The sequence below is a fragment of the Paenibacillus sp. FSL R10-2796 genome, assembly GCF_037965315.1.
In the GTDB taxonomy this organism is placed as follows: domain Bacteria; phylum Bacillota; class Bacilli; order Paenibacillales; family Paenibacillaceae; genus Paenibacillus_AQ; species Paenibacillus_AQ odorifer.
The window spans coordinates 346,030-403,700 of sequence record NZ_CP150178.1 but is presented as its reverse complement, the minus strand read 5'-3'; the positions used below and the strand labels follow the sequence as shown (position 1 = coordinate 403,700).

At 44.5% G+C, this 57,671-nt stretch carries 53 protein-coding genes and 2 pseudogenes (2 of these 55 only partly in view); 9 read left to right on the top strand and 46 right to left on the bottom strand.

Annotated features, from left to right (window positions below):
- The 4 genes from NST58_RS01980 to NST58_RS01965 all read right to left on the bottom strand — a co-directional run.
- Positions 1-657 carry the 5' portion of an ABC transporter ATP-binding protein gene (locus NST58_RS01980; protein ID WP_076307967.1) on the bottom strand. Its footprint begins 387 nt before the window's first position, so 657 of the gene's 1,044 nt are visible here — the first part of the coding sequence; the start codon lies at positions 655-657; its stop codon lies off the left edge, out of view.
- The gene (locus tag NST58_RS01975) at positions 654-1,457 is read right to left on the bottom strand and encodes an ABC transporter permease subunit (protein ID WP_076186152.1); all 804 of its coding nucleotides are present in this window, start codon (positions 1,455-1,457) and stop codon (positions 654-656) included. Before NST58_RS01975 ends, NST58_RS01980 begins: the two co-directional genes overlap by 4 nt.
- Positions 1,454-2,374: an ABC transporter permease subunit gene (locus tag NST58_RS01970; RefSeq protein WP_076306798.1), complete on the bottom strand. Its 921-nt coding sequence runs from the start codon at positions 2,372-2,374 to the stop codon at positions 1,454-1,456. The genes NST58_RS01975 and NST58_RS01970 overlap by 4 nt, the downstream gene beginning before the upstream one ends.
- A 91-nt stretch (positions 2,375-2,465) precedes the next feature.
- On the bottom strand, positions 2,466-3,578 hold the full coding sequence (locus tag NST58_RS01965; RefSeq protein WP_339245963.1) for an extracellular solute-binding protein: 1,113 nt from the start codon (positions 3,576-3,578) through the stop codon (positions 2,466-2,468).
- A gap of 279 nt (positions 3,579-3,857) precedes the next feature.
- On the opposite strand from NST58_RS01965, the gene NST58_RS01960 reads away from it, so the two are divergent.
- Entirely contained in the window at positions 3,858-4,625 is a 768-nt protein-coding gene (locus tag NST58_RS01960; RefSeq protein WP_076304748.1) for a hypothetical protein, read from the top strand.
- A gap of 45 nt (positions 4,626-4,670) precedes the next feature.
- Here NST58_RS01960 and NST58_RS01955 read toward each other — a convergent pair whose 3' ends face one another.
- The 6 genes from NST58_RS01955 to NST58_RS01930 all read right to left on the bottom strand — a co-directional run bounded on the left by NST58_RS01955 (position 4,671) and on the right by NST58_RS01930 (position 15,814).
- Complete coding sequence (locus tag NST58_RS01955) at positions 4,671-5,450, bottom strand: ABC transporter permease (protein WP_076127036.1); 780 nt, start codon at positions 5,448-5,450, stop codon at positions 4,671-4,673.
- A gap of 15 nt (positions 5,451-5,465) precedes the next feature.
- Complete coding sequence (locus NST58_RS01950) at positions 5,466-6,242, bottom strand: ABC transporter ATP-binding protein (protein ID WP_076186160.1); 777 nt, start codon at positions 6,240-6,242, stop codon at positions 5,466-5,468.
- Between the two features lie 12 nt (positions 6,243-6,254).
- A complete protein-coding gene (locus NST58_RS01945) occupies positions 6,255-7,295 on the bottom strand; it encodes an ABC transporter substrate-binding protein (protein ID WP_076192516.1) in 1,041 nt (346 codons plus the stop codon).
- A gap of 22 nt (positions 7,296-7,317) precedes the next feature.
- The gene (locus NST58_RS01940) at positions 7,318-8,772 is read right to left on the bottom strand and encodes an aryl-sulfate sulfotransferase (RefSeq protein WP_076192518.1); all 1,455 of its coding nucleotides are present in this window, start codon (positions 8,770-8,772) and stop codon (positions 7,318-7,320) included.
- Between the two features lie 25 nt (positions 8,773-8,797).
- Positions 8,798-9,337 carry a MarR family transcriptional regulator gene (locus NST58_RS01935; RefSeq protein WP_036687318.1) on the bottom strand — a complete coding sequence of 180 codons (540 nt, stop codon included), beginning with the start codon at positions 9,335-9,337 and terminating at the stop codon, positions 8,798-8,800.
- 579 nt (positions 9,338-9,916) lie between these two features.
- A complete protein-coding gene (locus NST58_RS01930) occupies positions 9,917-15,814 on the bottom strand; it encodes an S-layer homology domain-containing protein (protein WP_339245958.1) in 5,898 nt (1,965 codons plus the stop codon).
- A 256-nt stretch (positions 15,815-16,070) separates the two neighbouring features.
- Between NST58_RS01930 and NST58_RS01925 the strand changes: the two genes are divergently transcribed.
- Positions 16,071-16,457, top strand: a complete 387-nt coding sequence (locus NST58_RS01925) for a hypothetical protein (RefSeq protein WP_038568262.1) — start codon at positions 16,071-16,073, stop codon at positions 16,455-16,457.
- A gap of 107 nt (positions 16,458-16,564) precedes the next feature.
- On the opposite strand, the gene NST58_RS01920 is transcribed toward NST58_RS01925, so the two are convergent.
- From NST58_RS01920 to NST58_RS01910, 3 genes are all read right to left on the bottom strand, one after another.
- Positions 16,565-17,581: an AI-2E family transporter gene (locus NST58_RS01920; RefSeq protein ID WP_036687315.1), complete on the bottom strand. Its 1,017-nt coding sequence runs from the start codon at positions 17,579-17,581 to the stop codon at positions 16,565-16,567.
- Positions 17,582-17,721: 140 nt separating this feature from the next.
- The gene (locus NST58_RS01915) at positions 17,722-18,906 is read right to left on the bottom strand and encodes a polysaccharide deacetylase family protein (protein ID WP_339245955.1); all 1,185 of its coding nucleotides are present in this window, start codon (positions 18,904-18,906) and stop codon (positions 17,722-17,724) included.
- Between the two features lie 210 nt (positions 18,907-19,116).
- The gene (locus NST58_RS01910; RefSeq protein ID WP_339245952.1) at positions 19,117-19,674 is read right to left on the bottom strand and encodes a transcriptional regulator; all 558 of its coding nucleotides are present in this window, start codon (positions 19,672-19,674) and stop codon (positions 19,117-19,119) included.
- A gap of 219 nt (positions 19,675-19,893) precedes the next feature.
- Here NST58_RS01910 and NST58_RS01905 point away from each other — a divergent pair, with 219 nt between their 5' ends.
- Genes NST58_RS01905 through NST58_RS01880 form a run of 6 tightly spaced genes read left to right on the top strand, consistent with a single transcriptional unit; the run spans position 19,894 to position 25,091 of the window.
- Entirely contained in the window at positions 19,894-20,775 is an 882-nt protein-coding gene (locus tag NST58_RS01905; protein WP_076127023.1) for a sugar ABC transporter permease, read from the top strand.
- Between the two features lie 25 nt (positions 20,776-20,800).
- Positions 20,801-21,646, top strand: a complete 846-nt coding sequence (locus tag NST58_RS01900; protein ID WP_076127021.1) for a carbohydrate ABC transporter permease — start codon at positions 20,801-20,803, stop codon at positions 21,644-21,646.
- A 35-nt stretch (positions 21,647-21,681) separates the two neighbouring features.
- Positions 21,682-23,028, top strand: a complete 1,347-nt coding sequence (locus NST58_RS01895; protein ID WP_081386373.1) for an ABC transporter substrate-binding protein — start codon at positions 21,682-21,684, stop codon at positions 23,026-23,028.
- A 15-nt stretch (positions 23,029-23,043) separates the two neighbouring features.
- Positions 23,044-23,832 carry an HAD family hydrolase gene (locus NST58_RS01890; RefSeq protein WP_076192524.1) on the top strand — a complete coding sequence of 263 codons (789 nt, stop codon included), beginning with the start codon at positions 23,044-23,046 and terminating at the stop codon, positions 23,830-23,832.
- A complete protein-coding gene (locus NST58_RS01885) occupies positions 23,829-24,170 on the top strand; it encodes a multidrug efflux SMR transporter (protein WP_248549163.1) in 342 nt (113 codons plus the stop codon). Before NST58_RS01890 ends, NST58_RS01885 begins: the two co-directional genes overlap by 4 nt.
- Positions 24,171-24,221: 51 nt before the next feature.
- Complete coding sequence (locus tag NST58_RS01880; protein WP_076186180.1) at positions 24,222-25,091, top strand: metallophosphoesterase; 870 nt, start codon at positions 24,222-24,224, stop codon at positions 25,089-25,091.
- A 93-nt stretch (positions 25,092-25,184) separates the two neighbouring features.
- On the opposite strand, the gene NST58_RS01875 is transcribed toward NST58_RS01880, so the two are convergent.
- From NST58_RS01875 to NST58_RS01845, 7 genes and pseudogenes are all read right to left on the bottom strand, one after another.
- On the bottom strand, positions 25,185-25,634 hold the full coding sequence (locus NST58_RS01875) for a hypothetical protein (RefSeq protein WP_076192528.1): 450 nt from the start codon (positions 25,632-25,634) through the stop codon (positions 25,185-25,187).
- Positions 25,635-25,667: 33 nt separating this feature from the next.
- Positions 25,668-26,585, bottom strand: a complete 918-nt coding sequence (locus NST58_RS01870) for an ATP-binding cassette domain-containing protein (protein ID WP_303047204.1) — start codon at positions 26,583-26,585, stop codon at positions 25,668-25,670.
- On the bottom strand, positions 26,578-27,597 hold the full coding sequence (locus NST58_RS01865) for an ABC transporter ATP-binding protein (RefSeq protein WP_076127008.1): 1,020 nt from the start codon (positions 27,595-27,597) through the stop codon (positions 26,578-26,580). Before NST58_RS01865 ends, NST58_RS01870 begins: the two co-directional genes overlap by 8 nt.
- Positions 27,598-27,612: 15 nt before the next feature.
- On the bottom strand, positions 27,613-28,458 hold the full coding sequence (locus tag NST58_RS01860) for an ABC transporter permease (RefSeq protein WP_036687295.1): 846 nt from the start codon (positions 28,456-28,458) through the stop codon (positions 27,613-27,615).
- Positions 28,459-28,462: 4 nt separating this feature from the next.
- Complete coding sequence (locus tag NST58_RS01855) at positions 28,463-29,413, bottom strand: ABC transporter permease (protein ID WP_036687292.1); 951 nt, start codon at positions 29,411-29,413, stop codon at positions 28,463-28,465.
- 69 nt (positions 29,414-29,482) lie between these two features.
- Positions 29,483-31,099: an ABC transporter substrate-binding protein gene (locus tag NST58_RS01850; protein ID WP_076219020.1), complete on the bottom strand. Its 1,617-nt coding sequence runs from the start codon at positions 31,097-31,099 to the stop codon at positions 29,483-29,485.
- Between the two features lie 83 nt (positions 31,100-31,182).
- Positions 31,183-31,296 (bottom strand): annotated as a pseudogene (locus NST58_RS01845) (peptidylprolyl isomerase); the annotation flags it as partial.
- A 435-nt stretch (positions 31,297-31,731) separates the two neighbouring features.
- Here NST58_RS01845 and NST58_RS01840 point away from each other — a divergent pair.
- Positions 31,732-33,309, top strand: coding sequence for a glycosyltransferase (locus tag NST58_RS01840; RefSeq protein WP_339189164.1), 1,578 nt, complete (start codon positions 31,732-31,734; stop codon positions 33,307-33,309).
- Between the two features lie 57 nt (positions 33,310-33,366).
- On the opposite strand, the pseudogene NST58_RS01835 reads toward NST58_RS01840, so the two are convergent.
- From NST58_RS01835 to NST58_RS01710, 26 genes and pseudogenes are all read right to left on the bottom strand, one after another.
- Positions 33,367-34,368 (bottom strand): annotated as a pseudogene (locus NST58_RS01835) (AAA family ATPase); the annotation flags it as partial.
- Between the two features lie 389 nt (positions 34,369-34,757).
- Positions 34,758-35,027, bottom strand: a complete 270-nt coding sequence (locus tag NST58_RS01830) for a holin (RefSeq protein ID WP_076205571.1) — start codon at positions 35,025-35,027, stop codon at positions 34,758-34,760.
- A gap of 2 nt (positions 35,028-35,029) precedes the next feature.
- Positions 35,030-36,184 carry an N-acetylmuramoyl-L-alanine amidase gene (locus tag NST58_RS01825; RefSeq protein WP_339245937.1) on the bottom strand — a complete coding sequence of 385 codons (1,155 nt, stop codon included), beginning with the start codon at positions 36,182-36,184 and terminating at the stop codon, positions 35,030-35,032.
- 241 nt (positions 36,185-36,425) lie between these two features.
- The gene (locus NST58_RS01820; protein WP_339245934.1) at positions 36,426-41,024 is read right to left on the bottom strand and encodes a hypothetical protein; all 4,599 of its coding nucleotides are present in this window, start codon (positions 41,022-41,024) and stop codon (positions 36,426-36,428) included.
- Between the two features lie 11 nt (positions 41,025-41,035).
- Entirely contained in the window at positions 41,036-41,266 is a 231-nt protein-coding gene (locus NST58_RS01815; protein ID WP_076275586.1) for a transglycosylase SLT domain-containing protein, read from the bottom strand.
- A gap of 149 nt (positions 41,267-41,415) precedes the next feature.
- Positions 41,416-42,852, bottom strand: coding sequence for a hypothetical protein (locus NST58_RS01810; protein WP_339245932.1), 1,437 nt, complete (start codon positions 42,850-42,852; stop codon positions 41,416-41,418).
- 256 nt (positions 42,853-43,108) lie between these two features.
- On the bottom strand, positions 43,109-43,624 hold the full coding sequence (locus NST58_RS01805) for a hypothetical protein (RefSeq protein WP_339245930.1): 516 nt from the start codon (positions 43,622-43,624) through the stop codon (positions 43,109-43,111).
- Positions 43,625-43,679: 55 nt separating this feature from the next.
- Complete coding sequence (locus NST58_RS01800; RefSeq protein ID WP_339245927.1) at positions 43,680-44,312, bottom strand: hypothetical protein; 633 nt, start codon at positions 44,310-44,312, stop codon at positions 43,680-43,682.
- 10 nt (positions 44,313-44,322) lie between these two features.
- Positions 44,323-45,729, bottom strand: a complete 1,407-nt coding sequence (locus tag NST58_RS01795) for a hypothetical protein (RefSeq protein ID WP_339245925.1) — start codon at positions 45,727-45,729, stop codon at positions 44,323-44,325.
- Positions 45,722-46,285: a hypothetical protein gene (locus tag NST58_RS01790; RefSeq protein WP_339245922.1), complete on the bottom strand. Its 564-nt coding sequence runs from the start codon at positions 46,283-46,285 to the stop codon at positions 45,722-45,724. The genes NST58_RS01795 and NST58_RS01790 overlap by 8 nt, the downstream gene beginning before the upstream one ends.
- A 51-nt stretch (positions 46,286-46,336) precedes the next feature.
- Entirely contained in the window at positions 46,337-48,136 is a 1,800-nt protein-coding gene (locus NST58_RS01785) for a glycosyl hydrolase family 28-related protein (RefSeq protein WP_339245920.1), read from the bottom strand.
- 4 nt (positions 48,137-48,140) lie between these two features.
- The gene (locus tag NST58_RS01780; RefSeq protein WP_339245918.1) at positions 48,141-48,752 is read right to left on the bottom strand and encodes a hypothetical protein; all 612 of its coding nucleotides are present in this window, start codon (positions 48,750-48,752) and stop codon (positions 48,141-48,143) included.
- Between the two features lie 11 nt (positions 48,753-48,763).
- Positions 48,764-49,006 (bottom strand): hypothetical protein, encoded by a 243-nt coding sequence (locus NST58_RS01775; protein ID WP_339245915.1) that lies wholly within the window; start codon positions 49,004-49,006, stop codon positions 48,764-48,766.
- A gap of 1 nt (position 49,007) precedes the next feature.
- Positions 49,008-49,157 (bottom strand): hypothetical protein, encoded by a 150-nt coding sequence (locus NST58_RS01770; protein WP_339245912.1) that lies wholly within the window; start codon positions 49,155-49,157, stop codon positions 49,008-49,010.
- 43 nt (positions 49,158-49,200) lie between these two features.
- Entirely contained in the window at positions 49,201-49,383 is a 183-nt protein-coding gene (locus NST58_RS01765; RefSeq protein WP_339245910.1) for a hypothetical protein, read from the bottom strand.
- 5 nt (positions 49,384-49,388) lie between these two features.
- Positions 49,389-49,712, bottom strand: a complete 324-nt coding sequence (locus NST58_RS01760) for a hypothetical protein (RefSeq protein WP_339245907.1) — start codon at positions 49,710-49,712, stop codon at positions 49,389-49,391.
- 10 nt (positions 49,713-49,722) lie between these two features.
- Positions 49,723-50,733, bottom strand: a complete 1,011-nt coding sequence (locus NST58_RS01755) for a hypothetical protein (protein WP_339245905.1) — start codon at positions 50,731-50,733, stop codon at positions 49,723-49,725.
- Positions 50,734-50,746: 13 nt separating this feature from the next.
- Entirely contained in the window at positions 50,747-51,157 is a 411-nt protein-coding gene (locus tag NST58_RS01750; protein ID WP_339245904.1) for a hypothetical protein, read from the bottom strand.
- Between the two features lie 11 nt (positions 51,158-51,168).
- Positions 51,169-52,125 (bottom strand): hypothetical protein, encoded by a 957-nt coding sequence (locus NST58_RS01745; protein ID WP_339245901.1) that lies wholly within the window; start codon positions 52,123-52,125, stop codon positions 51,169-51,171.
- A 49-nt stretch (positions 52,126-52,174) separates the two neighbouring features.
- The gene (locus NST58_RS01740) at positions 52,175-52,306 is read right to left on the bottom strand and encodes a hypothetical protein (protein WP_339245898.1); all 132 of its coding nucleotides are present in this window, start codon (positions 52,304-52,306) and stop codon (positions 52,175-52,177) included.
- A gap of 80 nt (positions 52,307-52,386) precedes the next feature.
- Positions 52,387-54,336: a hypothetical protein gene (locus NST58_RS01735; protein WP_339245896.1), complete on the bottom strand. Its 1,950-nt coding sequence runs from the start codon at positions 54,334-54,336 to the stop codon at positions 52,387-52,389.
- 31 nt (positions 54,337-54,367) lie between these two features.
- Positions 54,368-56,089, bottom strand: coding sequence for a hypothetical protein (locus NST58_RS01730; protein WP_339245894.1), 1,722 nt, complete (start codon positions 56,087-56,089; stop codon positions 54,368-54,370).
- On the bottom strand, positions 56,086-56,475 hold the full coding sequence (locus NST58_RS01725; protein ID WP_339245891.1) for a terminase small subunit: 390 nt from the start codon (positions 56,473-56,475) through the stop codon (positions 56,086-56,088). The genes NST58_RS01730 and NST58_RS01725 overlap by 4 nt, the downstream gene beginning before the upstream one ends.
- A 10-nt stretch (positions 56,476-56,485) precedes the next feature.
- Positions 56,486-56,638, bottom strand: a complete 153-nt coding sequence (locus tag NST58_RS01720; protein ID WP_179087472.1) for a hypothetical protein — start codon at positions 56,636-56,638, stop codon at positions 56,486-56,488.
- 124 nt (positions 56,639-56,762) lie between these two features.
- Positions 56,763-57,047 carry a hypothetical protein gene (locus NST58_RS01715; protein ID WP_339245887.1) on the bottom strand — a complete coding sequence of 95 codons (285 nt, stop codon included), beginning with the start codon at positions 57,045-57,047 and terminating at the stop codon, positions 56,763-56,765.
- Between the two features lie 434 nt (positions 57,048-57,481).
- Positions 57,482-57,671, bottom strand: the end of a protein-coding gene (locus tag NST58_RS01710; RefSeq protein WP_339245885.1) for a hypothetical protein. It continues 236 nt past the right edge of the window; only the last 190 of its 426 coding nucleotides appear in the window; its start codon lies off the right edge, out of view — the gene reads right to left on this strand; the stop codon is at positions 57,482-57,484.

The following is a 57,671-nucleotide window of genomic DNA, read 5'->3' as shown; positions in this document are numbered from 1 at the left end:
AGGTGTGCCATCCTGCACAATCCGGCCACCGTTCATAATACAGATGCGGTCAGAAAGAATCAGCGCTTCCTCCTGATCATGTGTCACGAATAGTGTCGTCATGTTAAACCTTTTTTGGATATCACGAATTTCTGCACGTAAATTCTTGCGTATCTTAGCATCTAGTGCGCTTAAGGGTTCATCCAGCAGCAATACTTTGGGCTGCACCGCTAGAGAACGAGCCAGCGCTACCCGCTGCTGCTGTCCACCGGAGAGGGACTGCGGATATACATCCCGTTTATCTTCCAGATCGACCAATGCCAGCAATTCCGCGCAGCGATGATGGCGGGCTGATTTCGATAATCCCCGCATTTTCATTCCATACTCGATATTTTGGCTCACCGTCAGATTGGGGAACAAGGCATAAGACTGAAACACCATTCCTACCTCGCGCTTACGGGGCGGCAAACTTCCCAGATCTTTATTTTCCAAAAGAATTCTGCCGCCATCCAGCTCTGAAAGACCGGCTATGCAGCGTAGCAATGTGCTTTTTCCACAACCGGAGGGGCCTAGCAGTGTTACAAGTTCACCTTCACGGATCTCCAAATCAACATTGTCTAACACACAGGTATTCCCAAACATTTTGCATACACCCTGCAGCTTTAGATAATCATTCATCCCTTAACGCCCCCTCCCATCTTTTTACCGAGCTTCATGAGTACCATCGAAAGAATTAGAATAAACAGAAAATAAGAGATCGCAATCGCGCTGGCTAAATGTCCACTTTCACCAACCCTTTGATATAGATATACCTGAATCGTCTGAATATGTCCGCCAACTAACATGTTCGTAAGGACAAATTCGCCGAATAGAACTGAAAATGATAACAGTGTAGAGACGATAACCCCAGGCCATATATTAGGCAAAATCACATTCACGAAGGCCGTTCTTCGGCGGGCACCAAGCAGCTCCGCAGCATGCAGCAGTTCAACGGCATTAACCGTTAACAGACTATTGCGAATGCCCTGATACATATAGGGAAGGATGACCACAAAATATGCCCCCACTAATAAATACGCTGTTCCAGCGATATCAAAGGGTCCAGAAGAATAGGTACGAATAAGACCTACCGCAGCCACAACACCAGGCACCGCATAAGGCAAAACAACAATACCTTTCATAAAGCTCTCCCAACGCGGAAAATAGAGGGTGATGACAAAAACAGCTGGCAGCATCACGGCCAGACTCAGCACCACGCTGATCAGGCATAAATAAAGCGAGGTCCAAAGCGCCTCCAGAAAGCGAATATCCTCAAACATTTCCCCAAACCAATTCAGCGTCCAAGCTCGGGGCAGCAAGGTATTCTGCCAATCTTGTGCAAAAGCATAAATGCCCGTTGCCAAAAGAGGAAGCAGCAAATACACCATGAGCAGCAGCATGAAGGTGCGTGGAGCAAAGCCTGCTTTACGTATATTCATTGCCCTGCCTCCTCACGAGCTGTCCATAAACGCCGGGAAGCTTTGATTTTCACATCCGGTTTACTGAGTGCTTTCGTTCCGAACCTCTCCGCACGCCGCACCATTAAATGGTTCAGATAAACCGCCAAAATCGTAGTCAGACCAAGCAGAACAGCAAGCGTACTCCCCATTTGTGGCTGTGTAACCACATCTCCGGCAATCAGTGAACCGATACGTACCGCCAACAGATTGTAATTTCCGCCAACCAATGCGTAAGCCGTGGCATAAGCCCCCATTGCATTAGCAAAAAGAATTCCAAGTGTGCCGAAGATCGCCGGAGTTAGAATAGGCAGGCCAATCGTCTTCCAGAACTGCCAAGGCCCAGCCCCCAGTAAGGACGCTGCCTCTCTCCACTGCTCACGAATTCCGTAAAAGGACGGGTACAAAAGCAGTAAGGCTAACGGAACCTGAAAGTATACATACACCAGTATTAGACCTGACCAGCTATATAGATCAAAATCGGCAAAAACACTCCAGCCCCACTGTTTAAATAAGAGTGTAAACACCCCATTATTTCCGAGCAAAATGATATAAGCAAAAGCCAGCGGAACACCTGCGAAGTTAGAGGTCATATTCGACAGCATCAGAAGTCTATCGCGTACTCTCGGGGTAAACCGGGTAATGCAATAAGCACAAAAAAGTCCGACAATGATCCCTATCAGACTTGAGGTTATGGAGATTAGCAGACTGTTCTTAATCGCCTGCATGTAATAGGCACTTTGCAACGCATGCAGATAATTGCCTAACGTAAATCCCGTTCCGTCCGCTGTGCGAAAGCTTCCCGTCAACATGGATAGTATAGGTACCAGTTGAAAGGCTAACACCATTAGTGCAAATGGAATAAGTGCCAGGATCACACCGCGGCTTCTTTGTTTCATCTTACTCGCTCCTTGTCGCGGGAATAGAACAAAGGCGCCTTACGGCATCATGACGAAGGCGCCCTGCTTCTTTTTTAGGGAGAAATGAATACTAATTCAAATACACAAGCACACGTTCCTGCCACAATTGAGGAATGGTTTTTGCCGTCTCTTCCCATACCTTGTAATCACCAACAGGCTTAGCGTTGACGTATTCTTCTTTTGGCAGCAGCTTAGCTGCAACATCATCCGGCAACGTTACACTGTCACGGATCGGACGAGCGTAACCTTTGGCAAGATTAATCTGTCCTTCATCGCTAAGGATGTATTGACGTGTAAGCTTCGCCGCGTTAGGATGCGGCGCATATTTGTTGATGATCGTGGCATACCCGCTCACGACACTGCCTTCCTGGGGAATGGCTACTGCGAAGCCATCTTTGTTGATCTGGTCTCTATAGTTCAAAGCGTTGAAATCCCAGAGCAGGGTAACTTCTACTTCCCCTTTTTCAATGTTGGCAAGGGAAGCTTCTGCATTGGAGAGACGTCCGTTTTTAGCTAAATCCTCGAAAAAAGCAATCCCCGGTTCAATGTTCGACTCATCGCCACCAAAGGCAATCGCTGCGGCCAATACAGCCATCTGTGCTTGAGCAGCCTTGGTTACATCACCAACGATGATTTTGTAGTTACCGTTCTTCAGATCTTCCCAGCTCTTCGGTGGATTCGCCACGAGCTTAGTGTTAGTCAGAAAAGAAATGGTGCCTTGATAGCCGACGATCCAATTCCCGTCCTTATCCTTAGCCCAATCGGGGATTTCATCCCAGTAGGATGTTTTATAAGGCTGGGTTACCCCTTTATCCACGGCAACCGAGCCAAACGCAATCCCCACATCTCCGATATCGGCCGTTGGTTTGTCTTTTTCCGCATCAAACTTGGCAATTTCCTCCGCGCTCGACATATCGGTATCCGAATGTGTAAGACCATACTTACTGTTCATATCACTCCATGTATCTTTCCAGTTCGCCCAGGAATCCGGCATTCCTACACTGACGATACTGCCCTCTTCTTTAGCTTTACTCTCGATCTCAGTCAGACTTAATTCTTTGGTGCCAGCCTTTCCATTCGTTGTTTCTTCAGCCTTGGCTGAATTTCCACAAGCAGCAAGCAACAGGACGAGCAAGGATAACATTAGACCCATCGATAATTGATTTTTGATCCCTTTTTTCATGATTTCCCCTTCACTCCTATTTCTTATTTGCGGGCTTCTTTATGTCCAACTGTTAGGCACCCAATTGCAGTATAGGCGTGTACTATTTTCGCGGCATTAAGGAGAATAGGAATATTTGTAAATAAAAAGAAACGACCTGTCGTCTTTGTTAGATGACCGCCGTTTCCCTTAGAAATGTTTTTATGAAAATAATTACATTAATTACACTAAAATAGAACTTTACTGATGTATAGTAGTATTTATTCATAATAAGAAATGACCCTCAGAGGAGCTTGAAAAATGCCGTTTACAAAAATTCAGATGGTAACAGGTTTATTTCTATGTACTTTGCTTATCTCAGCTTGCAACAATGCAGCTACTCCTCCTAAAAATAACACGCCAGATACAAGTAATAAAATCATTCAAATAAACAGTGATCTTTACACCCTCCCATTACGTGATCAGAATACAGAACAATACAACTACGCTGTCAATACCTCTGCCGGTATCGTATGGTTGCCAGCCCCAAAAATGAACATTGCCCCTGGAACAGAAGCAAATCCATTTTATTTTCCAACAGAGCCATTCACTTTCTATTTAAGTTCTCCTAATGAAAAAACACTAGCTGTAGAAAAGTCCAAGAAGCTATTGACGTTACCTTTAAATGATGGCGATGCTGTTCTGGTGGTTAGCGGCGTTTTTGGATTAGATGATTATATCCTCTATCATACCTTTTCCATTTTCACTGATGGAGCTCAGCCGATACGAGAACAAGCTTGGGTGATGAAGGTAGACGATCCAACATCTAATAAAGAAATTGCTCAATTCCATTCATCTGGAGGTAAATTTTATAGTTATGCAGTTGATGAAAAAGAAAAACTTTATCTATCGGTTTCCATACTTCCTGGAAATGCAGATGGTAGCTATAGTTACGAAGTTTATATTTATAATCTTCTGACTGGCAACAAAGAAAAAATAAATGATTATTCTCTTAATCCCTCATCACTGGATTCCATCCAATTTAATTACAATGACAAAAAATATTCGTATAAACTTCAGTCCAAGTAAAAAACTGCCCGACATTTCCAGGCAGTTTTACATGTATGAATATAACTACCGTCTACGCGCTGCCACACTGACAACACCGTATCTGTAAAGCACCTTCTTACCGAACCAGCCAAAAAGACGATCCGTAAAGAAGCCCATAAAGCCAAGGCAGAACAACCCGACAAAGATCCAATCCGTACGGAAAAACAACCGGGAATTCCAGATCAGATAACCTACACCTTCGTTCGAAGCAATCATTTCCGCGCCGATAATCGCCATATATGAGGTGCCCATCGCTAACCGGATACCCGTAAAAATATAAGGGATCGTCGCCGGAACAACCACATGAATCAGAATTTGCCACTCACTGGCGCCCATACTGCGGGCTGAGCGGATTTTGTCCTCTTCCACGGACATCACACCGGTTAAAGTATTCAGCACCACGATAAAAAAGGTGGCGTACATAATTAACGCAATCTTCGACTGCTCCCCAATACCAAACCATACTAAGAACAATGTAATGAATGCAATCGGCGGGATAAAACGGATAAAGTTCAGGAAAGGCTCCGCAAAAATACGGATCAAGTTCACCTTCCCAATGATTAGCCCTACGGGAATCGCCAGTAAACTACCGAGTACCCAACCAATGAGCACCCGGTAAAAGCTAATCCCGATATATTGCAGCAAGGTTCCGTCTTCCAGCAGCTCCCGTCCGCCCTTAAGTGTACTCCATGGTCCGGGGATCACATCGGGGCCATAGATTACAGCTCCAAGCTGCCAGACGCAGAACGTGGTAATCCATAGAAGGGTTACGGAAACCCACTTCTTCTCCACCCATTTTCTCATCTGTCTCACCCTATCCTATTCTTCGAAATGACCTTGAATTTGATTGTATAACGAGTAGAATTCCGGTGAGGTTACGTCCCGCGGATACGGCAGTGTATTATCATAAATATCCGTAATATTAGAAGACGGTCCTACGGACATAATGCCAATTCGTTCCCCCAGCAATAACGCCTCCTGAATATCATGAGTTACAAAAATCACCGTCTTATGTGTCTGGCGCCAAATGTTGACCAATTCCTTCTGCATCGTTCGGCGCGTCATCGCATCCAGCGCACCAAATGGCTCATCCATCAGCAGAATCGCTGGATCATTCGCCAGCACCCGAGCCAGCTGAACACGCTGCTTCATACCCCCAGACAGCTCCTTCGGGAACTTCTCCTCATGCCCGTTCAGCCCAACAAGCCCGATGAACCTATCCGATATTGTATGCCGTTCCACCTTTGCGATTTTCTTCATCCGCAATCCGAACTCCACATTCTGACGAACGGTTAACCAAGGGAATAAGGAGGAATCAGCCTGCTGGAACACAACCGCCCGATCTCTGCCGGGCTTATTCACCTCTACATTATCCACCCGTAGATGCCCACCGGATTTGGAGACAAAGCCGGCGATCATATTCAGCAGTGTTGATTTCCCGCAACCACTCGGCCCGAGCAGAACGAAGAATTCGCCACCTTTAATTACGAGATCTACATCTTTTATAATGTAGTGAACGTCCCCAGCAGTCGGTTCACTGTAGCTTTTACGGAGCTGCTCAATATGAATGGTATGCTGCTTAGCAGATAATGACATGCTGAACTCCCCCTATTTCTTGTACGTAACCTCTTCTGGCAATGCCTTCGCCAGCGGCTCGAGATTCAGTTTGCTATCCAGATCAAAATCCTTCTCAATGATTCCGTTGTCGACCATATATTTCTTTTGCTTGGTCAAACTGTCATACGCTGCTTGAGTAAATCCTAGTGCCCACGGATTATTCGGCAGATCTTTTATCGTTGATTCCTTAGGCTGCTTCACTTCCTTATACATCAGATCAGCAACCTCATCTGGGTGAGCCTGAGCATAGGCTCCGGCTTCATTCACCGCTGCTAGGAAATTTGCTATACCTTGCGGATTCTTAGTCGCAAAATCATTTCCCGTTACAATCCCCATCCCCAATCGAACCGTGGTTTTAGACATATCTGTCAGTTCATGAACACCTTTAAGCGCGTAGAGCTTATCATTCAGAACCGAACCATAAAACCATGCTCCATCCACAGCACCTTGCTTCAAAGCGATATAAGCTTCATCAAAGGCACCCTGTCCTATCAACTCCACATCACTGAGAGCAGCATTATGCTCTTTCAAATATTCATCCCAAAGGTACGGAATGAAGGTACCGCGTATGAAACTCAGCTTCTTCCCCTTCAAGTCTTCAGCCTTCTGAATATCGTCCTGTACGAACAATTTCCATTCAGTGGACGCTTCATCAGTCGCTAATCCCGCCGAGGCGATAATAGCATAATCGCCCTTCGCCACTGCGTTCAGCAAGGGGAAGTCTGCCCCGAAAGCCACATCCACCTGTTTAATAAAAAGGGCATTTACACCTTCCGCAGGGGAACCAAAGTTGACCAGTTCAGCGTCAATCCCGTGTTTGGCAAAGATGCCTTTATCTAGTGCCACCCGAAAAGTGGGATTCGTATTGATGTCAGCAATTTTTATCTTTAATGTCTCTGCTTTGCTGTTCGCCGCTCCCTCTTTAGCGGCATTAGAGGCAGCCGCGTCGCCCTTGGAGCTGCAGCCCGATAAAAGGATAACCACTGATAAAGATAAGAGCAGAAAGCTTGAGCTGATCCATGATTTTTTCAACCGACACATCTCCTCAAATTTGTTAATTTACCTTGCGGCTGCTGCCTTCATCCGTCGTCGCCACACAAGCAGCTCCTTCAACAAATGGCAGGGTTGTCGCCACACTTACCACAGAATCCGATCCTTTAGGTGCAGACCCCGGGACTCTGAACTGCGTTACGTCTATTGGCTCAATCGCTTGTTCAACTGGCGTTTCCAGCTGTGGTACCCATGCATAAGGCACACGGTAGGAACGATAGACCATGTTGGTATTTCTGGAGTCCGTAAATGGCGAAATATATTCCCATACCAGTTCATGTTCTGGCGTAACCTCAAAGAGTCTGCCGTTAGAACCTTCTGTAATTAAGGTGTTGCCATTCAAAAGCCGTTGAGCTGAGCTGATATATGGACTGTAGAATTTATAAGAATCGGTTGGGACAGAGAAACCTGCTTCTGCCGCTGTATATTGCCACTCAATCTCAAGGGTTACGGGATTAATCTCCAGAATTCGCGAGTGGTCGCGGAGTGCATTTTTTTGCCCAAAAGGAGAAGATGGATTTGGAAGACCATAACCGCCCCAGCCCCCGTTATCGAATACAAGTAAGTTGCCTTCTCCCGGCAAACCTTTCGGAATGATGTGCGCATGATGCTGGCCAATGATCCAGTCGATATGCTTCACTTCTGGCAGCGAGTAATCCGGACCGATTCTCCAAACGATGGCTCCGGTACGCTTATCCGTGATCGCAATAATATTTGCTTCACGCGCATCCCAGATCACGTTATCCGGATGGAAACGCTCATCCCCTGCATCGTAAAACTTATTGGGTCCTACATAAGAAGCCGAATTGATATGCAGCCAGTCTCCAACACCACCACCTAGATTTCCGAAAGAGCGTGAGTTAGGATCACGAAATAGTACATTTTTGGCCGCTTCATCAAAGCCTAGCTCATCAAAATGTTCATTTGGAGCCCACTCCCAGACGATATTCCCCTCCCAGTCCACCTCAAGGATCGTGTCATCAAGCAATTGTTTGTCGGAGATTTGAGGATTGTAGATGTTTTTATGAGCAAGAATTAGCGTTTTTCCACTGTCTACCTTGGGTTCAAGCCCCGGTGCAAAATATCCGACCGGATTGCCTTCGCGCTGATAGTCATGATGTTGGCGGGCATACCAGAGGGGTTCATAACCCGGATCTTCTATATGTTCATAGCTGTTATATTTCCACACGATGTTCCCATCCCAGTCCACCTGTACCAGATCTACATTATCCTGTATTCCGAATTTAGGATCTCTTCTTCCTGTGCTGCCCAGCACATAACCACCCGGGAAGATTTTAGCCGGAAATCCAAGCAGCCCCTTCCACAAATGCACCTCTTTACCGTTCATATCAATCAGTACAACACCTTCTTCACCAGCTTGAAATACGGTATAGCCACTCCAGGCTTTGTTAGGGTTATATACGGTTGCTCCAGTTGGATAAATGGTTGAATGTCCCATCGTTCATCTCTCCTACGTTCAATTTTTAGTAGCTAAGATAATTACTTTTTTTGGTGGTTGTTCGTGGCTTCTGTTCAAGGGTTGGAGAGGTCTCTGCATTCTCCTTGGCGAGCTTCAGCAGGATATCCGAGAATCCTTCCAAATTGCTAATGATCCGCTGATAAAAGTCATTTTGCTGCGCCAATTCCTCCTCCGTAAACCCCTCAAACAAAAGCGAAATACATCGTTCTCCGATGTTGCTGTTCTGCTCCGCCAGCTTGCGGCCTTTATCCGTAATATCCAGCATTACCGTTCTACGGTCGCCTTCTTTACGTCTGCGCACGGTATATCCACCCGCCTCAAGCTTATCGCTCAATGCGGTAATCGCACCTGAGGTGAAGTCTAGTTCATCCGCTAAGTCTCCTAGCCTTTGTTCACCATCACGAATGATTTTGTGCAGAATCAGCATGCCTGGTAAGGAGATGCCTGCTACGGCGACCTTATCCCGCTCTTTCACGAATCTGCGAACCGCCTTGCGAAATGCCCAATCTGTCTCCTCCAGCTGTCTCCAATATTGTTCGCTCATGGCTTACTTACCTCTGCTTTCTCCCAATCAGCCCATAAAAAAAGACTCCCAGCACCTACCCCTGACAAGGGAAAAGTACGGGAGCCTTTGGTGGTCCAATCAGCTCAGTTGAATTATTTCACTGTTCATTTAATTACTGTTTAAGTATTGGTGATATCATATACCCCTTTATTCCTACCTGTCAAGTAAGTATTTTATATATTCAAAAAAAGAACACCCTCAAAGGTGCCCTCCAACTTGGAAGCTTATAGACCACTTTCCAGTACAAGCGCATGGCTGTCTTCATCATAAACCTGCATAAAAGATGATACGGCCGGTAAATAACGCTCTAACTGGTAAATATATTTTACCCGACTCCTGAAGTGGCAGATTGGAGATATTTAATTTCACTTGCACTCCTTGCAATCTACCTTTTATTTTGAAAGATTCTGAAAATTTAAAATTAATTCAAAAATATTATATATGAAAAATCATATGAATAGTGGAAATTTCCTTTTTACGTAGAAGAAAAAGGAGACTACACGCAAAAAAGACAAAAAGCAGGCCAGAGTCACCTCTGCCTGCCTTTGCCAACCTATCTTATAATTTGATTATTCCATATAACAGTTTTGCGATTTCAGCACGGGTCACTTTGCCACGAGGGTCAAAGTTATTGTCGCCCTTGCCGTCAAGGATTCCCTTTGCTTGCAAATCAATTACCGCTTGCTTCGCCCACTCAGATACACTATTCATATCCTTAAAGCTTGCAGCAGCAGCAACGGAAGCTTGCAATCCTGCTTTATACTGCATCAGTTTCTGCAGGACAACTGCCGCCTCCTCACGAGTAATCGCATCTTTAGGTCGGAACTTGCCATCACTGCCTTGGATCAATCCAAGCTGGACAGCTTTGTCTATCGACTGTGCATAATAAGCATCTTTAGATACATCTGCAAAAGCACTCTGTACGATAGCCCCATTTGCTTCATCCAATCCGAGAGAACGAACGGCCAGTGTAACAAAATCTGCACGGGTTACATTCGCCTGTGGTCCATAATGCGTATCGTCGATCCCTTTAATCACATGCTTAGCCGTCAGCTTGGAAATATACGACTCTGCCCAGTGACCAGCAGTATCCCTAAATTGCTTATGGTATTCCAGTACCGCAAAGGAGGAAAAGTGATTTGTTGTGAAGGTAACGGTATTATCCTTAAACACTCCACCCAAATATTCCAACGTGCTGCCATTTACATAATAGACACCCGCAAAATCTGTATCAAGCTTAGCAAGCTGTTCCTTAGTCAGCGTCAAGGTAATCGTAACAACACCTTTAAGCTGGTGGATAGCCGTTTCTTTGCCTCCTGCAGATGTACTGAGGTTCAGCGTAACGTTAGCTCTGAATGGACTCATTCCAGCGTCATTGGCCTGTACAGATATCATACTCGTATCAATGCTTAGTAGCAGCATATCACTGCCTGCCGGAATGGCTGGTAAGGAGCTTGTTGGTACGCTCAAGGTAACGTTAGATGAAACAATATTCAAATTCAACTTCTTATCGACAGCCTGTTGAACAGCGGCTGCATCAAGAGCAATTCTAATCTGATCTTGAGCCGGGGTTGCTCCGCCTGCGCTAATCTTTAGGCTTCCCCCTGTAGCAGCTTCCTCTATCAGTTTCTTCAAGGCTGACGGATCAGCTGTATACGTCCCATTACTTCCTAATGCCAGTTCAATGTTTCCTTTTCCCGCTCCAGGTGTGGCTGTAGGCGTCGGAGTCACTGTTGGCACTGGTAAAACTACCGGAGGTGCCGTTGTCACCTCTGGTGCTGGTGTCGGCGTCACTTCTGGCGATGGCGATACCTCTGGTGTCGGCGTTACCTCTGGTGTCGGTGTTGGTGTTGGTGTCACCTCTGGTGTCGGCATCACATCCTCTTTTCCAGTGTAAAAGCCCCAGATATCTGAAAGCACACTACCGGAGTGATCATCCTCAACCTTTGTATACCATTGGTAGTAGCTATCCGGATTCAGCTTACTCCAAGTGACCTGAGTCTCCGCGCCACTCTCTACTTGTGGATTGGCCGCAATTTCCTGGTCGCTGTAAACCTTGACTCCGATATAGTCGGTAGCCACACGTTTAGTCACAGGCTGTAAATCCAGATCCAGAACGAACTCATCTTTGCCTGGATATTCGTCTTCATCATAGTAGTTATAATCATCCAAATAAGGCGAATAAGTCTTCACGCGAAGTTTGTTATTAGCAACATCGAACTGAAGCAGACGGATATAGCCAAGTCCCCCTTCTTCAGCGCCTTGGTAATCTGCCAGCATTTGATAGACACTGCGGTCTGGAATACCGTCACCGTTATCATCCAGCTCGTCTACCTTAAGCTCAGCATCATGATAATGGCCGGACAGTGCTGCGATTACGTTTTTGTTAGGTTTCACAACCATCTCAAAAATCTTATCTGCAATAGGTGCACGGTTATTAGAAACCAGCAAGTATTCATGGAGACAAAGAATCGCTTTACGCTCTGGATAACGGGCAACGATCTCATTCATCCATTCGATTTCTTCCTCAGCCAATCCCCAGCCCATGTATACAATAACAAAATCATTTCCGTTCGCAGACACTAAATCGTAATGGCCCCTGTTGTTGTCATAAGAGCCACCGAAGGTCGGCATATTCTTGAATCTCCACTCTCCAAAATACTCCCAGAATTTCGTGTAATCCCCGGTTTGATGACCTACGTCATGATTACCCGCAAGAACACCATAAGGAATGTTAGCTTCCTCCAGAACCTTCATGTCCCGGTCAGCTTCCTTCCACTCATACTCCTGATAGGATTTATCCACGATATCTCCTGTATGAATAACATACTTCAGGTTCAAGCTCTCTTTGTTGTCAGCTATCCATTCTACATTTTTACGGTAAATGTAAGGGTAGCTCTGTGAATAATATTGTGTATCTGACATCCATACAAAAGAAAAGTCATACGTATCTTGTGTTACTGTTGGTGCTGTCTTAGCCACCGAAGCAATTTCGTCCTGAACCATTACTGCAATGCTATTTCCATTAGCATATTCTCCAGCTGTAACCGTGGATTTCAGCTCAAAATCCTCTGTTCCAGCGATTAAATGATCCAGCTGTACCCATTTTTGTTGAGTTGGACTCCATGCGTAGAGACTTACTTTACGTCCCGGCAACGAATTCCCTTTCCATTCAATATCTACACGATCTGACGCCTTAACCGACTCATCCAGCTTAATTTCATAACGCTGATAAGGGAATTGATCGACAGCATCATTAATTAAATATTGTCCGTCCACCGCACTTATTTTACTGTAGTCGTCACTGCTAAGCGCTTGTTCGCCCGCAGGTACGGATTGTTTCGGCGGCTCTGTATCGGATGCGTTTATAAATCCAGCAAAGCCTTGCTCCGGATGGTTAGCATCGTACTTAAATCCTCTAAAGAAGGTAACGTTTATCTTATCCTGATTAGGATCTTCAACCTTAACCTTTAAAGTCGGATTAGTACCTACAGCGGTCTCCCAGTTTGTAGGAGAAATAAGCAGTGGCGCAAATGGATTCTCATTCGGTACATGGAATGTAATGACCTTTTCTGCCTGATTGCCAATCCTATCTAAGGCTGTGATAGAAAGCGTATGCTCCCCAGCCGATAACTTCCCGGATGAAGTAGCATAGGGCAGTTCAATAACATTACCATCCAGCTTCACGCTGACCTTATCTACACCCGCATAAGTATCCTTAACTTCAGCAGCAATTTCAAAATTGCCACGGTAAGTTTGTCCTTCTTCTATTGATGCTTTGATGGATGGTGGCGTGTTGTCAACAATTACGTTTGATGATACTTTCGTTCCACCTTCGGTAAGCGTTACTTTATGTTCTCCGTCAGTTGCTTCCTTAGTATTCCAGTTGTACGCCTTTGAACGGAACAAATCCGCTTTTAGATCAAACTGGAAGCCGAGGGATTCATGCTTACCTGCGCTGTCCCCCATCTTGATTTCCTTATCACGTTCTGCATAAGCCGGATCCCAAATTTCGGTACCATCTGCCAGCAGGAGACGAACATTTTTCACTTCAAAATCATCCTTATTCTCCTCAGGACGAGGATCAAATGGAGATGATTTAGAGCCCGCCCGAATGTAAATCACATTATCCGTACCCTTTTTTAAAGCGGCAGAAGAAATAGGAAAAGTCAATGTAGTATACGTAGTAATCGGGTCCATAAAGGTATACAGAATACTGGCATCTCCTAGTTCTTCCGGTCCCATCGTGATCGCATTTTTAAAATAATAGTCCACATTTTTAGCTTCAAATACAAAGTAGGCATCATTCTCCAGTGCATTATATGCCTCGTTATTGCCCAGTAACTTACTGTCAATGCTCAAGCCTAAGACATCAGCCTTAGCGGTGGCAGAGGTTCCCTTTACGGTCATGGAGCCATTGATCAACTGCCCTTCCTTCACATTCAAACGAAGGGGTGATTGATCCTGTCCTCCTGTAACTTTTACTTTCATTACTGGAGATTGTGTTTCATTCGTTCCATCAGAAACAACAAAGTAATACTGGATTTCATTTCTGCCAATCAAATCCGCAGAGGTCAATTTGAAGTGATACAAGCTGTCGTTGAAGTCTTGGGATAGATTGTGGCTAACAGCCTCCGGCTGCTTGTCCGAAGACACTCTAACTTCCACAGAAGTAACAGCTTTATTGTCATCAGCAAAAGCCTTCAAATCGAGACCCAGCGACTGATCAATCTCCGTTACGCCCGTCAGATCTTCTACTGTTGGTTTCTCTGTATCCGGCTCCACATGAATCGGTGTGCTTGGAAGTTGTGTTACATCCGTCTGGCCTGGTGACGGAACGGCTGACCCCGTACTGATCTTGAGCATTTTGCTCAGCCCATTCACAGGATACTTATATAGAAGGGCTTTATTCTCTTTGGTGTCATCACCTTTAGCTCCACCATCGTAGGTGAGGTCAGCATCATAATACGCGGAGGAAATTTCTTTTTCCGTGTTACTTTTGATTACGACTGCCCGGCGGCCAGAGTTCGCCATACCATCGCTTTTGATCAAAAAGAGATTGGTGCCTTCAATTAAGTTTGTGTTGAATTCTGTATTGAAATCATTAGCAGTGTAAGTACTATTGGCACTATTAATAACCCAGAACACCACGGACTGCTGTGCAGGAATCAGAAAGTTCTCTGGCGTCGAAGGCCACTTCACATCGGAAGCGTTACCTTTATCAGGATAACGATAATAGACCTTGTAGTCCTTGAAATTAACAGGTGCATCAGTATTGTTATAGATCTCAATGAATTCAAAAGCGTCGCTGCTCGTTCCTTTTACATTCGTCGAATTCGGCAGCAGCTCTGTGATTAACAACGGCGGCACATTATTCGAATCGAACGCCGGCAGGTTCACATGAACAGAATAACTCTCTGTCACATTATTAACGCGGATGCTGTAATGCAGCTCCGGCTCTTCCAGCGCAGCTGCAGGAATCATTGCCGCATATTCATCCCCACCTTTTGAAGTCATGGTGATTACCGTATCTTTCGCCTGAGAAGGAGAGCCATACTGTAGCTTCACTACAGGCAGTGATCCATCTGCCCCGCTTTCCAGATTAGTAATCTTCGCACTGATAGGGAGATCGGCTGGATCGACACTACTCTGTGCAATATGTTCAATCACTGGCTGCTTGTTCCCAGGAACTAGCTCAGGCACTTGTTCTGCCTCTACGGTTCCAGGCGTAGCCACAACCGTTCCCGAATTCACCATGAGGTTCATAACGGAGCTATCTGCTTGCAAGTATTGATAGAAGATCCCGTTATTCTCCTTCACCTGTTCTTTTCCATAGGAAGCAGAAACAATTAGCGTATCTCCTGCTTTGCTTTTAATTTGTAAATTACGCGCAGAAGTGTTAGCCATCCCCCCGCCACCGTTGATCCGGAACAGATTCACTCCTTCCTGCAAAGCTGCAGAAGGATTAAAGTTTTTGATGAAATCCTCCGTAGGAACATTCAGATTATTGCCATTCATAATCCAGAAAACAATATTTCCATGCGCCGGTATTACAGCATCACCATTAGGTGCCCATGAATCTTTGTCATTATAAAAGAAATAATAATCCTTAAAATTAACCGGCTTGTCCGTATTATTGTAGACCTCAACAAACTCGTAACCATCTACAGAGGTTCCATCTGTCCCTTTTACATTTTTAGTATCCGGAACAACTTCTGTAATCAGTAGCGCTCCTGGATTATTAGGTACCGCGTACACCTCTGCCATTACAGTCGGTTGACTTAAAAGCGTGTCGAGCTCAACCTGTTCATCAAAATGCGCCTCTAATTCGGAAGATGTCTGCTCCGTCTCCAGCTGCTGCTCTTCGGCATATCCTGCTGGAGCCATGATTCCCAACATCAAACTGCTGGCAATTATGCTGGAAAATAAACGTTTAGCTTTTGCTGTTATTCTCAAAACTCCGAACACTCCCCATTTGTTTGATTGTGATTCAATGCATAAATATGCAATGAAGCTCATCTGGAAAGTATACCTGCGGTGTATTATCGCTATATCATAGCCGTGTTAAATCTTTAGGTTATTTTTAATATTGCTTAAGCTTCAGTTCAGCTTCGCGGGTTACAATATAACTAGTTAGAACCCATTTTAAACGATACTTTAGACGGATGCTTAAGCAAGATAAGTTATTGCAGAACAAGAAAAGAGGACTCTAATGGATATAAAAAGAGTGATCATAGTCGGAACGGTAGTTGTAGTGATGTCTTTCGGAAATGCTTGGACTAGTCTTACCGCTAATGCAAGTTCGCCTGTAAAATGGTCCACGGCAGAGGTCGCGGATCAAGACGAATTATTGGAGGTACTTAACCAGCCAACGGACGAGGATCTATACGAGGCCATATATGACGGTAAGTCACTTCAAGATATTGCATCAGAACAAGGCCAAGATATTGAAGCTGTAATCGATCTACAGGTTGCCCAGCTAACGGATCAATTGGATTCACGGTTAGCCGCTGGAAGCATAACAACCGAGCAGTATGCGGCATATAAAGCGGAGCTGAGGGACATCGTTTCAGATAGTGTCCATACTTCCTTCGGTTAAGGGAATACATACAGCGACGCTGTAACATACACAAAAAAAACCCGGCTAAATGGATCTTCCATTTAGCCGGGTTTTTTATATTTAATACTTATTTTATAACAGAATCCCTAAGTCCCTATCTTGTTCTCTCTGTTAATCTCCAGAATATCAAGGAAGAATACAAAGATCGGAATCCCCAGAATCAGACCCCAAACCCCGAGATAATGCTCAGAGAATAACAACACGATAAACGTATAGAACATAGGCAAATTCATTTTGGATGACATCAGTTTAGGATTTAGGAAGTAGCCTTCTACAAAATGAAGCACGGCAATCATTGCCAGTACATAGATAGTCATGACTAGGCCACCAATATTGTAACCAATAATACAAAGTGGGATTAGCGAGATAACAAAACCTACAACCGGAATTAAACTAAGCAAGAAGATCATAATGGATAATGCGAAAAGGTAAGGAAAACCTAAAATCCAGAGTCCGATCACCGTAAAGCATGTATTAAACAACGCGATCAGAATTTGTGCTTCGATCACTTTTCCGAAAGAGGAGATAAATTTTCTGCCAAAATACTCAAGCTCTACATAGAACCAAGAGATTTTGCTCTCTTTAAGGCGGGAAGTGAAACTAACGATCCTGTTCTTCTCAAGTATAAATACAAAGCTCAAAATGGTTGATAAAACAAAGCTGGTGCCCCAATTGCTTATTTTCAAGACATATTCAATACCGTCTTTCATATACGACTGATAGTTCAAATCCTTAAGCTGGGCGAATATATACTGCACAATATCATTCTGCGGGATGTTCTCAGGGGTCAAATTGGTCAAAAAATTCGTTAACTGTTTAATCTGTATGAAAACCTTAGGCAGATAATTAACGAGGGTTATGACAATTACAGCGATTAAGGCAAGGTATAGAATAACAATAATCACTTTGCTGTTAACTGCTACATATTTGTTAATGCGCTTCGTGAGCAGCACTTGAAAGCTATTCATTACATACGCAATCAAAAACGTCAACAGTACCAAATTAAGCATATCTCTAATACTGAATAGCAGTAGAGCAACCAATCCTAAAATCAAAAAACGCCGGACCGTTAAATTTGCGTAATAACGCTTAAACAATTCCATCAGTTCTCTCCATTCGCTTACCAATTAGTACTCTGTTTATAGTCTACAGTAAGGAATTCACTTATAGCAACTAGTGATTCGCCTAAAATGACGAATTTACTCACTTTTTGTAATCTCATCATCAATAAAAGTGACACTTTTCATGCTCCTGCATCCATATGAGTCAATTCAACGATTCGGCGTTTCGGATCATATTTCATATCTATATGCAGATCTTTGCATAATTGATGAAATGGAACCATCAAGGTTCCCTTCCTCATTTCAGGAGAATTCCTTACCATATTCACCTTTTGGTTGTTCAAGGTCAATTCCATAGGCAAATCGATATGCTTCATCTGATCAAGCGTCAACGCAGCGGTAAGTGTCTCACTTCCCCCGTTAATTCGTGCGGCATTCCGATCCGCTCTAGTGTTAATCCCATCCTCAATTTTGAAGGTCAGCGAAATCCCTAGCGAATCACAAACAGCCAGCAATCTGTCATTGTAGGACCCATAAGGAAAAGCAATCGCCGAATCCGTATTGCCCAATTCTTCCTTCAGCCTTTGCTCCGCCTTAGCCAGATCACGTGTAACTCTGCTGTAGTATTCGACATTCATCTCATTCCTGTTCTCATCATCAACATATAACAAGGCACTTGCAGCTGGCCGCTGCCCGCCCTCGGCATCGACAATCCCATAATGGTGCAAATCATAGGTATGACTATAAAATCCCATCCCAGCATGCTTCATTTCCCGCATTTGCTCCCAAGTGAGCTTCGGTACGCTATTCGGATCTGGGTGATCTATTGTAGATACGATAACAAAATTAACGGCTGTATATCCGTATTTTTGCAAAACGGGGAACGCCAATTTATAGAAACTCTCATATCCATCATCAAAGGTCAGCAGCACTGCATTGTCCGGAACTGCGCCGTTATTCAGCATAAATTCACGGTATTCCGCCATGTTGATCACATGAAAACCTTCCTGCTTCAGCAGATTCATTTGATCATCAAACCGATCAACCGATAACACCCAAGGAAACTGTGGCATGGGCTTCTCAGAAAGATGATGATACATCAGCACAGCCACCTGATCTCTGTAGTAAATACCTTTTGGAAGAGGGCCGGATTTCTGCCAGCCGATTTGTGTATTTAGTGCCTGTTCAGCTACCGCCTTCGGGATCATAAGATCATCAGGCGAGGCAGGGTTGGCAGCTATCGTCTTTATCATTTGACCATTTACGTTAATAATAATTGTTGAAGGTTCACGTTGTGTATTCAAAATAGCAGCAAAGCTCAGCAGTAGAACTATGACAACAAGCAGCATATATTTTTTTGTTTTCAATCTCAGAATCTCCTTAACAACATTTCTTGTCCCTATGTAACTATATATTTTATGGAAGTTCCACCTGCTATTGGTTACATTTTCTTCTTATTTTTGTTTCTTTATCATAAAAAAGAGGGCGAACCTCAAGCCTGAACCGGCTTAAGGAACACCCCGCAAAAATGGAGATCTATATACAATTATGTACATCTATATGTGATTGTAGACGGTCTAGGACCTTCTCTTATCTACGAAGTAATTCTCTTCCCCAAGCTCGTCCACGAACTGCTGCAGCCAATGATAATATTGAACGGCATGCTCCAGCTTCTCCAGATCCTTCAGGCAGAATTGCCGCTCCTCCTCAGACGTATCCACGGCTTGAACCAATCCCTCCAGCTCAGGAATGACAACGTCTAAAGCGTGCTTCATGACATCAATCTCCCGCTGTAGCTTCATCCCAAAAAAGTTCTTAAAGGTCTGAAAGAAATCTGTTTCCACTGCATACAGATCCTTTCGGTCCCGCTTCTCCTCCAGCTTAGTGACCATCTTGGAGGCCATCAAAGAACGGACTCCATAGCTCATATTACTCTTGCTCATATTCATCACATTCTTCATCTCTTCAAGCGTCATCGGACGGTCTTCAAAGAACATAATTCCATACAGCTGCCCGAATGAATAATTCGCACCATATAGGTCCATCGTCTGAGCAATCGCATCGATCATCGGACGCAGCAGCTGCTCGCGTGGAGATAAGTCTTTATTCTCTTCACCAAAGGCTACCTGTTTCATAGCTGCACCTTCATTCCACTTAGAATCTACCCTTCTATTTTACACAAAATAGCAACTACCTGCGCTAATCTCTTAATTTTTTACATAATCTCGCATCGATCTTTACGTCCACTTGACCACGCAGCCGCTCGATGAGTGTACAATTTTTTTTGAACGGAAGAGCTTTCCTCAGAATTATACCGCAAAAAACAGAAGATGGAATGGGGTATCGACAGAATAATGAAACGTTCGAGATTTATAGGGGAGTTGAAACCGGTGCTCTTCACCTTGCCGGCAATGATTCCATTCGTTGTATTTTGGCTAGCGCCATTACTTTATGTATTTTATCTCAGCTTTACGGAATGGGACTTCATGAGCCCTGAGAAAACCTTTGTCGGACTAACCAACTATCTGGATCTGTTCAGCAATCCTGCCTTCTATAAAGCACTTAGAGTGACTCTGTTATTCTGTGCCGGAAGTGTGCTGCCCGTTATTCTGATCGGACTTGGACTAGCACTCCTGATGAACGGGAAGCTGAAAGGCTCCACCCTCTATCAGGTATTGCTGTTCTCCCCTTGGGTCACGCCGACCGTGGCTGTATCCATTGTCTGGTCCTGGATCTATGAACCCGAAATCGGCCTTGCCAATACTGTACTTGACCTCTTAGGTCTAGAAAAAATTGGTTGGCTTCAAGACCCTAAATGGGCGCTGCTTGGCGTTCTGCTCGTGACAATATGGAAATCGGTAGGCTGGGCGATGATTTTTTACTTGGTGGCACTACGCAATGTCCCTACGGATCTGCTGGAAGCAGCTCAACTGGATGGAGCAAATGCTGTTCAAAAATTCAGCCGTATTACTTTACCGCTAATCTCGCCAACGACACTGTTTCTGTTCATCGTACAGATCATCGGGGCGTTACAGGCTTACGACCAGATTAACGTACTTACACAAGGTGGACCCTCTGGATCAACACGCACCTTGCTCTATATGTATTATCAGTCTGCCTTTGAAGCCTTTCAGATTGGAGAAGCCTCTAGTGTCGCAATGGTTCTGGTATTTATATGTATGCTGCTATCCGTAGTCTCGCTAGAGGTTAGTAAACGGACAACCCATTATCAATAACAACTGCTGTAAAGGAGAACGACTGATGAATGCAACGATCGTACGCGTGGGCAAGCTGACCCGCCATCTATTTTTTACAGCTATTGCACTGATCATGGCCTTCCCCTTCTATTGGATGGTCACCAGCGCCTTAAAAACCAATGATGAAATCTGGCAGTCTCCGCCCACAATCTGGCCTAAGGATGCGCTGTGGAGTAATTTTTCAGCCGCCTGGCACGAAGCCCCTTTCTTCAGATATATGGGCAATAGCATATTTGTCGCTGTGTCGATTGTTATTCTGCAGGTCATAAATTCCGGGATGATGGCCTATGCGCTTACGCATATGAAATTCCGCTTCAGAGGGCTGTTCTCAGGCGTTATTCTTTTCGGCTATATGGTTCCAGCCACCGCTGTTTATCTTCCCGGATATTTGGTATTGTCCCAGCTCCATCTACTGGATTCATATGCCGGATTAATTCTATCCAACTGTGTAAGTGTCTTCTCCATCTTTCTAATTCGCCAAGCCTTCCTTCAGGTTCCCCATGAGCTGGTGGAGGCTGGAGAAGTGGACGGTTCCTCACATATGCGGATTCTGTGGACCATTCTTGTCCCCATTACACGTTCTTCCTTTGCTGTGCTAGCCCTGATCACCTTCATTGATCAGTACAATAACTATTTCTGGCCGATGCTGATCACCAAAGACCCGAATCTACAGCTAGTCTCGGCGGGTCTGCGTAGTTTCTTTACTCAAGGAGGTGCCTACGGATTAAAATGGCCGCTGATCATGGCCGCTAGCGCATTCACCATCGCCCCGTTGCTGCTAGTATTTCTACTAGCTCAGAAAACGATCATGCAAAGTGTCAATATGACCGCTGGTTCCAGCAAAGGATAAGCTAACAATTCTATTTTAATAAGAGGAGAATGATGATGAACGTATTGAAGAGACTGTCCACCCTGTCTTTAGTTGCCGGATTTACAATGTTAACAGCTTGCGGAGGAAATGCGAATACAGGCAATGTTACAGCGGCGAATGGAGCTTCTTCCTCCCCCTCCACAGAGGCTGCGCCCACACAAAATGCACCGGTAACAATTGAATTCTGGTATGGTCTCGGCGGCAAGCTTGGTGAGAATATGGAGGCACTGATTCAGAAATTTAATACCTCTCAGCAAGAGGTCATCGTCAAAGGTATCGCGCAGGCAGACTACACGGAAACCGAACAGAAGCTGCAAGCAGCTATCGCTACAGGAAAAGTACCTGCGGCTGCTCTCTCCTCCAATGTAGATTGGGCCCGTAAAGGATATTTCGCTCCGATAGACGAGCTTATGGCACTGCAGCCAGATTTTAATAAAGAGGATTTTGTCCAAACCTTTCTAAATCAGGGCCAGGTTGATGGTAAGCAATACTTCCTGCCGATGTATGGAACAACGCAGGTCATGTACTACCACAAAGATGTTTTTGAGAAGAATGGAATTGATGCGAGCACATTAAATACTTGGGAAGATCTGGCTGCCGCAGCTGCGAAAATGACAGTGAAGGACGGCGGCAAAACCACCTTTTATGGTTGGGAGCCTATGTGGGGTTCAGGGAACATGATTGATGCCGTACTCAGCAAAGGAGGCACTATCCTTAGTGAGGATGGAAAACAAGTTATGGTCGACTCTAAAGAGTGGATTGAAACCTGGGATTTGTTCCGCAAGTGGATTCACGAGGATAAGATCATGCGGATTCATTCCGGCGGTCAAGGCTGGGAGTATTGGTACAAGACGATTGACGATGTAATGAAGGGTCAAGCCGCAGGCTACACTGGCTCCAGCGGCGATCAGGGCGACTTGGACTTCAGCATTGTTTCGGCTATGGAGCAGCCAGGCTGGGCAGGGATCGGTGAGGGCAAACCCGTAGCCCAAGCCCTTATGGCCGGCATTCTATCCAAAGCCAGCGACAGTGAAAAGGAAGCAGCTATGAAATGGCTAACCTACTTCACGAATGCTGAGAATACTGCGTCCTGGTCCATTAATACGGGATATATTTCGGTGCGCCAATCCGCATTGCAAGACCCGGCGTTTGTGTCATTCAGCGAAAGCAATCCACAGATTAAGGTTCCATTGATGCAAGCTTCTCATGGTTCTGCACCTTTCCAAGACCCAACTGGCGGCAAAATTAACGATGCGTTGACAATCGCCGCAGATAAGGTGCAGATTGAGAATATCCCAGCAGCACAAGCACTTAAGGAAGCACAAGAAACGGCACAAGCAGCGCTTGATAAATTAAAATAAAGGGCGGTGGACTTCATGTCTGAGCTCATCACTCCACAAGGCAGATATGCTGTAGCAGCTATTCTATTCGATAAGGATGGTACGCTGCTCCAGTTCGTATCCCTCTGGGGCAGCTGGGGCGAATGTTTTTTAGAGAGATTCACGAAGTATATGAAGGAAAAAGGACTACAGATTGCAGAAGAGCAGCTCCCTGCATTAATGGGAACTGTACACAATGCCCAGGGGAGCATTACCGATTATGATCGCAACGGACCGCTGGCTATGGGGACTATGAGTGATCTTTATGCCATTCTGTCATGGCAGGGTTATCTGCAAGGTTTATCTTGGGCGGAGTCCATGGAGCTTGTCCATCAATGCCGTCTCGAAGCGGATGTTAGGTTAGAAGAGAAACGCCCCGTTCACTCCCTTCCGGGACTTCATCGTTTTCTTGATGAGTGTGTGAGTGCAGGCATTCCTCTCGCCGTGGTGACCGCAGATGAAACAGAGGCCGCAGACAAACATCTCCAATGGCTGGGCATACGGCATTATTTCTCCGAGGTAATTGGAACAGATCTTGTGGATCAGGGTAAACCTTTCCCCGACATGGTGCAGCTTGCCTGCAAAAGGTTAGCCGTGGAACCCGCGTACACAGCGGTTATCGGCGATACTAACGGGGATATGCGAATGGCTAAAGCAGCGGGTGTACAGGTAGCTATCGGCCTAGCAGAAAGCGACGGTACTAGTGCTTCAACACATATTCTCCCGGATGCAGATCTCATTGTACAATCTTATGCTGAGCTCAGAATTGAGGTTACTCCCCTGTGAGAATAGAAGGAATATGGGCATGGATGTTTCTGGCGCTGGCTATTGTGTTCGAACTCTCAGGGACCCTCTCAATGAAAATATCTCAAGGGTTCACCCAGCTCTGGCCTTCCGTGCTTATGTTCCTGTTCTATGGAGCCAGCTTCACCTCCCTGAATTATGCTCTCACCTCTATTAAGGTAGGCGTAGCTTATGCGATATGGTCAGGAGCGGGAATCATCCTGATTTCCTTCATAGGAACCCTGTTCTTTGAAGAAAAGCTAACCCTATCCTCACTACTTTGGATAGCCGTCATCATTGTCGGGATCATAGGACTGAATATTAGCGGCAAGACGCATTAGCGAACAGCAACAGTATTGGATAGGTTCATAGATGAAGGAGGATGCCCAAACATGAGTACGAACACATCACCTGAAGATAAACCAGTTATCACCTTTCAGATCATTACGGATACCCATGTCACTGCTGACCGCAATCATGAGTACAATCTTAACTTCGAGCTGGCTCTCCGTGATATAGCAGCGCATGGGGAAGGCAGCAGCGGGATTATGCATATCGGTGATGTCACAGACCACGGCTTCCCTGCTGAATACGAAGAAATGCTTCGTATCCTCAAACAATACAAAACCGAACTGCCCGGGATTACCTTTACCTTAGGCAATCATGATGTGGGCCTCGGAAATTGGGAATCACGTTTAGGAATGTATACGTCACAGACCGGAATGTCCGGACCCTATCATGATCACTGGGTCAATGGCTATCATTTTATTATGCTAGGGACAGAACAAGGATTGCCCAAATTCTGTGATCTTTCTTCTGAACAGCTTGATTGGCTGGAGCATAAGCTTGGAGAACAAGCTTCACCAGATCAGCCTATCTTTCTCTTCCTGCATCAACCGCTTAAAGACACCGTAGCCGGATCGCTGGAATCGCAAGATTGGTATGGTGTCACACAAGATAAGGAATTAAAAGAAATCCTGTCGAGATACCCTCAGACCTTGTTATTCACTGGACATACCCATTGGGAGCTGGAGGTAGACAACACTATGTTCCCTGGCGATGGAGAGATCGCAACGATGTTTAATGCTGCTTCTGTCGCCTATCTTTGGACTAATGAAGATAAACATAAAGAGGGCAGCCAAGGCTTCTATGTAGAAGTGTATAGCGATAAAGTGCTTGTCCGGGGCAGAGATTTTAAGACAGGAAGCTGGATTGAGGCTGCACACTATGAGGTATTTTACCCAGCGGTAAGCGTATATTAAAGATAAGCATTTAAGCGAGAAATATAACAAAAAAACGATTGTGCACAGGGAGTCCTTCCCCGCAACAATCGTTTTTTACTGTAGCTATTCAGCTTAACGTCCAATCGGTGCAATCCGGTAGACAGCTGTATCTCCAACCGCTGCCTTCGTATCGCTCTCGATCTGCCAACCGAAGGATAACACAGAAGCCAAACGTTCCTTCTCGGCCAAGGTTAAAGCCACCTCAGCGGCTTCCTTACCTTCCTCAAGCTCCAGAGCCGCTTCTTTGCCCAGAGCTACCCATATCCAGCTGCGAATCCCACGAATCGTGTTGTATTTAATCTGATAGCCTGTCTTCACCGCTTGCCCGAACAACTCCGGCTGCTCTGACTGCAACGTAGTCAGCTGCTTATAATCAAATTGGTATTCGCTCTTGTCAACGGGCAAATCGCCCTCTGCCACTTTACGAAGAATATCCTCATCAGACCACCCCAAGGAGCGGAGTGATTCCACCAATAACGCATCCCACTGGGATAACTTTACCCGGTTTAAGTTCTCTGACATTCTGATCCCTCCCAATCTATATATAGAGTCTAATCATACCGTAAAATCATAAGCAACATAATGGCCCGGACTTACTTCCTCTAGTGTGGAAGTCTCAGCTCTGCCATACTCTTGCGAATATCCGTCTAAAATAATTCTCTGATTGGCCCGCCGGGGATCCGTCTCCAAGATGGAAGACAGCAGCGCCTTTGTATAAGGATGAATAGGATTCTCGTACAGCTCATCACTTTCGGCTACCTCCACTAGACGACCGCCATACATCACGCCGATCCGGTCAGAAATATGCCGTACCATCGACAGATCATGTGCGACAAAGAGATAGGTCAAGCCGAATTCGGACTGCAAATCCTCCAGCATGTTCACTACCTGAGCCTGGACAGACACGTCCAGCGCTGAGATCGGTTCATCACACACAACAAATTCAGGTCTTACGGACAATGCTCTGGCAATCGAAATCCGCTGGCGTTGGCCACCGCTGAATTCATGCGGGAAGCGGTAGAGATGTTCTCTTTTTAAACCTACCTTTTCCAGCAATGCCGCAACAGCTTCTTTGCGTTCTTCACCTTCGTGGATGCCGTGGATTTTCATCGGTTCACTGATCAGATCAAGCACACTTAAGCTTGGATTAAGTGATGAATAGGGATCTTGGAAGATCGACTGAATGCGTCTGCGAAAAGGTTTTAGCTGCTTCTCTCCAAGCTTGCTCAGCGGCTGCCCGTCAAAAGACACTTCACCGTCTGTGTAGTCATATAAGCGCAGCAAGCAGCGTCCAACCGTGGACTTGCCGCTTCCCGACTCTCCAACCAGCCCAAAGGTCTCTCCCTGACGAATCTGAAAGCTTACGCCATCTACTGCCTTAAGCACCGATGTATCGCGTCCCCACATATCCTTGCCTTTGGAGAAATGTTTTTTGAGATTATTTACGTCCACTAGAATCTTATTGTCACTCAACCGAACCGCTCCCTTCAACGCCAGCTACGGCTGGAGTCTCCTGCACGCCATCTGCTAACCAGCACATCGAACGGTGACCGGGCGATAATTCGATTACCGGAGGACGTTCGCTGCAACGGGCAAAAGCATTAGGGCAACGTTCCATAAAGGGACAGCCAGAAGGAGGATTCAACAAATCCGGAGGTGTGCCTTCGATTGGAATTAGACGTTCACGCGATTTGCCGTCACGTTTCGGAATGGAGCGAAGCAGACCTTTCGTGTAAGGATGCTGTGGGCGATAAAAAATATCCTCCACCGTACCTTCCTCCATCACTAGTCCACCATACATTACGATAACCCGTGTACATACCTGAGCCACCACACCCAAATCATGAGTGATCAGCGCTATAGCTGTACTGGTATTATTTTTTAGCTCTTTAAAAAGATCAAGAATTTGGGCCTGTATTGTTACATCAAGCGCAGTTGTCGGCTCATCCGCAATCAATAGCTCTGGCTGGCAGGAAAGAGCCATAGCGATCATGACCCGCTGCCGCATCCCGCCGCTGAATTCATGCGGATACTGCTGCAGCCGCTGCTCAGGATTATTAATGCCCACCTGCCGCAGGATACTTGCTGCCTCTTTAAACGCTGCTTCCTTATTTAAGCCGCGATGCCGCCGGATGACCTCCGTAAGCTGCTGGCCGATTTTTTTCACAGGATTAAGAGAAGTCATGGGGTCCTGAAACACCATCGCTATGCGGTTACCGCGCAGTTTTCTCCACTCTTTTTCCGAAAGGTTAGATAAATTGTCACCACGAAAATTAATATTTCCAGCGATAATTTTACCCGGAGGTGTAATCAACGACATAATCGCCTTCGCAGTTACACTTTTCCCGCTTCCGGATTCACCAACAATCCCTACCGTTTCTCCAGCATCTATATGAAAGCTAACGCCACGAACTGCCTGATTCTCTCCATCCCGAGTTTGGAAGGAAACCTTCAAATTCTCAACAGACAATAGCCGTTCCGTCATGATGTCTTCACACTCCTATCTTCGGATCAGCTTCGGTTCAAAGCCAACCCGCAAAATATCGCCCAGAACATTAAAGCTCAGAACCGTTAATAGTATCAATAACCCCGGGAACAATGCCAAATAAGGTGCCTGAGCGATATATCCCTGCGCATTGTTAAGCATACTGCCCCAAGTGGCATTCGGAGGTTGTACCCCGAACCCAAGAAAGCTTAGGGACGACTCCATCATAATCGCGGAAGCGATATTATTCGTCGCACCTACAATCACAACAGGTACTAGCCCCGGAAGAATATGACGCCAAATAATTCCGAAGTTGCTCTGGCCGGAAGCTTTTGCATACAGTACATATTCCCGTTCTTTAATCGTCATCGTCTCCGCACGAATCACACGGGCAATGTTCATCCACATTAATAGAGCAATGATTAAAATGATGTTTCCTACACTCGGCTTCAAAAATACGCTGAGCAGCAGCAGCACAAGGAAAGATGGAATGGACATCACTACATCAAGCATCCGCATCAATAGATTATCAATCCATCCGCCAAAATATCCACTGATTACGCCCACCGTCACACCTATACCCGTGGCAATGATCATTGAAGCAAAACCAACTAGCAAAGATACCCGGCCACCATACAAAGCTCGGGCAAAATAATCCCGGCCGTAATCATCCGTACCAAACCAATGATCCGCCCCGGGTGCCTTCAAACGTGCCAAAACATCCATTGCATTCGGATCATGTCCGGATAAAAAAGCAAATATAGAGCCTAGTGTGAAGACGATTAAAGTAATGAGGGCTGCGACACCCAATTTATTCGTAAATAGCTCATCTCCAACACTTTTCCATTTACTGCGATTCATGAGGTCACCTCGTTAATTTAATTCGTGGGTCCACGAAGCTATATAGAATATCCGCGACCAGATTGCCGATGATCAGCATTAAAGAAGAGAACAAAGTTATTCCCATAATTACGGGATAATCCATCCCTTTAACCGCAGTCATCCCTAAAGAGCCAATACCCGGCCATGAAAATACCGTCTCCGTTACAATTGCACCCGCCACCAGATCACCCATCGACATCCCGAGCAATGTAATTACTGGCAACAGTACATGCTTAAGCACGTGACGGAACAGAATCGTTGTCTTGCTGGATCCAAAAGCATATTGAATCTGCACATATTCTTCTTTTAGCTGTCCAATCGTACTAGAGCGGATGTATCGTACGTAACCGGCCAGAAATCCAAACGCCAATACGGCGCAAGGCAAAATACCATGCTTCAATACATCAACCGCTGATTCCACACCAATGGTTCGCATCCCCATTATAGGCAGCAGGTGCAGCTTAATTGCGAATAAGTACATAAGTAAGATGGCCAGCCAAAATAAAGGCACTGAAATTCCGATATAGGATAAAAAATTAATTAGTTTATCCACCCAGCGGTTCCGGTTAGCTCCAGCAAGCAGACCCATCGGGATCGCCAACAGAACGGCTAAGCCGATTGCACTGCCCATCAAACCTGCTGTTGCAGGTAAACGTTCTAGAATTTGCTCCAATACAGGCTGATGATTCACAAGGGAATAACCGAAATTGCCCTGCAGTACTTCTTTGATCCATATAAAATATTGAATGTAGGCTGGCTTATCCAGCCCAAGGTTATGCCGGATGCGCTCAATATCATCCGCGTGCATATTCGGCGTAACGAAGGATAGTACCGGATCCCCCGGAGCCAGCTTAATCATCGCAAAGCACACAACCGAGACAAAAAACAGCATCGGCAGGGTTTGCAGTAATCTTCGGACGATAAGTTGTCTCATACGTATATTCTCCCAGTTCTATATCGGTAAAAAAATAAGCTGGATTGACCAGCTTATTTTTTCCCGTTCTTATTTAAGGTAGATTTTCGATAAATCTTCAAAAATAACGACAGGCTTCAAGACTGCTTCTTCTAGACCACCGTAGTTCTTGGAGACAGCTACAATAGTCTTAGTATTAGCAATTGGATAAATCGGTGCATCGTCAGCAATGATCTCTTGGATCTTCTTATAGATCTCACCACGTTTAGTTACATCTGCTTCTCCTGCACCATCATTGAACAACTTATCGACTTCAGCATTATTATAATGCGAGTAGTTAGAGTCTGCAGTAGAAGTATACAAAATTCTGTAAGCATCAGGATCGTAACCCATAATATAACCTGCAATCGCAAGTTCAAAATCTGTTGAATTCATATCACTGAATTTCTGGCCATATGCCGAGGCATCCATATTTTGCAGTTCAACTTCAGCGCCAATGGCCTTTAGCTTTTGCTGCACGTATAGTGAAATGGCTTCCTGAGCTTTATTACCGCTCGATACAATCAATCTCAATTTCAGATCGCTAACCCCTGCCGATTGCAGAAGCTCTTTGGCTTTTTCTACATCATTATCAAAAGAAGGTACGTCATCAGTATAGAACAATGCATCCGGAGTCAAAAAGGACTTCGCCGGGTCTGCATACTCATTAGAAGTATAAGCAGCCTGAATGATTTCATCACGATTTAGGGCTAAAGACAAGGCTTGACGAACTTCTTTTTTAGCAAGAGCACCTCTATCACTGTTTGCATTGAACAACAGGTAGGACAATCGGCCTTCACTATAAGGCAGGATTTCGAAATTGTTCGAAGCCTCAATCGTTCCAACATCCTGTGGATCTAGATACTTAATGTTGATCTCACCATTCTGAAGTGCGAGATTCGCAGCATTCGTATCTTTAGCAATCCGGTACGTTATAGAATCAAGATGTGGTTTGCCGCCAAAGTAGTTATCAAATCTCTCGAGTGTAACATATTCGCCTGCTTTGTATTCTTTAAATTTAAATGGGCCAGATCCAACCGGAGCAGCATTCTTGGTGCTTTTCTCTAGATCCGTCTCATTCTCAAAAATATGCTTTGGAATCGGAAATACTTGCACTAGTGTAGCTTCAAAAGCTGGGCTGACCTGCGGAAGCTTGAACTCTACAGTCAGATCATCCACCTTAACTGCCTTAACGGGTTTATCACCGATGAATAAGTTCGCTCTCAGCATGCTGTTTTGCTTCTCATCGAGGATGCTATCAATCGTGAACACGACATCGTCAGCTGTAAGCTTTTCTCCGTCATGCCAAGTTAGTCCACTTTTCAGTTTCAATGTATAGGTCAGGTTATCTTCGGAAAGTGTCAGGCTGTCTGCCAAGTAGAAGGTCTTCTCTCCGTTATTCACTTGGAACAATGGCGCGTAGAGCGCTTGGTCAATCGTCAGACTGACACGATCACCTGCATAGTTCGGATTTAGAATGACAGGATCTGCAGCGACCCCAATAATTAAGTTGCCGCCATCTTTTGGTTCAGTGCTTGCTGTCGATCCTTCAGTAGCCGTAGGCGTCTGATTTGTATTTGTGGAAGCGGCGTTATTTCCCCCGGAGCACGCGCTAATCAAAAATGTTAACAAAACCAAAGTAATAACTCCAGATAATCCTCTACGCATAAGTTTCTCCCCCGTGTCTATATTGTCTTTGTTTGTTTTTTATATTGTATATCGGGATACTAGGAATTACAATGGATAGCATTTCACATTAATGTAATATTGAGGGAACTGATAATTTCGACCTTTTTCATGACATCCCCACGCCTTAAAGTATCCACAGGGTCCATACCTGAAATGACTCTTCCGAATACAGTATGCCAAGGGTCGCAATAATCAAACTCTGTTCAGCCACCAATATGAGCTTCAGTCTTAGCTGTCTCTTCCGGTGCAATCAATTTCCTCAGCATCCTCATTCAGCAGAGGTCGGTATTCACCCTTTCCATCATCCCAGAACACATCCGCACGAGGATTCATGGCCAGTAACAGATTGATTAACTACTGAACTTTTAGTGGTGATTTATCCATAGTCTCATTCCTGTGCTCATCTGGCTGCATTCTTATCTAATTATCCGGTAATTGTACAGCAGATTCATCAAAATTAATATATCTAAAAAGTTCAATTTATCCAACTCTCATTTCTCATTTACTATAAGAACTTTGCGAAATAAGGATTATTACTCTCTCACTGTAAATATATTGAGAACATACCTATACCTCTCGGAAGAAAGGGAGAGTCCCCCAAGGAGGCCGCAATGAATAAGACACGCGTATTAATCGGCAGCCCGATCCATCAAAAGCCCAATGTATTACGGGAATTTCTGAATTCCCTGCTGCGCTTGAATATCGAGCAAATCGAACTGGATTTCCATCTGATTGATGACAATGATGATGAGGAATCCAGCCGGCTGCTCCAGGAATTTAAAAGCAAGGGCGAGCATATTTTTATTCAAAGCTCCGGCTTTAACGATGTGTACATCCGCAATGATACGACTCACTATTGGAATTCTGATTTAGTCTGGAAAGTCGCCAACTTCAAAAACCTCATGATTAACCGAGCGCAAACCCTGAACTACGACTACCTGTTCCTGATCGACTCAGACCTCATCCTCCACCCCGATACGCTAAGACATCTAATAGGGACGAACAGAGATATTATTTCAGAGGTATTTTGGACACAGTGGCAGCCAGATACCATGTTTCAGCCGCAGGTCTGGATGCATGACGAATATAATCAGTGGGAGATACTTCCCGGCGAAAAACTGCAACCCGAGGAGATCAACCGCAGATTTCATGAATTCATAGCCAAACTCCGCAATCCTGGAATCTATGAAGTGGGGGGTCTCGGCGCTTGTACTTTGATTAGCCAGCATGCGATAAAAGCCGGGGTGAGCTACAATCAGATCCGGAACATATCATACTGGGGCGAGGATCGCCATTTCTGCATTCGTGCCGCGGCCCTTGGCATTCCGCTATTTGTTGACACCCATTATCCTGCCCTTCATTTGTACAGAGATAGTGATTTGAACAAAGTTGAAGATTTCATCAGAGAAACAACAGGGGTAAAAGCTGAATCGGCACCCACACCCATCGAGGAAAATTCCAATGAGGTTGCAGCTGCTCCTATAACCAAAAAGCGTCCCAAGCTAACCCTTACCATGGTTGTAAAAAATGAAAGCGGGCGCTTCCTGCGACAGGTTCTGGAGGAACACCGCAAATATATCGATGAGGCTGTCATTATTGATGACGGCAGCACCGACAATACAGCAGCTGTCTGTCTGGAAGCACTTGAAGGCATTCCCGTTCATCTCGTGCATAATACCGAATCCAAGTTCGGCAATGAAATTGAGCTGCGAAAACAGCAGTGGGAGGAAGTCCTAAAGACAAATCCCGAGTGGATTCTGAGTCTGGACGCGGATGAGATCTTTGAAGCCAGCTTTGCAGAAAATATAGATTCCTTGCTGTATGCAGATGGGGTCGATCTGTTCTGCTTCCGCCTTTACGATTTATGGAACGCGAACCATTACAGGGAGGATACCTACTGGCGCTCTCATCTGAACTACCGCCCTTTTTTGCTTCGCTATAAAGAAGACTTCAACTATGTATGGAATGAATCCCCACAGCACTGTGGGCGGTTCCCGGAAAATATCTTCGAGCTGTCTCATCAGCTAAGCAACCTGCGGCTCAAGCATCTCGGTTGGTCCAAAGCCGAGTTCCGGCTGGAAAAATATCTGCGTTATATGCTCCTCGACCCCGACGGCAAATACGGCTGGAAAGAGCAGTACATGTCCATCTTGGATGAACAGCCTCATCTAATCCCTTGGGTGGAATGAGGCTTACAATAAAAAGGGCGTTCACAAAACCATTAGGGTTTTGTGAACGCCCTTTTTTTATTCAGAACTCAATTCAGAACTCTCTGGTCCATCGACTTCTGGCTTCAGAATGGTTACTGTCAGCTCGTCGCCGGATTCATCCACCTGAATAACTGATCCCTCTGCGGCTTCACCAGCAATAATCGCACGCGCCACACGTGTCTCCAAGCTGCGCTGGATAAATCTTTTCAACGGTCTTGCCCCATACACAGGATCAAAACCTTCCTTAGCGATAAAACGCACCGCCGATTCAGTTAATGCCAGCCCGATCTCCCGTTCTGCCAGACGTAGACGCAATCCATCCACCAGTTTGTCCACAATTTTCTCGATCTCACCCAGTGTCAGCGGCTTGAACATTACAATGTCATCCACCCGATTCAGGAACTCTGGACGGAAATGACCACTCAGTTCCTTCATCACTCTATCCTTGGCAGCTTCCGTGAGCTGACCGTTTTCATCGGTGCCTTGAATCAGATGAGGTGAACCGATATTGGAAGTCATAATGATGATTGTATTCTTGAAGTCAACCATTCGGCCCTGTGAATCAGTCAGCCGTCCATCATCAAGCAGCTGCAACAGAATGTTAAACACATCGGGATGCGCCTTCTCCACTTCATCGAGCAGCACTACAGTATAAGGCCGACGCCGCACAGCTTCCGTGAGCTGCCCGCCTTCCTCATATCCAACATATCCTGGAGGTGCGCCGACGAGACGGGAGACACTATGCTTTTCCATATACTCCGACATATCTATACGGATCATCCCATCTTCGCGGTCAAACAGAGATACCGCAAGCGACTTAGCGAGCTCAGTCTTCCCTACACCCGTCGGGCCAAGGAACAGGAATGAGCCAATCGGGCGATTCGGATCTTTGATTCCCGCTCTTGCCCGAAGCACTGCATCGGCCACCAAGCTGACAGCTTCGTCTTGGCCCACTACCCGTTCATGCAGCGTATCCTCCAGACGCAGGAGCTTATCCCGCTCACCTTCTACCAGTCGGCTAACCGGAACACCCGTCCATACATAACTATTACAAATATCATGGAATTACCGCAACCATGTAGGTGCGGCATCAACTAGTTTCCATTCTCCATTTATATAAATGTAGCAATATGAAATTCCTTCGTGGACCACGTAGAATACATCTGATTGTTTTGGTTTAGTCGGAAATGGGGTTCTCGGGGATTTTGTTGCGATGCTCATCCATTTATGTAGTTCTTCGTAGCTTGTTGCCCGTTCGAGTATTTTATGAGGTGTACAGTCGGACCAGCCTCCGCGATTGAGTATATATGAAGAAACATGTTCAGCCATTGGAATAGTTATGAGAGTTGGTTGTATAGGCATGTGATCACTCCTTACCACCATTATAAACAAAAATAGCCCCTGCGCTAGGCAAGGGCTTTTAGTCGTTACTTGGTGTGACCGGGATTGTTCTTCACCAGCTCAAAGATTCCTGTAGATGATAGCCCGGCGAATGCACCTGCCCATAGACGCGGTACCGTTTCAAGGTCGGTGAAGATATAGCCAAGGTATCCAGCCAACAGACCGATCACAAGACCGATGATAGGAATTAGGTTCTTAGGTACGCTGACGGTAGTCTTAACCAACTGCAGGAACGCCAACACGATTGCAGCCAGCACCGAAGCAAACACCATTACTTGATTCAGCATGTCATTCATGGTTAAACAGCCTCCTTAGGGAATAGTAATACTCGTTTGGTGTTTACGACATTTGGATCGAAAAACACCCCTTTCAGAATGCCGAGAGATACGAGATCAACGGATTTTATATAACTAGTGTTGTTTATTATTTTTGTTTCTACCGAAGATTCACCGATATAAATTGATTTCTTCTGGAACATCCACGTTTTCACACCGAGTACAGTCAGAACCTCTTTGGCCGGCACCCAGCTGCTTCCGTTGATAAGCAGACCGCTGTACGGATCATTGCTGCCGATCACGATGCTAACCGGATTGACGCCGACCGGAAGTGGTGGGGCTGGTGGTGTTACTTCTATATATGTGCGACCAAAGTACTGACATAGACCGCGCGCGATCTCTTCAGCGCATTCTTTCCGGTATGCATCAGACATCAGCAGTTTGGCTTCATCTGGGTTGTCCATGAACGCACCTTCAACAAGTATGCCAGGCATATCAGCTTCACGAGTAATGTGTAAGTTAGATGTCTTCAGTCCGCGATTGATCAATGGAGTGCCCTTTACAAGATACTCCTGTACGTCCTGCGCGAGCTTCTTACCTTCCTTTGAGCCAGCGCGGTAATAGATTTCGATTCCCTTTACCTTGCTGTTCCACACGTTCCCTGCTGCATTAGCGTGGACAGATACAAAAGCATCAGCTGGACGACCGAATCCGTTAGAGATTTTGTTGTTGGCTAGGTCCGTACGGGTTTTAAGAGGTACGTCAGTATCTCCTGCGGATACATGCAGAACATCGAAGTTATTTCGCTTCAGGTGAACGTTGAGCTTATCTATAACTGCACGATTAAATTCGTTTTCCTTCATATAAGTACCATCTGAGAATAGCGGTGTACGTTTCCCAGCCGTTTCCATCCCATGTCCGTCATCGGTTGCTATTAGTATCTTCTCCATGTTGAACAGCCTTTCCGGGGCTTCTGCCCCCTGTGATAAGTTCGATAATGTAGTTGAGCTCTTCCGATCCAGTCTCTTTAATTGTTTCGTACGACCATACAATTTCGTCGGCTGCCATTTTCGCCCACCTAAAAATTCGATTTGGTTTGTTGCCCATCTTCGCCAGTCCTCATTTTCATCTGCCAGATATGGGAAGTGCGCGGTGAGAAATCTCTTAAACATCTTCATTCCTGACCGTTTCCCGAATAGGTAGAACAGGTAAAACAAAAGAGCCTCCCACTTGAGAGACTCCATGTTTTTTAATAGGTAGTAAGCAATTTCATACAGCGTCTCGAGTACACTCCACAATAGTTTCACCGCCGTATAAAAAGAGATCCTTAACTTCAGGGCCATGAAAAAGCAGTATCAGATATAGTAGATCCTCCGATACTGCTGATTGTCTTAGTTCGCTTTCATCATATTCAATCATTTAATCACCCAACCTTGGGAATTCATTGACCATCTTTTCCTTGGCGGACTTAGCAGCTTCTTTTAGGATCTTCTCCATTGCCTTAGATTGATCATCTAAGCTCATTGATGTATCAAGTTCAGATACGAGACGTTTGGTTTCCTCCCCTTGGAGTTGTGAGAATCTGGAGTACTCTTTTCCTGTCAGTTTCACGCCGTTGATTGTCTTACCTGGCACACGCGGAGCTAGTGTTTCGTCACCAGTAGCAGCGATAAGGTCTACTATTTTACGAGCTTCATCGGAAAGCTTATAGTTGGATGGAAATCCCGGATTCGCAAAGATATTGAAGGCATTTCCATCTTGATAGTGTGTTTGTTCTTGACCCAAAGTGTCGTACTTTTTAGGCAGTGTCTCAGCAAGACCGGGAATCTTCGCTTTAACGGTATTCAATACCTTTTCTCCGGTTGAAGGTGAGTATGTTTCGCGCTTTGTGTTGTCTCCGGACTGTTTGATTTGATTGGATAGCGTCGGCACGAACGAAGATGGCAGGTCAGCGACTATGCTTACGATCTTATCTGTGGTTGTTTGGCCTGTGTAACCGGACAAAGCGTCCTGTACGCCCTTTAATAACGATTGTTCAGCCATTGTATTCACTGCACCCGCCGCACTGTCATAAATCAGTCCGGTAGCAGTAGATCCGACTCCTTTTTTTGAGCTTCCTTCAATATTTCCTTTTACATTTGCTCCAAGTGCTATAGCTACCGATACAGGCTGCATCCAATCGTAATTGTACAGCTTATCTCCTTCTTTAATATTTGCATCTTCTTCATTAAACCCTGATTTAATGAAGCGATACAGAGCAGATAAGTTGACTTGATAAGCCCCTTTTCCTGTTTGTGATTGGAGTGATCGAATATCTTTATCACCACTAGCTGTTCCTGTTAGGATTTTATTATCCATCAAGAAGTAACCGAGCATACTCAGACCGCCAGAACCAACAATTGCTCGGGATAAACCTTCTACTACTGCTCGCGGGTTGTTTTCTACTCCATTTTTATACATAGGTTTTGCAATCATACCTATGGTTCTCAGGAATCCTGCAGGACTGTATTCTAAAGCCCTCATGAGCAACGCGCCTGGAGTTTTAGGGTATTTGATAATCAGATCACCGAGACCAAAGTCTTTACCGAAATTAAGACCTCTTTTAAATTTGGTAAACCCAGTAGCTAGTGCGTTATTATCTTGGAACGTAGCGTACTTACCATACTCAGATGCAATTTTATTTATGTTTTCATCTGCATTACGGATAAACTCTTGTACATACTCTTTGCTTGGTTTAACGCCACTGTTAATTGCGTCCAGCGTTCCGAGTTCTCCTAGTGTCTTATTCATGGCTCTGGAGTAAGCAGCGTTATCAAAGCTTCTCAGCGCGGCTCCTAATGCCTTTTCGGTGTATTTCAAAGGGTTGTATTTTCCTTTGAATGCTGGACTTGCTAAGTCGTACTGAGTCTCTATACCGTTGATGTTAACGCCTCTCCAACCTGCAGATCCGCCTTCAATAAAGTTCTCCCAATACTTGCCTTGATTGTTTGTTCTGAATGTCACCGTCCGATCAGATCCGGTAATTTTTGAACGCGCGATGTCAATTGGCGTAGAAACGTACTTACTGATTCTCTCCAAACGATAAAACAACTCATTACCTAACACGTTACGAACCTGAGTTTTAGGGTTCAGAAGTTGAGCCTGTGTCTGGGCGCTGGATATTTTCTTACCAAGTGATGGGTTATCCAAGCTTTGCAGAATCACCTGTAAATCTTGGGAAGCTACTCTTTTCGCTTCACCCGACAATTCATCTACTTGAGAAGCCAGTTTAAGCAGTGAATTCGCTTCATGTTCACTCAGTTGTTTGGAGTTGATTAACTTTTGTGTTAATCGTTCAGCAGATGCTACGGACTGAGAAGTAACTTTTTTGTTGGATAGATCATATACTTCACGTGATTTCTCATAAAGAAACTTAAGTTGTGGCCGAATGTCTTCACCTAAGTCCTTAACCATCTGCGCTGACCAATCTGCAAAGTTGATGATGTTTCTACCCATCTTAGCAGCGCCAATTACTGCGTAATCAGCCCAGATATCAAGTGGAGTCGAACTAACGCGAACCCCTTTGGCTCTCAGGCGTTCTTTTGCTGCTGCTTCCTGAGCATCAAGGAACTTCATTACGTTGTCTTTGACCTTTTTATCCTTTGGAATCTTAGGTGCTTTAGGTTTGTATTCCTTACCGGACTCTTTGATAAATTGTTTGGACTCTTCAACGAATTTTTGAATAATAGAAGTCTCAGCATCCGTCAGCGTTTCGCCTGCCTTAGCACGTTTAAGAATGTCTACAGCGTCGTTGGATAAGTCTTTTACGCCTGTCATTTTCTGATTGATAGTAGCCAAACCTTGGAGATCATCAGCCATTTGTGCTGTAACCTCAGCCTTTTTAGCGATCTTAGAAGAGGTTTCATTGATCTTATTGGCGTAACGTTTAGCCACCATATAAACGCCTTCTGGAGAAAGTTTGTTGTACGTTGACAACGACTGTAGAAACTGTGCACTGCGTGTTGATTCTTTCAACAATGCATCTGCCATTTTCTCAGCTGCTTGGATATTCCCTTCTTTAATATGTGTGTCGATTAAACGTTGGGCTGTGATGGACTGTTCAGAAGTCATGCCACCCTTAGTATCCTCAAGGATGAATCTTGTAGCATCTGCACGATCCTTTAAACGTTCCTCTGCTTTAGCCAAATCCCCACGGTTAGTGGTCGGCTCGTACTTCGTGTCGAGTTTAGATGTGAATCCTTCCGGTATCTTCTCAGAGTTTTTAAGCGTTTGAGAGAAACCGCGTTCGCCAACTACTTTCTTTTTAGGAGTCTTAGTGGCTGCCACTTCTGTAGTTGCTGCTACTTCTTTGTTCACTGGCTTAATCTTTGCCTTTGGTTTGGCTGGTTTAATCTCCGTTTTAGGAACAAGTTCTGATTTTGGTTTAACATATGTTGAAGTCGTTGGTGTTTCATCAGGGAAAGCCTTCGACTTGTCATACTTTCCACTGAGCAAGAAATCAATATCTTCCTGCGGCAAAAACTCCCCTGCATTCACTTTGTTTTGGATCTGCTGCTCACGGGACAACTCTTGCACTGGATTGCGGATCACAGGCTCTGTATACGGCGTAGGATCCGTTGCTTTTATGTTGGTATCCTTAAGCTTACTCTCTACAATCGGAGAGTCGGTTACACGTCTAGTGTCTACGTTTTGTCTAGCTTGTTCATACAGCTTCTTGTTGCTAATTTTCTTGGAATTCGTTTCTTTCAGTGTTTTATATTCGTCGATAACGTCTTGGGCGTACTTTGTACTAAGTTCTATCGGATCATAGTTTTTCATCGCTTGACGATTCGCTGTGGCCGCTGCCGTTTCAGGCGTTGCTTCGTTTAAACGGAAGGTGTACGGAGTCGATATTGTGTCACCAGATGGAGTTGTTTTGATCTCTCCTGCTAACTGCTTGCGCACAGTTCTAGGGTTAGCTTCGGGTAAAGCAAGTAGTTCAGGTGCGATTTCTGCAATTTCAGATTCAGGGATACCACTTTTACGAAAACGACTTAGCAAAGATGTTCCAAGTTCTCCCAAAGCTGCACTGGCTCCACCAAGAACAAGACCAGCAGCAGCACCACCAAATGCGTTGCGAGCAATCTCATTTCCACTATCTTGACCTTGTTGCAATCCGAAACCTACACCTTGCAATGATCCTGCTATACCTTCTGTAGCAGCTACTTTAGCTACATTTTGCGACCCTGGTATCACCTTACTAGCACCTTTCAAGAACGTCTGACCAGCTTTGCCACTGAGTGCCTTAGCTGTAGCGTCATATGAACTACCAATGATCCCTTGACCCACAGGAGCGCCCGTAGGCGTGAGTAGAGGCGTTACAAACTCATTGATGATATCTGTAACCTTATCCGCTGCCTTACTTCCTGTAGAATCACGCTGTGTAACACCGCTATTACCTGTAAATGAGTTAGATACGAATCTACCAACTGGGTTTCCAAATGCAAGTTTATTCATTGCGCGAGACGGTAGCTTCAATATTTCAGGAATATTTGTATCATCGATAGCCTTTTCGCGTATATCGTACTCTGTTCTCAAGGAGTTGTGCGAAGCGTTAGCAGGACCTTTTCCTGTTTGCTGCAATAGAGAAGCTGCTGGAACTTTACCCTGCAACGTAGAACTAATGTCATTGGTGATGTTAGGTGTGATTGGAGCCAGTGTTTTTCCAGAGAACGGATCTGGTGCCACCGCAACCGATGCTTTTTTATTGGCTTGATCTTGTTTGAAGTCTACTGTTTTCGGTGTTTCTACTGGTGACGTTACCGTTGAATCAATAGGTTTTGTGACGCTTTTTATGGTGTTGTTTAATATCGCTCTTGATCCTTCAAGTAGCTTTTTTTCTTCTCTAACTTTGAGTTCTTCATTAATTTCTTTTGAGGTTCGGTTAAAAAAATCATCTGCAGACATTTTAGTTGATTTAGAACCTGAAGAACTCTGCTGTTTTTCGTTAAAAAAATCATCTGCGGACCTCTTAGCCACCTTCTCACCCCCTAATACCATTTATTTTTATCCCAAAACTCTAGCGCCTTTTGAGGCGTTCCGTATCTATCTTTAATGTATTTCAGCCCTGCCTTTGCTTGTTCATAAGGGTCAGACCAGTTCACACTGTTTCCGCCGTAGTTTTTCCGTGTGCCATCGAGGAATTGGAACAATCCTGCTGCTGTTGACTTAGGATTCTTAGCGTTAGAATTAAAGCTTGACTCTCTAGCTACCAACTCCAAAACATCGTTAATCCAGTTAGCTGGATATCCACCTGCAGTTATGGCAGAAGATACCGCGCTTTTAGCTGTAGCATAGTTCTGAGGATTCGCTTTGGCATCTTTTTCAGCTTTGTAGTAATTTGTATAAGCCCCACTAACAGAGGGGCTACTTACTCCCCCGCTGTTGGTATCTCCACATCATCAGGCCATTCATATCCACTTGCGATCCACGCTCTATATTTTTCGTAAGTAGATACAGGCAGACTTTTTATATAATCTTGTGCCACAGATGGATTTTTAGGATTAGCATCAACGACCTTTTTAATATTTGACTGGTAGTCTTCGTATGTCTTTGTTGTTTCTGCTTTTGTAGTCGCTGTTTTCGCTGCTGATGTTGTATATGCGGTACCTTGATTAACACCATATCCTTCAAGACCTGATGGGGCTTTTCCGGTTGCTTGCCAAATGTCCATCAATTTACTAAAGTTTGCGTTATTAGCTGAATTGCTAGCACTCATGGAAGACGAATCTGCATTCTGCTGACTAATCGCCAACTGCTGAGCAAATTGTTTAGCTGCAAGCGTCTCTGTACCTTTAGGCAGACCATACATAGTAGCTAATCCATCGGGAATAGATCCTGTTTGTTCTGCCACCGTCCAAAGATTGGTGAGCTGACGCTGTTGCTCGGCAGTTGTCTTGGATCCGTCTGGCATCGTTCCAGTGAGCTGCGCGTTTGTAATGCCTTGGTTGTATTCTTGTTCCTGTTTAGCTAATGCTTGAGCCTGAGCAGATAAGTCCTGAGATTGTCCAGCAAGAGTACGGATACCCGGATTGTTTGAACTAGCTTGTGCTGCTGTCTTATCAGCCCCGTAGAAGCTTGGATCAATACCAAGTGACTTAAGTTGTGAGCGTAATTTATCAGCCTCTGTACTGAGTACAGAACGTTCTCCAGCGGTGATCCCCTTCGTCTCTGCTTGGGTTTTAAGACCCAATAGGTTATTAATTGCTGTCTTGGCTTCAGGAGGTAGATAGTTACCTGTAAGCTGTGCTTCATTCTGAGGCGTGGTAACGTCTTGCTGATATTGTAGACCGTATAAGTTACCTTGATTAGCTATGTTGTCCTGGTATCTTCCATACGCTTGCTGCGCGTACTGCGGCAAAATGTTATTCGCTATATTTTCAGTGGTTTGATTCGCCAATTGGTTCGCTACCGTCTCGGAGTACGAGGATTTACCTTGCCCTGTGGCTCTGAGTTGAGCGTTAGTGTTTTTCTGATTCACTGCTAAGTTTTGCTGTGCTGCCTTAACAGCTGCCTGATAAGCTGGGTCTGATTCAGCATCATAGGTAAATGGTGTGTTCACAGCACTAGATATGTTGCCAAGGGTCTGCTCTGTGCGTGATGGCGTAGTTGTTGCTGCTACCATCTTCTGCGCAGCACTTGCAGCTGTAGTAGGTGTCATAGTCTTTGTTGGCACTAAGCTCGTAGCCTGTGACATCGCTTGAACAGGGTTTACACGTGATCCTGTGCTGGGCGTTGTCGTTGGATTAGCCTTATAGGACTGCTTAGCTTTGCGGATCGTATCGAGATTGAACATACTCTGTGCCATGGTAGACCTCCTTGAGTGAGAGTGTATATAAAAAGGGCGCCAGATTAGCTGGACGCCCTTGAATGTATGTTCTATTACTTGTGATGCTAATGATACTTCATGCTGTCAAGTAGATTGAGTTTAATTGTAGCTATTGTTGTATAAAATCTGTAATGTAAGTCCCTAAGTTGAACTTAGGCAGCTATTGTTACTCATAGCCCAACTTTGGGCTTTGACTGACCTCAGATTTGAGGTGAGTGGTTATTACAACCCTGACTCAGCCTTCAGCTTGTAACTTGGCTAGATTATCTTCGATGTCTTTCACTGATTTTTCATATTGAGATAATTGCAATTCATATCTACTTATAATATTTGCATAATCTGTTTTTTCTTTGTCAGTAGTAACATTACCAGCCTCAATTTTCTTTGCAGCAATGAAATCTTTTGTTTCTTGCACCTTATTATTTGCGTTAGTAAGGGCATTTTTAAGTCCTTCTATTTTTTCTAGCCTGTACTTCTCTTTTACCGCTGTTGTATCCAACTTTTCACCCTCCTTTAAAATCACTTTTTTTCCATCGTTTATCACTTCATACCCTGCAGCTTCACCTATTGATCTCACAGGAGCATAGTTTTTTCCCTCAACGACTACAGTGTTCAATGTTTGTCCATTAATTTCAACCGTATATTGTGCTTGTACTGTTTTTCCAATCAAGTTTTGAATATCATCCGCAAACGCCGTGGCAGAAAGAGTGAAAATAGCACCAGCAATAAACCCTGCTACTTGTTTTTTCATATTGTACTCCTTTGTGTACCAATTTTCTCCAATATACCACAGCATTTGCTAAATGTTAAAGACCGCCTGCTTCAAGTCTATCAAATATTTCGGATATATCTTGCTGAAGGGTTCTATCAGTATTATTGTTATAAAGCTTATCCCAACTAGCAAAGTTGACTTTTCCAGTAACGTTAATATCCAAATCTCCACCAGAAACGTTCAACACTAGTCCGCCAATACCTAATAGTTCCATAAAACCAGATACATCATTCAACCCACCTCGTTCGGTGCCGTTAAATATCCATTTCAGCGCAGGCGTTCCTGCATAGTTAGGATCAATAGCGACATAATGATCTGCACTTGATTTAGCTGCAAATACATTACCTGTTGAACTCATCTCACAACGCGGAAACGAATCTTTTGATGTAGCAATATACGATCCAAATATCTGCACCGACTCTATTAGACCAGCTACGATGTGCCCTAGATTAGCACTGATAGCTGAAAGCTCGTCTACATCCATTCGATCAGCCTTGATTGATTTGGCGCGGACGTTCCTGAAATCCACGTCTCCGTTCAAGGTAAAGTCCAGATCCTTCAGCATTGAGGCGAGTTGATTAGACAAATATTTGATGTACTCTCGCAATTCCTTCACATCGTTAGTTTGTGGCGGTGCTTTGAGTTGGGACATTTTCCATATACCCATGATAAGCCTCCTAAAATAGTGATAGTTGTCTGATTTGACGAACTAATTCGTGTATTTTCGCTGGTCCTGTTCCGGATATCTTGACTCTGACTGTATTTTCGAGAACTACGCTACGCACTGGAATGATAATTCGCTCTACCTTTGAACCTGATCCAGTAACGGCGTGTACAAGGTTGAAGTCATTTCCGTCCTTTGTGGTAGATAGATAAATGTTAATGGTTGTTCCTACTGGAATCTCAGCGTACAGCCACAATTTAAGCCACCGTTGCCGCTGTGACATAGTAGGGTTGGTAAATGGCTTGGTGGTGAATGACCAGCTTACAGGCGATCCTGCATCATTGGTGGAGGAATCCAGTTTAAGTACTCGTCCTAGGCTATCACCGATGTACATCACATCATCCAACACATAGAAGAATGTCGGGTCAATGTTTGCCCATCGGCTCCAGCAATTTACGCCAGACCGTGAATCGTACACCATAATTTCGTTTGTGTGAGTGCGAAAGTACAGTCTGTCTGGGTCTGATCCGGCAGAAACATTAGTGTCCATTGCAGAAAGGTATTTACCTACGATTTGTGAGAATTCCGCACTTGGAAGGTTTCCTCCGGCGTAGTCGTATATTGTGCGTTCATCAATAATGCGCATGATGCCTTCTTGAGTGGCCGAGGACTTATTGTTTATAACGCCAACACCATCTACTATGAGCTTCACCATGAAGTTCGACGGAAGGTCACCATATAGCTCATGAATGCTGTTCTTCAAGCCAATGGTTAACCTGGATAGTGATCCGGAGAGGAAGTTAATATCCTCACCACGCGTTGATTCCATATCTTTCACAAAGCTATCTTCCTCGGTTCCTGCAAATGTAGCCCATTCTGTAGGCTGATCTAACGCACAAGCATGTAGTTCCTTTCCTACGGATCCCCACAGACGATTGCTGTAAGTGGTAATATATTTAAGTCCTGCTGGAACACCGCCCAGATCCACGACCGCTGAGCCATCGTAGCGCTTTGCTACAAGCCCATTTACACCGATCAGGTTGATATCATCTAGGTTGCCTTGGAACACTGTAAACGACCACTCAGCTGACGTATCAAGACCAGTGAGTAGCGTTGTCCATGTGCTTCCATTCCACCTATGCCAGACCCCGTCATTGGCGATTACATGAAGCTCACTCTTCCACGCGCCCATTCCTAATACTCTGCTGCCAAACGTACCTAAAACAGAAAACCCCGACCTCACAGAGAGGGCAGGGTAATCACTTGTGCTCATATTGGACATGTCAGTTAGTTGTGACTCGGCTATGCTGTAAGGATCGAAGGTGTTCAGTCCCTGCCACTGCCGGATGCTGATAGGCTCCTGAATACCTGGGAGTGGCTCAGCAATAGCAGGAATCCCACGTGGTACATAGTTAACCATTAGTCTCCACCCCCGCGTATTGCCTTGCTGCTGTATCCCACACTTTGAGATATTGCGCCTCATAAAAAGAACCTTTGTTCATATCGTCCATAGCATTCGCAATATATGAAGCTAGACCGATGTAATAGCTAAAATGATACTCTTCTGGAGCATCTGGAATCGCGCTCAGGTTGCTTGCAGTAAAGTTGGTTGTAGCAATCCTACTGTAACGTAATACGCCCTGCAAACCGCTACTATACGGTGCAGGACGCAATGTCAGAGTATGTGTACTATCATCGAATGTATATGTGTTCTGTAACGGATTTGGTACGGTTGGTAGTAGCTCCTTATACTTGATTAATCCCACAGTTAGGAGGTCAATATTCTTCAGCCTTACTTCAGATGATAGCGTGTATGTGGCCTGATCTACAACTGGGTTGAGTGATATCACCCGTGGTATTTTGACTACGTTGAAAAAGTCTTGGTTGAGTGCGTTCAGCCACATTACCTTGTCTGCTGTAGGAACTTCGTTTGGGACTAACAGATCTGCTTCGGATATGATTTCACTGATTAGCATAGTGTCCTCCTTTCGTTAGGTGTCGCTCAGTATGGATCGGGCAGGTGATTACTAAGTTTCTACCGTCCACGTACCCACTATGTTAACAATAATCCATTGAGTGTTACTTATTTTCCTCAAAGTAACGCTACTTCCAACGGTATTAGCTAAAATATATTTACCTGTAGTTGCTAAGGGTAGGATAGATGAAGTTGCATCTGGTACTACGGCAATAGAATGATTATCCACCATTTCAATTCTAACGTCTTGCCCTACAGGTATATTCGAGTTCAAATTGAAATTTATACCCTCGACAGCACCTTTATTATCGTACTTTTTACGATAATTTTGGATGTTTATATCCACGGGATTTGTTGTATTAGAAACTTCTAACTGTTTGAATTGATCCACACAATTGAATTTTCCGATAATTTGCAGATATTTTTTGGAATACTCAATATCTTTGATATCAATGATGTTTATTTTATCTAATGTCGTATTATTCGGTTTCAAAGAGTAAGCGACAATTGGAGCAAACATCCTTTCAGGCGTTCTAGTATCAATAAATCTTGGATTTATAAAGTCAATATTTCCCATTGGTTTGCTGTTAGTTAGCTCTGATCCAGCGACCAGTAGAACTGGAGAACCTATATTAACATCTGAACTATTTTGTACATTACAGTTTTCAATTACCAAGTCAGTAAAAGTTATTTTTAAAGATGTGACATGGTTATCATAAATAATTACACCATGCTGATAATTATCCCGATAATAGCTATCAATTATATCTACCTTCCCATAAACGTCACCATCAACGTTAAACCCCACAATTGCATTTGTACTGCCTGTGTCATTATGATTTATGATAGTTATATCTGTGTTCTTGCCTATTAGATTTGGTAGAAGATAAGTGACACCAGCTCCGCAGTTTGAAGTTCTAAGATTTTTAATGACCAGCTTTTCTAATATTGGAGCAGGTGACCCCTCTCCTTCTGGCTCTATATCTATTGCAGTTTTAGGGTTAACTCTCAATATATTGCTTATTTCTGCTCCATCAATTTCTATATACTTCCCACTGCAAACTGCTATCCCATTCCGTGAACAATCGTCTATTCTCACATTTCTAAGGTAAGTGCTTCCACTTTGAATTCCGCTAGTTCCGAAATAATCAACACCAATATAAATTCCATCTCCCCATGTTTTACTAACATCAGGTTGATCTATACGGGTTCCATCAGAATTTATAATGTTTATTCCTTGACCAAATTCTCCAGAAGTGCCAATATGAGTATCTTTATCTCCTATCACTTTAGGTTGTTTTAGATATATGTTGTTGGATTGTTCTATGTTTATTATGTTGTAACCTTCCACATTGGTTGTTTTTGATTTTATAGTTGCATTGCTAAACAATAGTGTTAAATTATTACGTTGAAATATGTCAATTCCGGCTTTACCTCGTATAGCAATAGGATCGACAATATATGTTCCACTAGGAAATAAAATAGTAGATCCGTCTGGAGCTTGGTCAATCGTTGTTTTTATTGCTAATGTGTCATTCGATACCCCGTCACCGCTAGCGCCGAAATTTTTCACGTTATAAGCAATATCCGCCAACTGATCATCAATGACATCAAACTTCGCGTTAGTCGCGATATCCCCGTAATGCTCAAGTAACGAAGGATCTATTTGACGCGCTCCGACTGCCCAGTCAGCTATCTTCGGCTGTGTGATAGCTTTGTTCGCTATATTAACTGTCACATTCACGTGGGTATCAACTTTATGCTGTGCACCGCCCGGAGTCTCATAGCGCGGATCGTCCTGATCTGCGGTGTTTTGGCTGGTGTTTCCTCTCCAAGGATAACGGGTTGTCATGGTATCACCAACTTTCTTGTACAACAAAGTGTACGTAATCGTTTGTTGCTCTGCGGTACTCGTTATATATTTGCTGATACCGAACCTCAAAACTTTCATTCTCAGGGCTCATGTCACGTAATACGCCATAAACCAACAACATATCAAAGTTAGGATCAAATCCACTCCCTTTGTTAAGATCAGCCATTGTAAGTTCACCAATAGCAGGAGTATAGAACATTTTAAATCCATAGAAGGTATCGTAATCAGGGGGTGGGAATATCCCTATTTGTCCTGCCACTAAGTAGTAATAGGGTCCACGTTCCTGATCGTTAAAGGGCTTCAATGGTACTCTTAGCCAATCAGAAGGATCATCCATGAACGGTTGATTATTATAGATTGATTTACGTATCACAACCTCTGTGATGTTACCAGGAGGGCATATAAGTTCGAATAGTCCATTCCCTGCAGTTACGTCAAAAGCTTGATTTAACACCTCTGATTGAGCCTGTGAAGAGCTCACATTGCGCATAAGTCTGTCTCTTGTTTGTGTGACTTTGCGTAAGATAGAGACAACAGGAACATTATTCTCTGGCAGTTTCTCTATGATTTCTTCAACAATTTCTTGTACTAGCATGAGTCACCGCCTTAATAAAATGCGATAATATCTGTTGCTGTGGTTCCGGTAGCCAATACCTTTACTACTGAAACTGGGTAAATGTATCCAGGAGTAATATTAGTGAGTATTACGGTACTTCCATCTTGAAATGCAATAGCTAATTCCGTTCCTCCGGATGCCATGATCCCCCTAGATGGCGTGATCAAAGTTGTATCACTCTTTGTAACGGGTACAGCTCGTAAAAAAGGTTCAACTACTACTCGTCCTGACATATTATTTTCCACCCTTCGGTTTAGCTGTTTGTTGCTTAACCAATTGTTGAAGTAAAGTATTCGTTTCCTTTTGTTCATTAATCAGATGCATCAGTAATTGGTGTTCTGTTCGACTGATTTGAGATTCTAATAGTTCAATAGGTACTAACATCGTATCCCTCCTAAAATAAAAAAAGGGAGCCTATAGCCCCCTTCTACTTGTCCTTCATCTCCCCAACTTCAATCAACCTAGTGACCATTTCATTCCAGACTTGGACACCTTTGCGTTGTGATTCGTTCATGTCGTCGGTTTCTTTTTGGAATCCTCTAAAGGGGAGTTTATTCTTTTTTCTCGAAGTGTTGCCGACAGCATTGCCCCAAGTGCTACGCTGTTCCATATGCTTCACCCCTTCAGCACCTTAATTTTCCATACACCAGATGCAAGGTCAATTGTTGCGGCTGAGGCGTTGAATAGTGTAATAATGACTGTGTTTGCAGCGCTAACAGTTCCGCTTGCAATGATTCCAGCCAAATTATATGGCGCAGTCACGATTACGAAATCACCAAGTGCTGCACCAGCAACAGTAATAGCGCTGGACGCTGTTCCGGTATACGTTGCAAGTGATGCAGGATCAAAAACAGACGTACCGTTAAGTACGCCTGTAAATAGATCGTTGTCACCAAGTGCCAGTCCTGTAAAGCTAGTTGTTCCTGAACTTGCTGGCATATGATCCCTCCTATGTTAACAGTGTTCCGGAAAGTCCCGGATCTGCTTTCAGAATTCCGTTCCATCTGTTAGGTTTAGCTACCCAACGTGCGCGCCCTTTGATAATGTTCGCATCAGTTTTTTCATCCACATATGAACGAACATTCAAAGGAATACGATCAAGGAAGATCAATCCTTCGTACATTTCCATCCACTTAGAGTCTGCCAAGTACCAAGTATCAGTACCAGCTGTGATTCCAGCAGTATTGTTAAGGTAAGGTGTCATGATTACATTCCAACGACCATATTGGAAGTTGAAGGAATTGTTAGCTGTGTTCGGTGATCCTTCTTCAGCGCCAATGGCATCAAACACAAGCTTCTTAATGCGCGCCTTAGATGGGATGATGATCGTGTCAGGGCTAATGTCCATGATCTCGCCATCGTCATTACGAATATACTGCATAGCTTCTTCTGCTAGGCAAAGGGCATCGTATGAAAATGGGTTGGAAATGTAGTTGGATTGTGTTCCATATCCACCTGTTTTAGAAGGATGTGCTGTGTTGAAAAGTGCCAGTCCATCTGCACCGCGAATATCAAACTGTTTATTGTTGTTACCAAACAACATAGAGGAACTTGTACCGTTGTTTAGAATACCAAGACCAAACTTTTCACGTCCACGGTGATATGACTTCATAAATCCGTACGCTTTTTGCTTTACTTTACCCATCTTGGCATCTTCAATCATCGTTTGAGTAACGGAAAATTGAAGTTTCCATTCATCTGGTTCGACAATTGCGGAAAACCCTTCTTGGAAAGAAGATTCAGGATAAGCACCTTGTTCTCCCACTGCTTCAAAGTCACCTAAAGATGTTTCGTAAGTGTACTTCTCAGCAAAGTTACCTGTCTCATCCATGCAGAAGATTTTATCAATGACGGACTCAGACTCGAACGCTTCCTTCTGATCAGTCAACATCATTTTAATTGGCTCCTGCGACTTGCCGAACACAGAATCATTTAGTCCTGCTGCTTTAGAAAATATCATCTAGTAGGCCCCCTTATACAAAGCGTCCACTGACATTGGATGTCGTGGTAGCTCCATCAGTATCGTCAATCTCAAACACACCACTTGCTGTCGTTGCAGTAACCTTCATACCGTCCGTGTGTAGCGTCACCTTAGCGCCTTTAAGCGTTGCGGCAACCGTCGCTGTAGATTGTGTTGTCCACTCTTGCAACGCGTCTACGCGCCATACAGGGAGTGGTGTAACGGATGTTGTTTCAGCCGTTTGGGTGCGTACTGAGACAAACTGAGGTTTCACTGTTGGACCTGCTTTCGTCAAACGTCCACTAGTCAACACAAGACCTTCTCCAAGCGTTGCACCTTCTGCATCGGTTAAAAGTAAATATTCGAAAGGAAGTTCACCCATACCTGGGCGCATCTTCGGTCTAAATCCTGGTGCGTTTGCCATGTTATTGCCTCCTATTTAGCGTGTTTTTTATGCCATGCACGTATTTGCGCATCGCTTTTACCTTTGTTCAGGGCTCTATAAGCCCTCATAGTTTCATCATCAATCTCTACATGGTCAACTTCTCCACCCGTTGAAGCATTAGGGGCTAAGTGTTCTTTACTGTTGAGCTTATCCAGTGCTTCCTGCTTTGCGGCTTCCTGTACGTTCTTTAGGCGGCTCTCTAATACCGCGTCAAAGTTTGCACTTAAGTAAGCAGCTAAAGGTGAAGCTCCGCGTTCCATTTCCTTTTTCATCTTGTCGTTGTAGAACAAGTTAACGGCTTCTTGATTCTGATCTTCCACCGCTTTTCCAAGGTCGGGGAACTTTTCAAACAATTCTACCCAGCCTTGCTCCAGCTCTTGAGAGCGTCTAGCTTCTTGTTCAGCAGTCGATGATTGCTTGAGTTGAGGATATTCTTTCAACATCTGAATTTCTTCAGGCGTTAACCCTGCACCCTCATAACGTTCAATGTTGGCGCGTTCTTCTTCTTCCTGTAAACGTTGTTCATATTGTTCTACGGTATATATTCCATGACTCTCACCATACTGTTTGGCGATGAGCTCATCTGCTTTCTTTGCTCTTGCTTCAACTTCTGCGGCGCGCGCTTTCTCCGCATCTAATTGTTTGCGCATCTCTTGGAAAGCTTTATTCGTCTCTGAGTCCTGTTTAGGTTTATCTTCCGGTTCAGCGACCTCCGGCGTTTCTGCTTGTTCAGAGTCCTCTACAGTTTCAGTTGGTTCATCATTTGTAGGCGATTCCCGTTCAGACATGAATCTTTGCATTTTGCTATCAAACTCGTTCATGTCTGATTGATACTCTGGACTATCCTCCAAAGATGGAGTTCCGTCTTCTGAGAACAGTTGGAGATTCATCGGATATCGTCTAGGTAGGTCAGCGACTTCTACCGTTTTTCTGCTTATTTTATTCATAAGGTCACTCCTTCTGTGGTTGTTGCTACAGCCCACCCTGCGATTGTTGTTACTTTGCTCTCAAATCTCCACCAGTTGTTTTCTTAGGTGAACCTTGATTCTTGATAATTGCGTTTGGTGCCTTAACTACTCCGCTAGAAGAGTTGGGAACCTTGTAACCTCCGCCGCCATTATTAGCCATGTCGCTCACCACCTTTCAGATAAGTTAGCCCGAAAATCGGCATGAAAAAGGACGCCCTACGACTAGGTGCGTCCAGATTGTTACGCTGATTTAATTTTTGATGCTTCCACCTGAAGTTTAGCTATATCCATAGCCTTCTGATGTGCACTGTCTTCCTGTTGGCGCTGCTGCTCATACTGTTGTCGCTGTCCTTCGTTAGCTGCTTGCATAGCATCTGCATCAGCCTGTGCATTGCTCTGTGAAGTTTGTTCCAACGCCCCTTGTAATTGCTGATTCTCACCGCCCATTTGCTCAATCTGCTGTTGAAGCTCAGTTATCATCTGCTCCATCTGTGCCATTTGCTCCTGCTGATTCATCTTTTCAGACCATTGTTGTTTGATCCGACTAGCTGCCGGGAACTGTAAACCTTCTAGGATGGTCCATAACTGCTGCACATCAATTGCCTGAGCACTGAATAACGCCATAGTCTGCTCATACATGAACATTGGGTCCTTCGGTAGCCCGTATACGCCATCTGTGCCAATGAGGAAATCAGTGTTCCAGTAGAGGTTTCCGCGCTTATCTCGTTGGAGTAACAGGTATTTATCAAACTCACCAAAGGAATCATTACCCTCAATATCCTGTGCGAGATATGGTCGTATCTCATCATAGAAGGCAATCTTATGTTCGAATATGATTTCGAATAACTCCTTGAAATGAACGTTCTTATTAAACATTTTGGAGTTGAGCCGTCCAGATGCTTGCTGTACTTGTATCTGCTTAGCCTTACCGCTAGTTGCCGTAACATCTTCTTTACCTTGAAAGCTATTTGTGATCCCTAGCATGCTCTGAGCGATTCTATATTGCTCTTGGCAGTACAATAAGTCCTTACTAATGTCAGCAGTAAGGTCAAGCGTGCCAATGGCTGCTAACTGTTGTTGCGTACCTCTGATGATTTGGTATATTTCATCCGTGATTTTGAGTCTGTCATGATCCTCTAGGGCTTTAATGATTGAACCGCCTTTGATGATCTTCTCTTCCATCTTGTGTACGACTCGCTTGATGGAATCTTGCTGATCTCCAATAACATCAAGGTCACTCTGTCCACCAAAGTGAAAGTTTCGCGGAACGTTGATGCGTACACTCACCGGATATCGGGATGGTATAAACATTGGCACTTTTTCGCCCTTATAGGCAATCGGCCTGCCATCCACATCTACGATGTCACGGTCCAAGACTTCTGTTTCCATGTATGTGCCATCATTATTTCTGCGGTAGAAGAACTTAGGTAAATCCTCAAGTTGAGTATCATTAATCCACACATACTTACAGATATCTCCGTCTTCGTCCTTATACCAGCACACGATTTCTGTTAATGGTTCTTCCTCTGAGTCCTGTGCGGCTGTTGCCGATCCACTAGAGTTCTGGTCTGTGTCAAATAGGCGTGTGTTCTCAGGATATTGTTCTTCCTCACCGGACAAATCCTTCTTATAACGCCGCTGTACGTAGTCTTTGGTCACATCTGATAAGATGAAAAAGTAATCCATCTTCTGTAGGTTGTATACCTTAGGCTGTGTGACCAATTGCTTCGGATGTCTACCAATTAGTTCGATCTCTCCACGGTACAGATGGTGTTTAAAGTTAGGATTCCACGCTACCTCAATGATCGAAAACCCCTGTAGAGGTGTGATACGTTCGTTCCTGTCGTTTATCGCTTCAATATCTGACTCTTTAATGTCATTGGATATACTGTCCGCTATCATGGCTGCTTGGGTATCGAATCCTTCGCGTTTACTCTTCACCGTAGGCATTGGGATCTGGTTGTTTACCTGTGACTCGATGAATTCAAAGCCGATGTTCCAGATATTATTTGATTGTTTCTTTGGCTGGTTTACACTGTTAATGTTTTTCTCAACGTGTCTGTCACCTAAATATAAAAACTCTCGCTTATCCATCAAAGACAAGTCTTGCCCACTCTTAGCTGCCTCTAAGCGTTCCTGCCACTTTATCAGCTTCTCAGGACGTTGTACCTTGACCACAGTCTTTTTCATCTTCTTTATCACATCCTTTATGCCCATCTCATCAACCTACTTTCAATCCCCATTTATCAGCGAGATACTTTTTCATATCCGGTGAAGCCTTTGTGTAATCCTCTTGTAGATCCAGAGGCAAGTCCTTTATGCTTGGCTGTTCCTTTGGTGTGCTTGTGGACTGCTGTCCTCTGATAGCTAGTGTAATAGCATAAGCCAGCACTCTATCATCATGCTCTCCCGGCATAGCTTCTGGTCTACCTTGCTTGTTCTTAACGAACTTTAAGCACTCCTTAAGGAACCACACGTCCTTAATCAAGTGTGTGTGCTCTCTCACGTACTCTACTAACTCAGATATGATGGCATTACGGTTGGTCATACTGGTGTGCCAGCCAAAAGAGTTTTGTACGTCCTTACTGATCGTATTCATGTTCTGTCTCATGTACAGCCTTGGATAGTTCATCTTCTCCAGTTGTAACACTGTGCCCGGGTTAAAGTTGACCTCAGTGCCTAATAGAGCCTTGTTATAGTACATGCCAAGCTTGTATAGTTCCTCTGCATACAAGTCCACATCTAAGTGACCATGGAAGGTTGCTACTTGTTCCAGCGTGGCATTGTCCAATATAGGTGCGGCATCAAAGTCTCCACCTTCCACACCTTGGGCAACGTCATTGCCGCTAATGTAGTGTTTACCGGGTTCTGGATGCTTAAATACCGTGAGCCAACCGCGCTCATCTGGTACGAAGGTAATCTTTCTTTCCTTGTCACCCATATACTTCAAGTTTCCACGCTCACCAATTGGATTTAACTCCAACTCTCTTATGCGTTTAATGACAATCTCATTGTTGAAAACTGGTGTACCAGTAGTAAGGAAGGCTTCCATTGCATTACACGGGTACTCTTGTTTGAACAGACTTTCATCGCCGTTGAGCTTGTCTTTCATAGTGTTCCTACGCCACTGTAGCTGATCCAAGTCAAGCTTATACGTATCTTGGATGTCTCGTTCATACGGCGTGAGCTCAAAACCCGTGTACGGTGCTCTGTACCTCGGGTTCTCAAACCACGCTACGAACAGAGGTACAAAGTTGTTGTTTCCGCGCTCTGCGTTATCCCACAGTTCACTGAAGAAGTTCATACCCTTTGCTGTAGACTCTACAATCGTTATAGCTCCATAGTCTGGTACAGATTGCATGATAGAGGTCATTGTCTCTTCAGGTTTATCCCATTTAGCTAACTCAGATATGTGCAGATAGTTAATCGTGTACGATGATCCAGCATTCAGGTTCTTAGCTGTCTCTACAAGGAATTTGTTCTGCAAACCCGGATCATTGTCTTTGCTAATCTCTTTGGAATCGTCAAAGCGTGGGTTCTCCATCAGGATGCCTTTACCTCTGGATGGTCGGCGCTTCGGTTTGATCACCTGTGGTAAGTATTTGTAGAACCTATCGGACATGTCATTGATTGTTACCGCTGAATCTTCATCAAACGATACGATCATAGCCACTTTGTTAAAGCTGAAGTTTAGGTCATGGAAGAATACTGCTTCTGTAGCTGTGCTAAATCCTAGCTGACGCGCTTTAAGGATGATGATATATAAAGAACGTCTCTTTGACTCTTCCGGTTCAGCGGCCTTCCAGTCCTCAATGATCTTAATGAGCCTGTCTTGTGCTTCATTTGTTATGAATGGAACAATCTGAGCTTCCTTATTACGGATCTTCAGGCAACGTTCAAAGTACGTCCGGTAACTATCCTTCAATACTCTTAGCGCGTTCATTCAATCAGTTCCCTTAGTTGATCCTCGAATGAAGTTTTCACATCTGCAACGATCTGTTCCACTGGTTTGTATCCGGCTCTGTCTAGCAAATCTCTAGCAGCAACCAGCCTATCTTTGTGAGCTGCCAGTGGATCATCCATTATCTCTTTTAACACTCCATACGCCTTAACAGCATCCTCTGTGAACATTTGACGCAAGTCCCTGTTAAGATTCTGTTCAGTTTTGTTAAGAAACTGTTGAACCTCTACAGACTTTAACAGCCTACTACCTTGGCTTGATGCTGTCTTTTCACTGTACCCTGCCGCTATGGCAGCCTGTGTTGCATTGTTGCCATTCTTAATGTACTCAGTAACGAATATCATTGCTTGCGGTCTCAATTCTGCCATTGTTTTCACCTCACTCCAATTTAGTCCCACAGAATGGGCAGTACATCGGGTACATATATGATCCGCCATCATCCACTGTCATGACCCACTCTTCATCTTCTTTGAATACCTTGCACTCACCCATGCGTTTTAAGGTGCTGTTCTCTTGGCAAGCATGATCCATTCTCTCACCTCCAGTAGTAAGTTAAATAAATGATCCCTGTGTATGCTATAAACATTGATGTGTATAAGAGGTATATCCATCGGTCTGAATGCTTCAACCCTATACGGCCTCCACTTCGTTAATATTATTCGGTCAAACCGGAGAAAGATCCACTACATTCAACATTTGGTTCTTTACTCACCAAATCTGCTTTAATCTCACTTTCTCTGTACTTCTTTTCTGATACTTCAATAAGCATCTGCCCGATTTCTTTTAGTCCCTTAGCACTTGTATTGATTTGAATATGATTAGTTTGTTGATTGAAGTGATGCACCCTTACGCTTAAACCTAGATAACCAGCATCATCCTTACCAGCCGATATAACTACGCCTCCATTGCCAATGTGAAGATACACTGATTCTTCTTCCACGTTTATCATCCTTTTCATCATATTTGTAAAATAAAAAAGGCAACGGCGATAACCGTTACCTCTTGTGTTGATGGACCAAAGGACTTACACCCTTGGACGTCAGTTCTCTCAAGCCTTCTCGCGTATCTTACTGACAACCGACCCGTGGACTTTCACCACGTGAATCCTCTTGAGCAGTGCGTCTATATTCCGCCATCCATCATATATACAATTCCACACCATCACTAGGAGCGAGTCTGTCACCTTCGTAGTGTGCGGTTGTTGCTAAAAGGGAGCGCTACAAGATAGTAACGCCCAAGGAAGGAGTGATATCCAAGTGAGAAGGAAGCGAGTGAACGGCAACTGCGCATTCAGCTACTGCCGCCCATGCCCGATTTCCTTATGCTATAATTCTACCATTTACTTAGTTGCATTTGTGAGCATTAATGCGGCAATTATGCTGGTTCTTTGTACTCCCAACCATGTTCGAACATGTGGTCAAAGTTATTGATTTCCCGTTCATCTTCGGTCAATGGTTGCAATGCTATTGTGAGCCTCTTGATTGCTTCTGTGTGCCATCTTCCAACCGTTGTTCGGTCTTTATGCAGAACAGTTGCAATCTCATTCAGAGTCAATGTGTTTCTG

What these genes read in the sequence shown, in the direction of transcription:
- NST58_RS01765 (WP_339245910.1), bottom strand. Translation starts at nt 49,383, where the DNA reads ATGGAACAGCGTAGCACTTGGGGCAATGCTGTCGGCAACACTTCGAGA.
- NST58_RS01975 (WP_076186152.1), bottom strand. Translation starts at nt 1,457, where the DNA reads ATGAATATACGTAAAGCAGGCTTTGCTCCACGCACCTTCATGCTGCTG.
- NST58_RS01790 (WP_339245922.1), bottom strand. Translation starts at nt 46,285, where the DNA reads ATGCTAATCAGTGAAATCATATCCGAAGCAGATCTGTTAGTCCCAAAC.
- NST58_RS01875 (WP_076192528.1), bottom strand. Translation starts at nt 25,634, where the DNA reads ATGTCAGAGAACTTAAACCGGGTAAAGTTATCCCAGTGGGATGCGTTA.
- NST58_RS01960 (WP_076304748.1), top strand. Translation starts at nt 3,858, where the DNA reads ATGCCGTTTACAAAAATTCAGATGGTAACAGGTTTATTTCTATGTACT.
- NST58_RS01725 (WP_339245891.1), bottom strand. Translation starts at nt 56,475, where the DNA reads ATGGCAGAATTGAGACCGCAAGCAATGATATTCGTTACTGAGTACATT.
- NST58_RS01840 (WP_339189164.1), top strand. Translation starts at nt 31,732, where the DNA reads ATGAATAAGACACGCGTATTAATCGGCAGCCCGATCCATCAAAAGCCC.
- NST58_RS01925 (WP_038568262.1), top strand. Translation starts at nt 16,071, where the DNA reads ATGGATATAAAAAGAGTGATCATAGTCGGAACGGTAGTTGTAGTGATG.
- NST58_RS01850 (WP_076219020.1), bottom strand. Translation starts at nt 31,099, where the DNA reads ATGCGTAGAGGATTATCTGGAGTTATTACTTTGGTTTTGTTAACATTT.
- NST58_RS01905 (WP_076127023.1), top strand. Translation starts at nt 19,894, where the DNA reads ATGAAACGTTCGAGATTTATAGGGGAGTTGAAACCGGTGCTCTTCACC.
- NST58_RS01965 (WP_339245963.1), bottom strand. Translation starts at nt 3,578, where the DNA reads ATGAAAAAAGGGATCAAAAATCAATTATCGATGGGTCTAATGTTATCC.
- NST58_RS01890 (WP_076192524.1), top strand. Translation starts at nt 23,044, where the DNA reads ATGTCTGAGCTCATCACTCCACAAGGCAGATATGCTGTAGCAGCTATT.
- NST58_RS01795 (WP_339245925.1), bottom strand. Translation starts at nt 45,729, where the DNA reads ATGGTTAACTATGTACCACGTGGGATTCCTGCTATTGCTGAGCCACTC.
- NST58_RS01880 (WP_076186180.1), top strand. Translation starts at nt 24,222, where the DNA reads ATGAGTACGAACACATCACCTGAAGATAAACCAGTTATCACCTTTCAG.
- NST58_RS01780 (WP_339245918.1), bottom strand. Translation starts at nt 48,752, where the DNA reads ATGCTAGTACAAGAAATTGTTGAAGAAATCATAGAGAAACTGCCAGAG.
- NST58_RS01800 (WP_339245927.1), bottom strand. Translation starts at nt 44,312, where the DNA reads ATGGGTATATGGAAAATGTCCCAACTCAAAGCACCGCCACAAACTAAC.
- NST58_RS01920 (WP_036687315.1), bottom strand. Translation starts at nt 17,581, where the DNA reads ATGGAATTGTTTAAGCGTTATTACGCAAATTTAACGGTCCGGCGTTTT.
- NST58_RS01730 (WP_339245894.1), bottom strand. Translation starts at nt 56,089, where the DNA reads ATGAACGCGCTAAGAGTATTGAAGGATAGTTACCGGACGTACTTTGAA.
- NST58_RS01830 (WP_076205571.1), bottom strand. Translation starts at nt 35,027, where the DNA reads ATGAATGACATGCTGAATCAAGTAATGGTGTTTGCTTCGGTGCTGGCT.
- NST58_RS01940 (WP_076192518.1), bottom strand. Translation starts at nt 8,772, where the DNA reads ATGGGACATTCAACCATTTATCCAACTGGAGCAACCGTATATAACCCT.
- NST58_RS01900 (WP_076127021.1), top strand. Translation starts at nt 20,801, where the DNA reads ATGAATGCAACGATCGTACGCGTGGGCAAGCTGACCCGCCATCTATTT.
- NST58_RS01950 (WP_076186160.1), bottom strand. Translation starts at nt 6,242, where the DNA reads ATGTCATTATCTGCTAAGCAGCATACCATTCATATTGAGCAGCTCCGT.
- NST58_RS01770 (WP_339245912.1), bottom strand. Translation starts at nt 49,157, where the DNA reads ATGTTAGTACCTATTGAACTATTAGAATCTCAAATCAGTCGAACAGAA.
- NST58_RS01895 (WP_081386373.1), top strand. Translation starts at nt 21,682, where the DNA reads ATGAACGTATTGAAGAGACTGTCCACCCTGTCTTTAGTTGCCGGATTT.
- NST58_RS01740 (WP_339245898.1), bottom strand. Translation starts at nt 52,306, where the DNA reads ATGGCTAATAATGGCGGCGGAGGTTACAAGGTTCCCAACTCTTCTAGC.
- NST58_RS01810 (WP_339245932.1), bottom strand. Translation starts at nt 42,852, where the DNA reads ATGGCACAGAGTATGTTCAATCTCGATACGATCCGCAAAGCTAAGCAG.
- NST58_RS01775 (WP_339245915.1), bottom strand. Translation starts at nt 49,006, where the DNA reads ATGTCAGGACGAGTAGTAGTTGAACCTTTTTTACGAGCTGTACCCGTT.
- NST58_RS01760 (WP_339245907.1), bottom strand. Translation starts at nt 49,712, where the DNA reads ATGCCAGCAAGTTCAGGAACAACTAGCTTTACAGGACTGGCACTTGGT.
- NST58_RS01735 (WP_339245896.1), bottom strand. Translation starts at nt 54,336, where the DNA reads ATGAAAAAGACTGTGGTCAAGGTACAACGTCCTGAGAAGCTGATAAAG.
- NST58_RS01750 (WP_339245904.1), bottom strand. Translation starts at nt 51,157, where the DNA reads ATGGCAAACGCACCAGGATTTAGACCGAAGATGCGCCCAGGTATGGGT.
- NST58_RS01805 (WP_339245930.1), bottom strand. Translation starts at nt 43,624, where the DNA reads ATGAAAAAACAAGTAGCAGGGTTTATTGCTGGTGCTATTTTCACTCTT.
- NST58_RS01855 (WP_036687292.1), bottom strand. Translation starts at nt 29,413, where the DNA reads ATGAGACAACTTATCGTCCGAAGATTACTGCAAACCCTGCCGATGCTG.
- NST58_RS01955 (WP_076127036.1), bottom strand. Translation starts at nt 5,450, where the DNA reads ATGAGAAAATGGGTGGAGAAGAAGTGGGTTTCCGTAACCCTTCTATGG.
- NST58_RS01720 (WP_179087472.1), bottom strand. Translation starts at nt 56,638, where the DNA reads ATGGATCATGCTTGCCAAGAGAACAGCACCTTAAAACGCATGGGTGAG.
- NST58_RS01970 (WP_076306798.1), bottom strand. Translation starts at nt 2,374, where the DNA reads ATGAAACAAAGAAGCCGCGGTGTGATCCTGGCACTTATTCCATTTGCA.
- NST58_RS01825 (WP_339245937.1), bottom strand. Translation starts at nt 36,184, where the DNA reads ATGAAGATGTTTAAGAGATTTCTCACCGCGCACTTCCCATATCTGGCA.
- NST58_RS01910 (WP_339245952.1), bottom strand. Translation starts at nt 19,674, where the DNA reads ATGAAACAGGTAGCCTTTGGTGAAGAGAATAAAGACTTATCTCCACGC.
- NST58_RS01935 (WP_036687318.1), bottom strand. Translation starts at nt 9,337, where the DNA reads ATGAGCGAACAATATTGGAGACAGCTGGAGGAGACAGATTGGGCATTT.
- NST58_RS01865 (WP_076127008.1), bottom strand. Translation starts at nt 27,597, where the DNA reads ATGACGGAACGGCTATTGTCTGTTGAGAATTTGAAGGTTTCCTTCCAA.
- NST58_RS01745 (WP_339245901.1), bottom strand. Translation starts at nt 52,125, where the DNA reads ATGAATAAAATAAGCAGAAAAACGGTAGAAGTCGCTGACCTACCTAGA.
- NST58_RS01755 (WP_339245905.1), bottom strand. Translation starts at nt 50,733, where the DNA reads ATGATATTTTCTAAAGCAGCAGGACTAAATGATTCTGTGTTCGGCAAG.
- NST58_RS01860 (WP_036687295.1), bottom strand. Translation starts at nt 28,458, where the DNA reads ATGAATCGCAGTAAATGGAAAAGTGTTGGAGATGAGCTATTTACGAAT.
- NST58_RS01785 (WP_339245920.1), bottom strand. Translation starts at nt 48,136, where the DNA reads ATGACAACCCGTTATCCTTGGAGAGGAAACACCAGCCAAAACACCGCA.